The organism is Thauera sp. 27 (genome assembly GCF_000310125.2).
GTDB lineage: Bacteria > Pseudomonadota > Gammaproteobacteria > Burkholderiales > Rhodocyclaceae > Thauera > Thauera mechernichensis.
The window spans coordinates 1-57,671 of the sequence record NZ_AMXB01000009.1 but is presented as its reverse complement, the minus strand read 5'-3'; the positions used below and the strand labels follow the sequence as shown (position 1 = coordinate 57,671).

43 protein-coding genes (1 of these 43 running past the window's edge) are annotated in these 57,671 nt (G+C 67.2%); 23 read left to right on the top strand and 20 right to left on the bottom strand.

Features of this window, described 5'->3' with window-relative positions:
* Window positions 1-2,135, top strand: partial view of a methionine synthase gene (gene metH, locus B447_RS06595; RefSeq protein ID WP_002937924.1) — the 3' portion only. It extends 1,615 nt beyond the left edge of the window; only the last 2,135 of its 3,750 coding nucleotides appear in the window; its start codon lies beyond the left edge, outside the window; it ends in the stop codon at window positions 2,133-2,135.
* 28 nt (window positions 2,136-2,163) lie between these two features.
* On the opposite strand, the gene B447_RS06590 is transcribed toward metH, so the two are convergent.
* Complete coding sequence (locus B447_RS06590; protein WP_002937921.1) at window positions 2,164-4,779, bottom strand: bifunctional diguanylate cyclase/phosphodiesterase; 2,616 nt, start codon at window positions 4,777-4,779, stop codon at window positions 2,164-2,166.
* A 232-nt stretch (window positions 4,780-5,011) separates the two neighbouring features.
* Between B447_RS06590 and trxA the strand changes: the two genes are divergently transcribed.
* Window positions 5,012-5,389, top strand: a complete 378-nt coding sequence (gene trxA, locus B447_RS06585) for a thioredoxin (RefSeq protein ID WP_002937918.1) — start codon at window positions 5,012-5,014, stop codon at window positions 5,387-5,389.
* Here the strand turns inward: trxA and B447_RS06580 are convergent.
* Window positions 5,380-6,312, bottom strand: coding sequence for a LysR family transcriptional regulator (locus tag B447_RS06580; RefSeq protein WP_002937916.1), 933 nt, complete (start codon window positions 6,310-6,312; stop codon window positions 5,380-5,382). The two genes, trxA and B447_RS06580, sit on opposite strands and share 10 nt — an antisense overlap.
* A gap of 157 nt (window positions 6,313-6,469) precedes the next feature.
* Between B447_RS06580 and B447_RS06575 the strand changes: the two genes are divergently transcribed.
* Together B447_RS06575 and B447_RS06570 are read left to right on the top strand one after the other, a co-directional pair.
* Window positions 6,470-6,877: a hypothetical protein gene (locus B447_RS06575; protein WP_002937905.1), complete on the top strand. Its 408-nt coding sequence runs from the start codon at window positions 6,470-6,472 to the stop codon at window positions 6,875-6,877.
* Window positions 6,878-6,949: 72 nt separating this feature from the next.
* The gene (locus B447_RS06570; protein ID WP_002928808.1) at window positions 6,950-7,423 is read left to right on the top strand and encodes a phosphate-starvation-inducible PsiE family protein; all 474 of its coding nucleotides are present in this window, start codon (window positions 6,950-6,952) and stop codon (window positions 7,421-7,423) included.
* A gap of 18 nt (window positions 7,424-7,441) precedes the next feature.
* Here B447_RS06570 and B447_RS06565 read toward each other — a convergent pair whose 3' ends face one another.
* Window positions 7,442-8,386, bottom strand: coding sequence for a ribose-phosphate diphosphokinase (locus B447_RS06565; RefSeq protein WP_002928812.1), 945 nt, complete (start codon window positions 8,384-8,386; stop codon window positions 7,442-7,444).
* Between the two features lie 221 nt (window positions 8,387-8,607).
* Here B447_RS06565 and B447_RS06560 point away from each other — a divergent pair, with 221 nt between their 5' ends.
* Entirely contained in the window at window positions 8,608-10,224 is a 1,617-nt protein-coding gene (locus B447_RS06560) for a SulP family inorganic anion transporter (protein WP_157384649.1), read from the top strand.
* On the opposite strand, the gene B447_RS06555 is transcribed toward B447_RS06560, so the two are convergent.
* Entirely contained in the window at window positions 10,221-11,444 is a 1,224-nt protein-coding gene (locus tag B447_RS06555) for an exo-beta-N-acetylmuramidase NamZ family protein (protein ID WP_002937900.1), read from the bottom strand. The genes B447_RS06560 and B447_RS06555 overlap by 4 nt on opposite strands.
* Before the next feature lie 5 nt (window positions 11,445-11,449).
* The gene (locus tag B447_RS06550; RefSeq protein WP_002937897.1) at window positions 11,450-12,070 is read right to left on the bottom strand and encodes a DOMON-like domain-containing protein; all 621 of its coding nucleotides are present in this window, start codon (window positions 12,068-12,070) and stop codon (window positions 11,450-11,452) included.
* A 281-nt stretch (window positions 12,071-12,351) separates the two neighbouring features.
* Between B447_RS06550 and B447_RS06545 the strand changes: the two genes are divergently transcribed.
* The 5 genes from B447_RS06545 to B447_RS06525 all read left to right on the top strand — a co-directional run bounded on the left by B447_RS06545 (window position 12,352) and on the right by B447_RS06525 (window position 22,087).
* Complete coding sequence (locus B447_RS06545) at window positions 12,352-13,518, top strand: MFS transporter (protein WP_002937896.1); 1,167 nt, start codon at window positions 12,352-12,354, stop codon at window positions 13,516-13,518.
* Between the two features lie 82 nt (window positions 13,519-13,600).
* Window positions 13,601-16,375 (top strand): bifunctional diguanylate cyclase/phosphodiesterase, encoded by a 2,775-nt coding sequence (locus B447_RS06540; RefSeq protein ID WP_002937895.1) that lies wholly within the window; start codon window positions 13,601-13,603, stop codon window positions 16,373-16,375.
* Window positions 16,376-16,418: 43 nt separating this feature from the next.
* Window positions 16,419-16,826 (top strand): hypothetical protein, encoded by a 408-nt coding sequence (locus B447_RS06535; protein WP_002937893.1) that lies wholly within the window; start codon window positions 16,419-16,421, stop codon window positions 16,824-16,826.
* Between the two features lie 282 nt (window positions 16,827-17,108).
* Entirely contained in the window at window positions 17,109-18,419 is a 1,311-nt protein-coding gene (locus tag B447_RS06530; protein WP_002937891.1) for a tryptophan--tRNA ligase, read from the top strand.
* Between the two features lie 218 nt (window positions 18,420-18,637).
* Window positions 18,638-22,087 carry a transglycosylase domain-containing protein gene (locus tag B447_RS06525; RefSeq protein ID WP_002937889.1) on the top strand — a complete coding sequence of 1,150 codons (3,450 nt, stop codon included), beginning with the start codon at window positions 18,638-18,640 and terminating at the stop codon, window positions 22,085-22,087.
* On the opposite strand, the gene B447_RS06520 is transcribed toward B447_RS06525, so the two are convergent.
* Window positions 21,990-22,919, bottom strand: a complete 930-nt coding sequence (locus B447_RS06520) for a LysR family transcriptional regulator (protein ID WP_002937887.1) — start codon at window positions 22,917-22,919, stop codon at window positions 21,990-21,992. The two genes, B447_RS06525 and B447_RS06520, sit on opposite strands and share 98 nt — an antisense overlap.
* Before the next feature lie 184 nt (window positions 22,920-23,103).
* Between B447_RS06520 and B447_RS06515 the strand changes: the two genes are divergently transcribed.
* Window positions 23,104-24,039 carry a sodium-dependent bicarbonate transport family permease gene (locus B447_RS06515; RefSeq protein ID WP_002928837.1) on the top strand — a complete coding sequence of 312 codons (936 nt, stop codon included), beginning with the start codon at window positions 23,104-23,106 and terminating at the stop codon, window positions 24,037-24,039.
* Here the strand turns inward: B447_RS06515 and B447_RS06510 are convergent.
* On the bottom strand, window positions 23,984-25,366 hold the full coding sequence (locus B447_RS06510; RefSeq protein ID WP_002937876.1) for an MFS transporter: 1,383 nt from the start codon (window positions 25,364-25,366) through the stop codon (window positions 23,984-23,986). The genes B447_RS06515 and B447_RS06510 overlap by 56 nt on opposite strands.
* Window positions 25,367-25,686: 320 nt before the next feature.
* On the opposite strand from B447_RS06510, the gene B447_RS06505 reads away from it, so the two are divergent.
* The 3 genes from B447_RS06505 to B447_RS06495 all read left to right on the top strand — a co-directional run bounded on the left by B447_RS06505 (window position 25,687) and on the right by B447_RS06495 (window position 28,772).
* Window positions 25,687-26,181 carry a PACE efflux transporter gene (locus B447_RS06505; RefSeq protein WP_002928841.1) on the top strand — a complete coding sequence of 165 codons (495 nt, stop codon included), beginning with the start codon at window positions 25,687-25,689 and terminating at the stop codon, window positions 26,179-26,181.
* A 1-nt stretch (window position 26,182) separates the two neighbouring features.
* Window positions 26,183-27,205 carry a UDP-N-acetylmuramate dehydrogenase gene (gene murB, locus B447_RS06500; RefSeq protein WP_002937872.1) on the top strand — a complete coding sequence of 341 codons (1,023 nt, stop codon included), beginning with the start codon at window positions 26,183-26,185 and terminating at the stop codon, window positions 27,203-27,205.
* A gap of 169 nt (window positions 27,206-27,374) precedes the next feature.
* A complete protein-coding gene (locus tag B447_RS06495; protein ID WP_002937870.1) occupies window positions 27,375-28,772 on the top strand; it encodes an FAD-binding oxidoreductase in 1,398 nt (465 codons plus the stop codon).
* Window positions 28,773-28,786: 14 nt separating this feature from the next.
* Here the strand turns inward: B447_RS06495 and B447_RS06490 are convergent, their stop codons facing one another.
* The 4 genes from B447_RS06490 to B447_RS06475 form a co-directional block, all read right to left on the bottom strand.
* Window positions 28,787-29,539: a flagellar brake protein gene (locus tag B447_RS06490; protein ID WP_002937868.1), complete on the bottom strand. Its 753-nt coding sequence runs from the start codon at window positions 29,537-29,539 to the stop codon at window positions 28,787-28,789.
* A gap of 123 nt (window positions 29,540-29,662) precedes the next feature.
* Window positions 29,663-31,333, bottom strand: coding sequence for a nitric oxide reductase activation protein NorD (locus B447_RS22955; protein ID WP_002937865.1), 1,671 nt, complete (start codon window positions 31,331-31,333; stop codon window positions 29,663-29,665).
* Window positions 31,317-32,114: a CbbQ/NirQ/NorQ/GpvN family protein gene (locus tag B447_RS06480; RefSeq protein ID WP_002928848.1), complete on the bottom strand. Its 798-nt coding sequence runs from the start codon at window positions 32,112-32,114 to the stop codon at window positions 31,317-31,319. The genes B447_RS22955 and B447_RS06480 overlap by 17 nt, the downstream gene beginning before the upstream one ends.
* A gap of 84 nt (window positions 32,115-32,198) precedes the next feature.
* Entirely contained in the window at window positions 32,199-33,236 is a 1,038-nt protein-coding gene (locus B447_RS06475; protein ID WP_002937862.1) for an aliphatic amidase, read from the bottom strand.
* 324 nt (window positions 33,237-33,560) lie between these two features.
* Here B447_RS06475 and B447_RS06470 point away from each other — a divergent pair, with 324 nt between their 5' ends.
* The 3 genes from B447_RS06470 to B447_RS21790 all read left to right on the top strand — a co-directional run bounded on the left by B447_RS06470 (window position 33,561) and on the right by B447_RS21790 (window position 40,023).
* Window positions 33,561-34,685, top strand: coding sequence for an HD-GYP domain-containing protein (locus B447_RS06470; protein ID WP_002937858.1), 1,125 nt, complete (start codon window positions 33,561-33,563; stop codon window positions 34,683-34,685).
* A gap of 125 nt (window positions 34,686-34,810) precedes the next feature.
* A complete protein-coding gene (locus B447_RS06465) occupies window positions 34,811-36,556 on the top strand; it encodes a PAS domain-containing protein (RefSeq protein WP_157384648.1) in 1,746 nt (581 codons plus the stop codon).
* Between the two features lie 98 nt (window positions 36,557-36,654).
* Entirely contained in the window at window positions 36,655-40,023 is a 3,369-nt protein-coding gene (locus B447_RS21790; RefSeq protein WP_002937851.1) for a PAS domain S-box protein, read from the top strand.
* Between the two features lie 195 nt (window positions 40,024-40,218).
* Here the strand turns inward: B447_RS21790 and B447_RS06455 are convergent, their stop codons facing one another.
* The 7 genes from B447_RS06455 to urtA all read right to left on the bottom strand — a co-directional run bounded on the left by B447_RS06455 (window position 40,219) and on the right by urtA (window position 46,882).
* Window positions 40,219-40,563, bottom strand: coding sequence for an FmdB family zinc ribbon protein (locus B447_RS06455; protein ID WP_002937848.1), 345 nt, complete (start codon window positions 40,561-40,563; stop codon window positions 40,219-40,221).
* A gap of 83 nt (window positions 40,564-40,646) precedes the next feature.
* Complete coding sequence (gene fmdA, locus B447_RS06450) at window positions 40,647-41,879, bottom strand: formamidase (protein ID WP_002937845.1); 1,233 nt, start codon at window positions 41,877-41,879, stop codon at window positions 40,647-40,649.
* 21 nt (window positions 41,880-41,900) lie between these two features.
* Entirely contained in the window at window positions 41,901-42,590 is a 690-nt protein-coding gene (urtE, locus tag B447_RS06445; protein ID WP_002928872.1) for an urea ABC transporter ATP-binding subunit UrtE, read from the bottom strand.
* Window positions 42,591-42,608: 18 nt separating this feature from the next.
* Window positions 42,609-43,352, bottom strand: a complete 744-nt coding sequence (gene urtD / locus B447_RS06440) for an urea ABC transporter ATP-binding protein UrtD (RefSeq protein ID WP_002937842.1) — start codon at window positions 43,350-43,352, stop codon at window positions 42,609-42,611.
* A 21-nt stretch (window positions 43,353-43,373) separates the two neighbouring features.
* Window positions 43,374-44,567, bottom strand: a complete 1,194-nt coding sequence (gene urtC / locus B447_RS06435) for an urea ABC transporter permease subunit UrtC (protein ID WP_002937840.1) — start codon at window positions 44,565-44,567, stop codon at window positions 43,374-43,376.
* Window positions 44,568-44,608: 41 nt separating this feature from the next.
* Window positions 44,609-45,523, bottom strand: a complete 915-nt coding sequence (gene urtB, locus B447_RS06430; protein ID WP_002928878.1) for an urea ABC transporter permease subunit UrtB — start codon at window positions 45,521-45,523, stop codon at window positions 44,609-44,611.
* A 108-nt stretch (window positions 45,524-45,631) separates the two neighbouring features.
* Window positions 45,632-46,882: an urea ABC transporter substrate-binding protein gene (urtA, locus tag B447_RS06425; RefSeq protein ID WP_002937837.1), complete on the bottom strand. Its 1,251-nt coding sequence runs from the start codon at window positions 46,880-46,882 to the stop codon at window positions 45,632-45,634.
* A gap of 337 nt (window positions 46,883-47,219) precedes the next feature.
* On the opposite strand from urtA, the gene B447_RS06420 reads away from it, so the two are divergent.
* Window positions 47,220-50,663, top strand: a complete 3,444-nt coding sequence (locus B447_RS06420) for an ATP-binding protein (RefSeq protein ID WP_002937835.1) — start codon at window positions 47,220-47,222, stop codon at window positions 50,661-50,663.
* On the top strand, window positions 50,635-51,288 hold the full coding sequence (locus tag B447_RS06415; protein WP_002937826.1) for a response regulator: 654 nt from the start codon (window positions 50,635-50,637) through the stop codon (window positions 51,286-51,288). Before B447_RS06420 ends, B447_RS06415 begins: the two co-directional genes overlap by 29 nt.
* Window positions 51,289-51,318: 30 nt before the next feature.
* Here B447_RS06415 and B447_RS06410 read toward each other — a convergent pair whose 3' ends face one another.
* Entirely contained in the window at window positions 51,319-52,050 is a 732-nt protein-coding gene (locus B447_RS06410; protein ID WP_002937825.1) for a S1 family peptidase, read from the bottom strand.
* A gap of 48 nt (window positions 52,051-52,098) precedes the next feature.
* Window positions 52,099-52,533 carry an RNA polymerase-binding protein DksA gene (gene dksA, locus B447_RS06405; RefSeq protein WP_002937822.1) on the bottom strand — a complete coding sequence of 145 codons (435 nt, stop codon included), beginning with the start codon at window positions 52,531-52,533 and terminating at the stop codon, window positions 52,099-52,101.
* A gap of 249 nt (window positions 52,534-52,782) precedes the next feature.
* On the opposite strand from dksA, the gene B447_RS06400 reads away from it, so the two are divergent.
* The 4 genes from B447_RS06400 to B447_RS06385 all read left to right on the top strand — a co-directional run bounded on the left by B447_RS06400 (window position 52,783) and on the right by B447_RS06385 (window position 57,561).
* Window positions 52,783-53,655 (top strand): outer membrane protein OmpK, encoded by an 873-nt coding sequence (locus B447_RS06400; protein ID WP_002937809.1) that lies wholly within the window; start codon window positions 52,783-52,785, stop codon window positions 53,653-53,655.
* A gap of 276 nt (window positions 53,656-53,931) precedes the next feature.
* A complete protein-coding gene (locus B447_RS06395) occupies window positions 53,932-54,597 on the top strand; it encodes a class I SAM-dependent methyltransferase (protein ID WP_002937802.1) in 666 nt (221 codons plus the stop codon).
* On the top strand, window positions 54,594-55,376 hold the full coding sequence (locus tag B447_RS06390; RefSeq protein WP_002928899.1) for an enoyl-CoA hydratase/isomerase family protein: 783 nt from the start codon (window positions 54,594-54,596) through the stop codon (window positions 55,374-55,376). The genes B447_RS06395 and B447_RS06390 overlap by 4 nt, the downstream gene beginning before the upstream one ends.
* Before the next feature lie 4 nt (window positions 55,377-55,380).
* A complete protein-coding gene (locus B447_RS06385; RefSeq protein ID WP_002937800.1) occupies window positions 55,381-57,561 on the top strand; it encodes an acetate--CoA ligase family protein in 2,181 nt (726 codons plus the stop codon).
* The last annotated feature ends 110 nt before the right edge of the window (window positions 57,562-57,671 follow it).

Sequence of the window (57,671 nt, the reverse complement as noted above, 5' to 3'; positions counted from 1 at the left end):
GCATCGAGGAGCACGACAACTACGCGGTCGACTTCATCAACGCCGTGGCGTGGATCAAGGACAACCTGCCTTACGCGAAGACCTCGGGCGGGGTGTCGAACGTGTCCTTCAGCTTCCGCGGCAACGACCCGGTGCGCGAGGCGATCCACACCGTGTTCCTCTACCACGCGATCAAGGCCGGGCTGTCGATGGGTATCGTCAACGCCGGCCAGCTCGGCGTGTATGACGAGCTCGACCCGGTGCTGCGCGACAAGGTCGAGGACGTGGTGATGAACCGCCGTGCGGGGGCGGGCGAGGCCCTGGTCGAGCTGGCGCAGACGGTGAAGGGCCAGGCCAAGGAGTCCACCCAGGACCTCGCCTGGCGCGCGTGGTCGGTGGAAGAGCGCTTGAGCCACGCACTGGTCAAGGGTATCACCGAGTTCGTCGTCGCCGACACCGAGGAGGTGCGCGCCAAGCTCGAGGCCCAAGGCAAGCCGCCGCTGGCGGTCATCGAAGGTCCGCTGATGGCGGGCATGAGCGTGGTCGGCGACCTCTTCGGCGCAGGCAAGATGTTCCTGCCCCAGGTGGTGAAGTCGGCGCGGGTGATGAAGCAGGCCGTCGCCCACCTCATTCCCTACATCGAGGCCGAGAAGCTGCGCACCGGCGCCAGCAGCAAGGGCCGCATCATCATGGCCACGGTGAAGGGCGACGTGCACGACATCGGCAAGAACATCGTCGGCGTGGTGCTCGGCTGCAACGGCTACGAGGTGATCGACCTCGGCGTGATGGTGCCGGCAGCGAAGATCCTCGAGGCGGCCAAGGAACACGGCGCGCAGGCCATCGGCCTGTCAGGCCTCATCACCCCCTCGCTGGAGGAGATGGCCCACGTTGCCGCCGAGATGAAGCGCCAGGGTTTCGAGGTGCCGCTGCTGATCGGCGGTGCCACCACCAGCCGCAACCACACCGCGATCAAGATCGCGCCGCACTACGACCAGCCGGTGGTGTACGTGCCCGACGCCTCGCGCGCAGTGGGCGTGGTCACCGCACTGCTGTCCGCGGGCCAGAGCGAGGCCTTCAAGGCCGAGGTCGCTGCCGACTACGAGAAGATCCGCGTCCTGCACGCCGGCAAGAAGGGCATGCAGCTGGTCGGCCTCGAGGCAGCGCGTGCCAACGCTTTCCGTACCGATTGGACGGCCGAGCGCGTGGCCGCGTGCAGCACTGCCCACCAGGCCGGATTCACGCCCTACCAGCCGCCGCGCCCCAACATGCTCGGCGTGCAGGCGATCGACGTCGAGCTCGGCGAGCTGGCGAGCTATATCGACTGGGGTCCTTTCTTCCAGACCTGGGACCTCGCCGGCCGCTTCCCCGCCATTCTCGATGACGAGGTGGTGGGCGAGACCGCGCGCAACGTGTTCGCGGATGGCAAGGCCATGCTGGACAAGATCGTCGCCGAGAACTGGCTGCAGGCCAAGGCGGTGTTCGGTCTGTTCCCGGCCAACGCGGTCGGCGACGACATCGAGATCTACACCGGCGAGGACCGCAAGCACCTTGCCATGGTGTGGCACGGCCTGCGTCAGCAGCACGAGCGCCCGGCGGGCAAGCCGCACTGGTGCCTGACGGACTTCGTCGCGCCCAAGGAGTCGGGCGTGCCGGACTGGATCGGCGCCTTCGCGGTGACTGCTGGCCTGGGCATCGAGGCCAAGCTCGCCGAGTTCGAGGCGGCGCACGACGACTACCACGCCATCATGCTCAAGAGCCTGGCCGACCGCCTGGCCGAGGCTTGCGCCGAATGGCTGCATGAGCGCGTGCGCCGGGAATGCTGGGGCTACGCGGCCGATGAGACGCTCGACAACGAGGCGCTGATCGCCGAACAGTACCGCGGCATCCGCCCGGCGCCCGGCTATCCGGCCTGCCCCGACCATACCGTGAAGGGCCCGCTGTTCGAACTGCTCGGCGCGCGCGCGCGTATCGGCATGGATCTCACCGAAAGCTATGCGATGACGCCGGCAGCGGCGGTGAGCGGCTTCTACTTCGCCCACCCCGAGAGCCACTACTTCGCCATCCCGAAGATCGGCCGCGACCAGCTCGAAGACTGGGCGCGCCGCACCGGCATGGATGTGGAGGCGGCGGCGCGCTGGCTGGCGCCCTTGCTTTGATGCGCTGATGGAGAGGCCCGACGCCGTGTCAGGCGGCAGGCGGGTGGGGCTCCAGGCGGGTGCCGAAGACTGTGCTGGGTTCGGGGCGGCCGATCAGGTAGCCCTGGAAGCGATCGCAGCCTGCGGCCGCCAGCATGTCGAACTGCGCCTGCAGTTCGACCCCCTCGGCGATCACGCGCAACTCCATGGTATGGGCGAGGGCGATGATGGTGCGCGCGATCGCCGCGTCGTTGGGGTCCGTCAACACATCGCGGACGAAGGAGCGGTCGATCTTGAGTGCGGTCAGTGGCAGCCGTTTCAGGTAGCTCAGCGACGAGTAGCCGGTGCCGAAGTCGTCGAGGGCAAAGCCGATGCCGAGCGCCCGCAACTGCTGCATGCGCTCGACCACCGTTTCGGTGTCCTCGAGCAGCATGCTCTCGGTGAGCTCGAACTTGATCCAGGCGCCTGGAATGTTGCGGGCGCCGAGTATGTCCGTCACCGTCGCGACGAAATCGGCATGGTGAAACTGGCGCGCGCTGACGTTGATGGCGATCTGGAGCGCGTGCTGCGGATAGGTCGCCGACCACGCCAGCAGTTGATCGCAGGCGGACTCGATCGCCCATGTTCCGAGGGCAATGATCAATCCGCTTTCCTCGGCCACGGGGATGAACTCTGCCGGTGGTACCTGCCCACGCTCGGGGTGACTCCAGCGCATCAGCGCCTCTGCGCCGACCAGCCTGCCGCCGACATCGACCACGGCCTGGTAGTGGAGATGGATCTGGCCCGCTTCCAGGGCGTGGCGCAGATCGGCTTCGAGGCCGGCGCGCGCGCTCAGCTTCACCGCAAGCTCGGGGCCGAAGAAGCTCAGGCAGTTGCGGCCCAGCGCCTTGCTCTGGTACATCGCCATGTCCGCATGCTTGAGCGCGGTTTCGGCAGTCCCTGCTTCCTGGCCGAACAGCACGGCGCCGATGCTGGCGGAGATATCGGCGTTGAACTTGTGTACCTGGTACGAGTGCTCGATCACCTGCAGGATCTTGCGCCCGATCTCGCCCACCTGCTGCCGGGCTTCGTCGTGGTCTTCGCTCAAGTCCTCGAGGATCACGACGAACTCATCGCCGCCCAGGCGGGCGACGGTGTCGCCGCTGCGAACCGCCTGCGAGAGCCGCCGGGCGACCTCGCGCAACAGTTCGTCGCCATGGTCGTGGCCGAGGGTGTCGTTGAGCACCTTGAAGTTGTCGAGATCGAGCAGCAGCAGCGCGCAGTGGCTGGTGCGGCGCCTGCCGGCCTCGAGGACATGGGCGAGACGGTCCATCAGCAGCCGCCGGTTGGGTAGCTGGGTGAGGGGGTCGAAGTAGGCGAGGGCGTGGATGCGATGCTCGGCCGTCTGCAACTCCTCCACCTGCAGTTGCAGCTGACCGGCCTGGGTGGCCAGCGCCGTCTGGTTGCGGCCGAGCAGGGTTCGCATCTCGTCGAGCGTGGTGCTCAGTTGGGCGAGCTCGGCGATGCGCGTACGCAGTGGAGGCGGCCGGGAAAAATCGAGCGCTCCGATGCGCTTGCCCTGCACTGCGAGCATCTCGAGCGGTGCAGCGATAGTGCGTGCCTGCCGCTGCGCGATGACGGCGGCGACGCCGATCAGAATGCCGAGTGTCGCGGCGATGGTGAGCCCGATGAGCGACCATGCCGGCTCGAACTCGCGGGCGGGGGCGAGAGTGAGTACCCACAGGCGCTGCTCGCCCACCTCGTACGGCGTCATTGCCGCGATCCAGTCCTCCCCTTCCGAGTTGAAGCGGCTCGCCGAGAAGCGTGTACGGCCAGCCTGGCGCCACAGCGACAGCGCGTCGTTGATGCTGGGCTGGCCTAGCGCACTGGCGGGGAGCATCAGTGTGCCCAGCCAGTCGCTCTCGGCGATATGGTCGGGGCGGCGTGGCAGCGCCAGCACCAGTTCTCCCTCGGTGAGCACGAGCGTGCTGCCGCTTGCACCGATGCGTGCCTCTCGCGTGCGTGTCGACAGCTCGGCGAGCAGGATGTCGAGACCGATCGCCCCCTGGCTGCCATCGCTCAAGCTGACGGCCTGGGAAACCGTGATACCCGGCTGGCCGGTGGTGTAGAAGGTGTATGGGGGCGTCCAGTAGCGCACGGTGCCTGGGCGGACGGCGCCCTCGTACCAAGGCCGCGAGCGGGCGTCGTAGTCGAGCGTCTGCCAGTGCTCGCTACGATTGCCGGCAACGTCCTCCTCGACGATGAGGTGTTCGCTGCCCGTGCCTGGAAGGTCGGTGCTGCGACTGCGCCACCGACCGTCAGGCAGGCGCAGCAGCATCCAGCCGCGGCCCTCCTCGTTGCCGATCACGATCGAGCTGATGTTGCGGACATGGCTCAGCAGAGGCTTGAAGTAGCGCTCGGCGGCCTGCGTGTCATCGAAGGGTGCTTTCTGTCCTGCAAGCCACTCGGCTGCCGAGGGCAGGATCTGGCTGGGCAATTCGACCGTCTCGCGCAGCGTGTTTTCGACCAGGTCGGCGACGCGGGTGAACTCGCTGGCAGTCAGGCGCTCGTGCAGTGGCAGCACGATGAACCCGACCACGGCAGCCATGACCGCCAGCAGGCCGCCCGTGACGAGCAGCAGCAGGCGTTTGAAGATGACGTCGCGGAGCGTGGCGGGGCGGGACATGCGGATTGCCGGATGAATATGCGGATTCAGTGTTTCTTGTCCCCATTATGGGCGCTGTCGCGCGGAACGTCATGCTGCTTGCGTGCCCGGCAGTGCATCCGGGGCAAACGAACCGATCGACCCGTGGCGCGTGGCTGGCGCCGCTCCTGCGAAGATCCGTCGCGGTGGGTGAGCGAGGGAGCGGACGGGCTCGCGTGTATCATGCGGGTTTGACTTTCCTGGAATGGCTGTCATGCCCACGCTCGAGATCACCGCCGACAACTTCAACGATACGGTCGAACAGAACGCAATCGTGTTCCTCGACTTCTGGGCAGCTTGGTGCGGCCCCTGCCGCAACTTTGCACCCGTGTATGAGGCTGCGGCCGAGGCCAATCAGGATATCGTCTTTGGCAAGATCGACACCGAGGCGCAGCAGGATCTTGCCGCCGCATTCCAGATCCGCTCCATCCCCACCATCGCCGTGATCCGCGAGGGTGTCATGGTGTTCCGCGAGTCCGGTGCCTTGCCGGCGAGCGCGCTCGAACAGGTCATTCAGGGCGTGCGCGGCCTCGATATGGAGCAAGTGCGCGCGGAGATTGCAGCCCAGCAGGCAGGCCAGGCTCAGGGCTGACCTGCGCAGCCTGCCGCATCGTCGTTGGGCGATGCGTTGTCGAGAATGGCTTTCATGGCCCGGTGCGACAGCCTGCGTTCGGTGGTGATCGCGTACACCCGCGTGCGTACCTCCGCCATCTCACCGAGGTGCATCACACCATACTGTGCGCGCACGTAGGGTTCGATCATGGTTGGTGCTGCGAACAGCCCGGCACCACCCTGGCCGAAGGCTTTCAGCAGCGCGCTGTCGTCGAACTCGGCGATCACGTCGGGCTGCAACTGGCGCTCCTCGAACCAGCGCAGCATGGCCGCGCGGTGGGCGACGTCCTGACCCGGTAGCAGGAAGGGGGCGCCGTCCAGCATCGCGGGGAAGGTCCCCTGCAGGGTGGGCACCAACTCTGGCGCCGCGAATACCGTGAGCCCGCTTTCGGCGAGCAGGGTGCTGTGGCCGCGCACGCCGACCTCGGCGGGCATGGCGCGGTCGGCGATGATCAGGTCGAGCCGGCGCAGCGCGAGCTCGCCCAGCAGCTCGGTCAGTGGCGCCTCGCGGCACACCAGCCGCCCCGGCCGGTCGACGCGCAGCGCCGGCTCGATCAGGCGGTGGGCCACCGACTTGGGCATGCTGTCCGGGATGCCGATCCGGAACGGCAAGTCGCGGCGCAGCCCGTCGTCGCGCACGATCTCCACCACCTGCTCGCCCAGCGCGAAGATTTCCTCGGCGTGGCCGAGGATGCGCTCGCCCGCTTCGGTGAGTTCGAGCCGGCGACCGGCACGCCGGAACAGGGTCACGCCGAGCGTAGCCTCGAAGGTCGCGAGTTGGGCGCTGATTGAATGCGGTGCCAGGTTCAGCATCCGCGCCGCACCTGCGATCGAGCCCACACGGGCCACCATCCAGAAGTAGCGCAGGTGCTTGAAGTTGAGATCGATATTTGCGTTCGCCATGAGGTTCCATCTAAAAAATCGATTTATGGCCTAATGATAATCGACTTTTTATGAGAACTGTTCTCCGTTAAGGTCTGACTCACCTGCAGCACGCAGTGCATTCCGACCGGGAATGTCAGGCGGTTGCAGTGCTTCCGACACCACAGGAGACATCGCCATGCGCCACTACGAAGCCGACAGCACGCCCGCCGCCGCCCGCATCCTCGCCCTGACCGTACTGGCCGACGGCGGCCTGGATCGTGATGAGATTGATGCCGCAATGCGGACGGACCTCGCCCGCCGCCTGGGGATCGGTCAGCTCGAATTCGAACGCATCCTGCGCGAGTATTGCGACGACCTCATGCTGGGTGCGCACTACATGGATGGCATGCGGCTCAGGCTGGCCGACGAGGTTCTCGATCTGGTTCTGGAAGACATCTCCGAACCGGCCCTGCAGCAAGCCTTGCTGCGCGCGATGCAGGACATCGTCAGCGCCGATGGCGTCGAGACGCTCGCCGAGGTCGAGGTTCTCGGGCGCGCACTGGAGAAGTGGGGAATGAAGGCATCCCCTGGAAAACTCAACTGAGCACCGCACGTCCGGCCTGCAGGTCCAACAGGGGGCAGGCCGGGCGCGGGCGGCAGGCATGGAGAGATCATCATGTCGGACAACAGGAACATGCGCGCCTCCGAGCACGACAACCACCTCGGCGAGCGCGTCGACGACCCCCTGATCGACCGCCTGCATTGGGTCATCCGCCAGGCGATCCGCGTGCTCGCGGTGCTGATGGTCGCAGTGATCCTGTGGACGGTAGCCGACGTCGTGCTCGTGCTCTACGAGAAGCTGTCCTCGCCGCCATTCCTGCTGCTCGATCTAAACGACATCTTCGTCGTCTTTGCGGCCTTTCTCGCCGTCCTGATCGCGATCGAGATCTTCGTCAACATCACGCTCTACCTGCGCGACGATGTCATCCACGTCAAGCTGGTGATCGCGACCGCGCTGATGGCGATCGCGCGCAAGGTGATCGTGCTCGACCTCAGTACGCTCGAGCCGATGTACCTGTTCGCCATCGGCGTCATCGTGCTGGCGCTGGGCGTGACCTACTGGATGGTGTCGCTGCGGCCCGACAAGTAAGCGGCCGGGCGCGTACGCTCACTCGAACAGGGCCCCTACGCTCTGGCCGCTGTGGATGCGCTCGATGGCGGCAGCAAAGAGCGGTGCAACATTGAGCACGGTGAGCTTGTCGAGGCGTTTTTCCGCCGGCAGGTTGACGGTGTTGGTGACGACGATGCTGTCGAGCGCGGCGTTGCGCAAGCGTTCGATGGCTGGGCCACACAGCACGCCGTGGGTGGCTGCCGCATGCACGCTCTTCGCGCCTGCCGCCTTGAGCGTGTCGACCGAGGACACCAGTGTGCCGCCGGTGGCGATCTCGTCCTCGAAGATCACCACGTCGCGGCCGGCGACCTCGCCCACCACATAGCCCTGCTTGACCGTGGTGTCCGATACCCGACGCTTGTCGATGATCGCCATCGGGATGCCCAGCTTCTCCGAAAAACGCCCGGCCCGCTTGGCGCCGCCCGCGTCGGTGGCGACCGCGACCATGTTGGACAGGTCATAGCGGTTGCGGAAGTGCTCGACGATGAGCGTCACCGCGGTCAGGTGGTCAACCGGCACGCTGAAAAAGCCGTGCACCTGGTCGGCATGCAGGTCCATGGTGAGCACGCGATCGGCGCCGGCAGTGTGCAGCAGGTCGGCAATGAGACGGCCGGTGATCGAGATGCGTGGCGCGTCCTTCTTGTCCGAGCGTGCGTACGAGTAGTAGGGGATCACGGCGGTGATGCGCTGGGCCGAGGCGCTGCGCAGCGCGTCGAGTGTGATCAGCAACTCCATGATGTGTTCGCTCACCGGTTCGGTGAAGGACTGGAACACGAACACGTCGCGCTCGCGCACGTTGTCCTGGATCTGCACCCGCAGGTTGTCGTTGGAGAAGCGCGAGATGTCCAGTTGCCCGAGCCGCATGCCCAGGCGCTGGCTGATGTCGCAGGCGAGGTCGCGGCTGGCGCTGCAGGCAAAAATCTGGAGTCCGTGCTTGATCATCGTGGCGATTCTCCGGTCGCGTCGGTCCGGGCGTGGCCGCGCGTCTTGGTGTAGTGGGCGGGGTGGCGTTCGCGTTGGGGCGGTGTCCTCCGCAATGCTACGACAAGACGCCCCTGCAGGCTTGCATCGGCGCTTCTTTTGCCACATCGTGGCGAAAAGAACGAGGCGGGGGGAGACAGCATCCGAGCAATCGGCCGCACCCGCCAGGCTGTCGATCGGGCATGGGTGAATCGATGGAGCAGGGGGCTTCCGCGCTGGCGCGGCTGAGGGGGGATTTCTTCGGGGGGCTGACGGCTGGCGTGGTCGCGCTGCCGCTCGCGCTGGCGTTCGGTGTCGCCTCCGGCGCGGGTGCCGCGGCCGGCCTTTACGGCGCGATCGTGCTCGGTCTCGTCGCGGCCCTGCTCGGTGGCACGCGGATGCAGATCTCCGGGCCGACGGGGCCGATGACCGTGGTGTTCGCATCGGCACTCGTCGCTGTAGGTGGCGATCTTGGCATGGCGATGGCGGCCGTGCTGGTGGGTGGGATCGTGCAGATCGGCCTCGGCCTGGTGCGTGCCGGGGCGCTCGTGCGCTTCATTCCCTACCCGGTGGTGTCCGGTTTCATGAGCGGCATCGGCGTCATCATCATCGCGCTCCAGCTGGCGCCCTTGCTCGGCGCGCTGCCGTCGTCCTCGCCACTGGGGGCGATCCTCGGCCTGCCCGGCGTGCTCGGCGCTTTCAACGGGGAGGCGCTGCTGCTCGGCCTCATGACCCTCGTCATCGTGTTCCGGACACCGATGTCGATCAGCCGCATCGTGCCAGCGCCGCTGGTGGCGCTGCTGGCGATGACCGCGCTGTCCGCCCTCGCCGGCTTCGACGTCGCGGTGATCGGCGAGATCCCGGTCGGTCTGCCCGAGCTTGCGCTGCCCAGCTTCAGCCTGGAGACGTGGACGACCATCCTGGTGCTTGGCATCACGCTCGGCATGCTCGGTTCCATCGACAGCCTGCTGACCTCGCTGGTCGCCGATTCGGTGACACGCACCCGCCACCACTCCAACCGCGAGCTCATCGGCCAGGGCGTCGGCAACATGCTGTGCGCGTTCGCTGGCGGCCTGCCCGGCGCGGGCGCGACCATGCGTACCGTGGTGAACATCAAGTCGGGCGGGCGGGGACGGCTGTCGGGGGTCGTGCACGCGCTGTTCCTGCTCGCCCTGCTGCTCGGGGCCGGTCCGCTCGCGAGCGAGATCCCGCTCGCGGTACTGGCCGGGATTCTGATCAAGGTCGGGGTGGACATCCTCGACTACCGCTTGCTCAAGCTGCTGCGCAGTGCGCCGCGCGCCGACGTCGCGGTGATGGCGGCGGTATTCCTGCTGACTGTGCTGGTGGATCTGATTGTCGCCGTGGCCGCCGGTGTCATGCTGTCGATGGGGCTCATCATCCACCAGCTGGTCGCACAGGCGAGCCTGCGCATCTGGCCGGTGCCGCGCGAGGCCGGCGAGGGCGAGGGAGGTCGTGCCGCCGACATGGAAAGCGGCGTGCGCGTGATCGAGGTCGGCGGTCCGTTCTTCTTCGGCTCCACCAGCCAGCTGCTCGACCGTGTGGACCAGGTGATCGGTACCCGGGTCGCGGTGTTCGATTGCAGCCGGGTGCCCTTCATGGACCTGTCGGCGCAGTTCGCACTCGAGGAGATGGTCGATCGCCTGAAGGCGCAGTCGATCGCCGTGCTCGTCGTCGTGCCGCCGGCGATTCATGCCCAGCTGTTGCGCCTGCACGCGCCAAACCTGCCCGCGGCCCTGTTGCGTCACGACCTTGCCGCGGCGCTAGGCGAGGCACGTGCACTGGTCGCCCCCGCTGCCTAGCCCGGGTAGAGCATGAAGGGCGCGCGCGTCTCGAGCCAGGCCGCCTCGTCGGCGCAGGCAAGGGCGTCGAGGTCCTGTGGGCGTGCGGCGGGGTCGTCCACCCACTCGCGCAATACCGGCGAACCGTTGATGAGGTCGATGGCGAGGCGGTCGAACTCGTATTCGTAGCCGAAGTCGCGCCACAGCGCATAGTCGGGCTGAAGCCTGCGAATGGCCTTGAAGGCCAGCGCCTGTAGCCGCCACGGGCGGAAGGCATGGTGCGCGTAGTGTTCAGGCGCCTCGACATGGATCTGCACGCCGTTGCACAGGCGGCCCGCATGCTTGTGGAAGGTAGGCTCGAACCAGCAGTCTCGCAGTACACAGCCGCGCAGCCACTCGGGTGCGAGGGTACGCATCTCGGCGATCAGTGCGCGTGCGTCGAGATCGGGGGCGCCGAAGATCTCCAGCGGGCGTGTCGTGCCGCGACCTTCGGACAGGGTCGTGCCTTCGAGCATCACGGTGCCGGCATAGCAGCGCGCCATCGACAGGTTGGGCGCGTTCGGGCTGGGGTTGATCCAGCTGCGTTCGCCCAGCGGCCAGCCGTAGCCGGGCGCTGCCTCGGGCTGCCAGCCCTGCATCGGAATCACGCGGTAGTCGACGTCGAGGCCCAGGGTGGCCACGAACCAGTTGGCGAGTTCGCCCATGGTCAGGCCGTGACGCATCGGCAAGGCACCGGCGCCGACGAAGCTCTCCCATCCAGGCTGTAGCGTCGTGCCTTCGACCGGCCGTCCGGCCGGGTTGGGGCGGTCGAGCACCCACACCGACTTGCCATGCTTCGCCGCCTCTTCCAGCACGTAGCGCAGGGTGGTGATGAAGGTATAGATGCGGCAGCCGAGGTCCTGCAGGTCGACCAGCAGCACGTCGAAGCTGTCCATCATCGCCGCGTTCGGCCGGCGCACTTCGCCGTACAGGCTGAACACCGGGATGCCATGCAGCGGGTCGCGATAGTCGGCCGACTCCACCATGTTGTCCTGCTTGTCGCCGCGCAGGCCATGCTGCGGGCCGAAGGCGGCCGATAGCGTGATGTCGGGCAAGGCGCCGAGGGCGTCGAGCGAGTGCTTGAGGTCGCGGGTCACCGATGCCGGGTGAGCGAGCAGGGCGATGCGACGGCCGGCGAGCGGCCGGCGTAGCGCCGGCTCGGCGAGCAAGCGGTCGAGGCCGAACTGGATGAATTGGGGCATGCGGATCAGGGCTGGGCGCGCGTTGCGGTGGCCAGCGTGAGGACGAACGTGTCGCGGGCGTGGAAGTCGGGCTGAGCGGGGGCATGGCGTACCGCCCAATACTCGAGTTGACCGTCCTTGCGTTCAATGACGGCAGCCAGGCTGACCTGGAGGTCGGTGCCCGGCGGCACCGCCGGCAGCAGTCCGGCCGGGACGCGTGCCTCCAGCACCAGGCTGCCCGCGTCGTGGGCGCACTGGATTTCGGGTGCCTGCTCGGCGGCAAAGCCGTCGACGCGCTGGCGCCAGCCCTGGAACGCGTACACCGCCCACTGGCCGCTGGGCGAGAAGTTGTACTCGCGGTAGGTCGGCTCTCCGGGCACCCCGAGGAAGACTTCGAAGCAGGTGTGCTGCCATAGGCCGTCGGCCGCGACGGAAGGCTGCGGCGCGGGAACGACGAGGCGGTCGATGCGGCTGTCGTCGAGACGGAACTCGAACACTGCACCGCCTTCCGGTGCGGCATACATGGTGGCGAGCAGGCGGCCGACCGGGCCGCTGCCGGTAACGGCTGCATCTGGGCTGCTGGGGTGGGGGCGCAGGCCTACCGTGATGGTCGGAACCTTGGGGCGCTCTGAGGGGCTGTGGGACACGGTCTTCGGGCAGTGGGCGGCAAAGGCGCAATGTTAGCCGCTGGGCCTGCGCACGGATACAGCCCGCTCCGGGTGTGTCATCGATCACGCTCGGAAACACTTTTCGATGGCCTGGATGTTGCAACGCACAAATCCCTTGTGTAATATCGCACCTGTCTCCTCCACTCTCCTCGTGATGTGGATTCAGGCCCAGGCTCGAAAGTGCCTGGGCCTTTTTTTACGCCCGGGCAGAGGGTTTCCCCGCTTGAGAAGACGCCTGTTCTCGCGGCAGACTCCGTTTCATGCCCGCGTCGCCACTTGCCATCATCGTCCTTGCCCAGCTGTTCGGCACCTCGCTCTGGTTTTCCGCCAACAGCGCGGGCGGCGATCTCATGCTGGCCTGGGGCCTGAACAGCGCCGACATCGGCCGCCTGACCAACGCGGTCCAGTTCGGCTTCATCGTCGGCACGCTCGTGTTTGCGCTCACCGGCCTGGCCGACCGTTTTGCCGCCAGCCGCATCTTCGCGTGCAGCGCGCTCGTCGGCGCCGCGGCCAATGCGGGTTTTGCGTTGTTGGCGCAGGGTCTGGACGAGGGGCTCGCATGGCGTTTTGTCGTCGGCCTGGCGCTTGCCGGGGTCTATCCGCTGGGCATGAAGCTGGTGGTGAGCTGGGTGCCGGAACAGGCTGGCGCCGCGCTGGCCTGGCTGGTCGGCATGCTCACGCTGGGGACCGCGCTGCCGCATGGCGTGCGCGCGCTCGACGCCGGTTGGGGTTGGCAGCCCACCATCCTTGTATCATCGCTGCTGGCGGTGGCGGCAGCGCTCATGATCTGGCGACTTGGCGACGGGCCTCATCTCGTGCGCCGGCGCGGCATGCCGCACCTGCGCCTGGGTGAGGTCGTCCTCGCCTTTCGTGCGCCGCGCCTGCGCGCATCTGCGCTGGGCTATTTCGGCCATCAATGGGAACTCTACGCGTTCTGGACGCTGGTGCCACTGCTGGTGACGGCGGCATGGGACGGCAAGGGCGGCGGGTCGGCGTTCGCGTTCGTGGTGATCGGCATCGGCGCTGCGGGTTGCGTGCTCGGCGGCATGCTCAGCCGCCGTGTCGGCAGCGCACGCGTGGCGGCGCTGGCATTGGCCGTATCGGCCCTGTGCTGCGCGCTCTATCCGCTGGCGAGCACCGCGCCGGCCGTGCTGGTGGGCGTGCTGATGCTGGTTTGGGGGGCGAGCGTGGTGGCCGATTCACCGCACTTCTCCGCACTTTCTGCGCAGGCTTGCCCGCAGCAGATCGTGGGCAGCGTGCTTGCGCTCCAGAATGCGGTAGGCTATGCATTTACGATGGCGTCCATCGAGCTTGCAACGCGCTTGTGGCCCTTGCTTGGCGATCGCGTCGCGTGGTTGCTCCTGCCCGGGCCGCTGCTCGGCCTGTTGGCGCTCCGGCCGTTGTGGCGACGCGGAGCATTGCGATGAACGAACTCCCCATTTTGGGTATGTTTCGCGCTATGGTTCGAGCTCCGACAGGCCGAGCGGGCGCATACATGCTTGCTGAGAGATGCATTCCCATCACCTGAGCTCCTTGAGTTCCCGACTGTGGCTCGTCATCGCGCTGGCGGTGCTGCCGCTGTTCGTCATGTTCGTGTTCGACTACCTCGGTCAGCGTGATCTGACGGTCAGTCAGGCCGAGCGCGACATGGCGCGCATGCTCGAGGCGGTGCAGCAGGAAGAGGCAATGGCCCTGCGCGCGGTGCGCAGCACGCTCGGCATCATGGCGAACTCCGACAACCTCGCCAGCCTCGATGCCGAGGAGTGCAGCGGGATTGCCTCGCGGCTGCTGTCGACACTGTCCGATTTAAACAATCTGGGGGCTGCACTGCCCGATGGCACGCTGTTCTGCAGTGGCTTGCCGCTGCAGGGCGGGGTCCGGCTCGACGATCGCCAGTGGTTCAAGGACGCGTCCGCCGGCAGCGACATCAGCGCTGGAGAGTATGCCGTCGGTCGTATCTCGGGGCGGCCGTCGATGGTATTCGGCTATCCGCTGCGTGACGGGACGGAGTTGCGCGCGGTGTTGTTCGCCTCGCTCTCACTGGCCTGGTTCGACCGCCTGGTTGCGGCCTACCGACTTCCTGAGGGCTGGGAGGCCATCCTGCTCAGCAACGCCGGCGATGTGATTGCGCGTTATCCGGATGGCCACCCCTGGAAGGGCGTGCGCCTGCCGGAGGAGAAGCATGCCGCTTTCCTCGGCATCAAGACCGCAGCAGGTGGGGTCGGCGAGGTGGAAGGGCTCGAAGGCGCATTGCGCCTGTATGGCGTGCGGGGCGTGAGTTTCGCCGGTGACATGGTCGATGTCGTGATCGGGGCGCCTCTGGGGCGATCCCTGGCCGACGTTGATCGCGCCTTCTCGACACGGGTTGCGCTGCTTGCCCTGGTCGCCCTGATCTCGGCGCTGGCGGCGCGCTACGCCATCCGCGCCCTGATCGAGCGCTGGGCCGGCAGTACCCGCGAAGTGCTCGCGCGCATCGCCGAAGGCGCGCCGGCAAGCTCCATAGCGCAGGCATCGGACGTGTTCGAGCTGAGGGCGGTCGAGGAGGGCATCGAGCGCATGGCCGTCGAGCTCGCACGCCGCGAGGCCGAACTGCGCCGGCTGTCGATGGCGGTCGAGCAAAGTCCCGAGAGTGTGGTGATCACCGACCCCCACGGCCGGATCGAATACGTCAATGACGCCTTTTGTCGCGTGACCGGGTATGCGCGTGAAGAACTCATCGGCCAGAACCCTCGCATTCTCAACAAGGGGCGGACGTCCGAGGATACCTACCGCGAGCTGTGGGCGACGATCCTGCGTGGCGAGGTGTGGCGCGGCGAGTTCGACAACGTACGCAAGGACGGCTCCAGCTACACCGAGTTTGCCACGATCGCACCGATCAAGAATGCCGACGGCGTCATCACCCATTTCGTTGCGGTGAAGGAGGACATCACCCTGCGCCGGCAGTCCGAGGCCCTGGTGCACCGGCTCGCCTATTACGACGCGCTCACCGAACTGCCCAACCGGGCGCTGATGCGTGACCGCCTGCAGCACGCCGTGTTGTCGAGTGCGCATACCGGTGACTATGCGATGCTGCTGTTGCTCGACATCGACCGCTTCAAGCAGCTCAACGACACGCAGGGCCATGCTGCGGGAGACCGTCTGCTGCAGGCGGTGGCGCGGCGCCTGAGACAGGTCTTGCGTGAGGAAGACACTGCTGCCCGCCAGGGTGATGACGACTTTGCCGTCATCGTCGAGCATCTCGGCCGCGGCAAGGAGGAGGCGCTGATACGGGCGGAGGGCATTGCCAAGGAGATTCAGGCCGTCCTCGGGGCGCCCTATGACGACCTCGACGACAGCGGTCGTCCGCATTACATGTCCTTCAGCATCGGCATCACGCTGTTCCAGGGGCGCCAGTGGGCGATCGAGAACCTGCTCAAGCAGGTCGAGGTGGCGCTATACATGGCCAAGGAAGAGGGGCGCAACACGACGCGCTTCTTCAGCCCGCAGATGCAGGCACGGGTGCAGGCCCACGCCGAGATGGAAGCTGCGCTGCGCCAGGCCCTGGACGAGGGCGTCTTCCAGTTGTTCTACCAGCCTCAGTTCTGCCGCGACGGCAAACTCGTCGGCGCCGAGGCGCTGGCGCGTTGGCCGGTCGAGGGCGGGCGGATGGTGTCGCCGGCGGATTTCATCCCTGTTGCCGAGGACACTGGCCTGATCGTGCCGCTCGGCGGCTGGGTGCTCGACACCGCCTGCCGGCAGCTGGCGGCGTGGCAGGCGCAGCCGGGTACGCGCACGCTGAGTCTCGCCGTCAATGTAAGCGCGCGCCAGTTCCACCAGCCGGACTTCGTGCTCCAGGTCACGTCTGCGATGCAGCGCCATGGCATCATGCCTTCGGCACTCAAGCTCGAGCTGACCGAGAGCGTGATCCTTGGCGATATTGATGAGACGGTCGCGCGCATGGCGCAGCTGCGGACGCTGGGCGTACGTTTCTCGCTCGACGACTTCGGTACGGGCTACTCTTCGCTGTCCTACCTGCGCCGCCTGCCGCTCGACCAGATCAAGATCGACCAGTCCTTCGTGCGCGACATGCTCGACAATGCCGGCAGCGAGACGATCGTACTTGCCATCCTGGGCATGAGCCGCTCGCTCGGCCTGGAAGTGATCGCCGAGGGCGTGGAGACCGAGGCGCAGCACGCCTTTCTGCTCGAACATGGCTGCCAGCGCTTTCAGGGCTACCTGCTCGGCAAGCCCTTGCCGCTTGCAGCCTGGCCCGCGCACTGGCTGGACAGCTGCGCCGGCGACTGAGTCGTACGCACGCCGCCCCGAACCGCCTGTCTCAAGGAGCGTCATGAAACACCGCATCGTCATCGCCGGGACCTGCCTGCTCACGGGGCTTGCCGGCGTACCCGCCTGCTGGGCGCAGCCGTCGCTGGTGGATGGCGAAGCCATCGTCCTTCGTTGTGGGGGGATCGGTGCCGACGAGTCCACGCGCATGCGCGCCGAAGTATCGATGTACGCCCTCACCTTGCTGTACGCCACCGCGGGTGGCGCTTATCTTGCCGATGTCCATACGCGGATCGAGGAGCCTCTGGGCGGCCGTAGTGTCGAGGCCCCCTGCGGCCCTGTTGGCCAGGTGAGCGTGCCCGAGGCCGGGACCTACCGTGTCATCGCCACCCATGAAGGGGTGCGCCAGGAGCATTGGGTGGAGCTGCGCCCGGGCGGCGGTGCAACCCTGTCCTTGCGCTGGGTGGATTGAGACGCCGGGAAAGTGCAGCCGCTGTGAGTCTGCTTGGGGAGGGTTGTGGCGTGCCGCCTTCAGACCCTCGCGGCTGGCGCCGCTCCTACGCAGAACCCCGCGCTGCTGCCCTCGCTGTGGGAGCGGCGCCAGCCGCGAGCCTCCCAAGGCGGCGCTCCATGTGGCGCCCTCGATGTCGGGATGCGCCACGCGATTGCCGCGTGTTGAGCCGCAAGCGCCTTATGCAATGCGCGCCAAGCCGCTAAACTCGCGTCCTTTGTCCAGTTTCAGCCGGAGCCAGCCATGACTGTGCAGCGCGTCCTCACCGGGATCACCACCTCGGGCACCCCCCACCTCGGCAACTACGCCGGCGCCATCAGGCCGGCGATCGCCGCCAGCCGCCACCCGGGGGTGGAGAGCTTCTATTTCCTGGCCGACTATCATGCGCTGATCAAGACGACCGACCCGCTGCGCGTGCAGCGCTCGACCCTGGAGATTGCCGCCACCTGGCTCGCCGCCGGGCTCGACACCGATCGCGTGTGGTTCTACCGCCAGTCGGACATCCCCGAGATCCCCGAACTGGCCTGGTTGCTCACCTGCATTGCCGGCAAGGGCCTGCTCAACCGCGCCCACGCCTACAAGGCCGCAGTCGACAAGAACACCGCTGATGGCCTGGACCCCGATGCCGGCGTCAACATGGGTCTCTACATGTACCCGGTGCTGATGGCGGCAGACATCCTGATGTTCAAGGCGCATTCCGTTCCGGTCGGCCGCGACCAGATCCAGCACATCGAGATGGCGCGCGACATCGCCGGCAGTTTCAACCACCTCTACGGCGAGCACTTCGTGCTGCCCGAGGCGGCGATCGATGCCTCGGTGGCGACGCTGCCCGGCCTGGACGGGCGCAAGATGAGCAAGAGCTACGACAACACCATCCCGCTGTTCGCGCCCACGGCCGAGCTCAGGAAGCTCGTGTTCTCGATCGTCACCGATTCGCGGGCCCCCGGCGAACCGAAGGACGCTGACGGCTCCGCCCTGTTCGAGCTCTATCAGGCCTTCTCCCGGCCAGAGGAGGCGCGGGCGATGCGCACGGCCTTCGAGGAGGGGATCGCCTGGGGCGAGGCCAAGCAGGCGCTGTTCGACAAGATCGAGGCCACGGTGGCGCCGATGCGTGCACGCTACGAGGAGCTGATCGCCGACCCGGCACAGATCGAGAAGCACCTGCTCGAGGGCGCCGCCAAGGCGCGCGCGATCGCCACCCCCTTCATCGCCGAACTGCGTCACGCCGTCGGCCTGCGCCGGCTCACGACGATGGCCCAGCCCGCCAAGGCCGCCAAGGCCAAGGCGACTACCCAGCCCCAGTTCAAGCAGTACCGCGAGGGCGACGGCCGCTTCCACTTCAAGCTCGTCGCTGCCGACGGCGCCACCCTGGTCGTCAGCGAGGGTTTCGCAACGCCGCGCGAGGCCGGCGCGCTCGTGACCTATCTCAAGCAGGGGGGCGAGTTCGAGGTCGCAGGCGACGGCGTGTTCGTCAGCGGTGAGCGCGTGGCCGCGCTTGTCGGCGGCTGCGCGGCGACCGGGCTGCGTGCTGTGCTCGCGAGCTTCGCCGAGTGATACGTAGCGCGGCGGCGCTCGGGTGAGGGGGCTGTCCAGAAGCGGTGGTTTGGTGGCCATGGGCGGTGTGGCGCAGCTGTAACAGTGTGCTTTCCCGGCCTTGAAATCGGGATAATTGGTGCGATGCAATATCCTGCCCCTCAGCCGTGAAGCGCCGCCCACCGAAAGCCAACAAAGCCCCTCAGTCCGCACGCGCACCCGCCCTGGCGCCAGCGCCGATGTCGTCCGCGCCGGCGCAGGAACCGGCGCCCGCCGCGCGCCGGCGGCGCCCCTGGCGCTTGTTTGGTGCGGCGGCCTTCCTGCTGCTTGTCGTCGCCCTGGTCGCGGGCGGCATCCTGCTTCGCCACGAGCTCGACACCTCCCGCCTGCAGGCACGCGAGATCGCGCGCTTTGCCGCCCGCCTGGACTACGAACGCATTGCGGGGCCGAGTGAGGCCGTGCTGTATCCGCAGCATGGCCCCTTCGATCAGCGCTTGGGCTACACCGAACTGCCACGCTTCATCGAACGCCTGGGTGCGCGCGGCTTCGCGCTCACCACACAGACGCGCTTCAGCGATGCCCTGCTCGATTACGTCGGCCAGGGTTTCTTCCCGCCCTATCGCGAGAAGGCGCGCGCCGGGCTCGACGTGCTCGACTGCCGCGGCGACGCGCTGTACGACTTCCGCTATCCCTACCGTGGCTACGCCAGCTTCGAGGCGGTGCCGCCAGTCGTCGCCGAGGCGCTGCTGTTCATCGAGAACCGCGGCCTGCTCGACGAGTCGCGGCCGCTGCTCAATCCGGCGGTGGATTGGGTGCGCTTTGCGCGTGCCGCCCTCGGCCAGCTCGGCCGCATGGTCAGCGCCGACCTCGACGCGCCTGGCGGCAGCACGCTGGCGACGCAGATCGAGAAGTACCGCCACTCGCCCGACGGCATCACCCACGATGCGCGCGAGAAGCTGCGCCAGATGGTGTCGGCCAGTGTGCGCGCCTACCGCGAGGGTGAGCACACCCTGCCGGTGCGCCGCCAGCTCGTGCTCGACTACCTCAACACCGTGCCGCTGTCGGCGGCGCCCGGCCATGGCGAGGTCAACGGCGTGGGCGATGGGTTGTGGGTGTGGTTCGCGAGCGATTTCGAGCGCGTCAATGCGCTGCTGTCCGCGCCTGAGGCGCTGGACGAGCCCGAGACACTGCAAGCCCAGGGCATGGCGCTGCGCCAGATGGTGGCGCTGATGATCGCCCATCGTCGCCCGTCGTGGTACCTGATGGGTGGGCGCGAGGTGCTCACCCGCACCACCGACGCCTACCTGCGCCTGCTCGCCGAGGCCGGCACGATCAGCGCCGCACTGCGCGACGCGGCGCTGGCGCAGCCCCTGGTGTACCGCGACCTGCGCGCCAACCCACCGCTGCGCCCGGCCAACCCGGGCAAGGGCACGACCGCCGTCCGCGCGCGCCTGGCCGGCATGCTCGGCACCTCGCTGTACAGCCTGGACCGGCTCGATGCCGAGGTGGATACCACGCTGCACGCCGGGCTGCAGCAGGCCGTCAGCGGCTACCTTGGCCGCCTGTCCGAACCGGCCTTCGCGCGCAGCCAGGGCCTGCTTGCCGACCGCATGCTGAACCCCGCCACGCTCGGCGCCGTGCGCTACAGCTTCACCCTGGTCGAGCGCACACCCGGTGGCAACCGTGTGCGCGTGCAGACCGATACCACCGACCAGCCCCTCGACATCAACGAAGGCAGCAAGCTCGAGCTTGGCTCCACCGCCAAGCTGCGCGTGCTCACCACCTATCTCGAAATCGTTGCTGAGCTGCATGGCCGCCTGGCCGAGCTCGATGTGCCGGCGTTACGCCGTGTCGAGGTTGACCGCCAGGACAACCTCACGCGCTGGGCGATCGACTATCTCGCCACGGCCCCAGACCGCAGCCTGCCGCTGATGCTCGAGGCCGCGCTCGAACGCCGCTTCTCGGCCAATCCGGGCGAGGGCTTCTTCACCGGCGGCGGGCGGCATACCTTCGGCAACTTCAACAGCAGCGACAACCTGCGCGAGCCCACCTTGCGCGAAGCGCTGCAGGCCTCGATCAACCTGCCCTTCGTGCGCCTGATGCGCGAGATCGTGCGCCACACCATGTACCAGGTGCCCGGCAGTACCGCGCGCCTGCTCGAGGACAATGACGACCCGCGCCGCATGGAATACCTCGCCCGCTTTGCCGATCGCGAGGGGCAGACCTTCCTGCGCCGCTTCTGGCGCAAGTACCAGGGCCGTACGCCGGAGGAAATGCGCACGATGCTGCTCGACGGCCTGCGTCCCACCGCCGAGCGCCTGGCCGCGGTGTACCGCTATCTCGAGCCCGAGGCGCCGCCCGAGGCGCTGGCGACCTTCCTCGCCCAGCGCCTGGGCGATGCCCGCCTCACCGAGGGACGGGTCGCCCAGCTTTACAGTCGCCATGCGCCCGAGGCCTGGGACCTGCCTGACCGCGGCTACGTCGCCCGTGTCCATCCGCTCGAGCTGTGGCTGGTCGCCCACCGCCTGCGCAACCCGGACGGCACCTTTGCCGAGGCCGTGGCCGCAAGCGCCGAAGAGCGCCAGGAGGTGTACCGCTGGCTGTTCCGCACGCGCTCGCGCAGCGCCCAGGACGTGCGCATCTTCACCATGCTCGAGGTCGAGGCCTTCCTCGACATTCATCGCCGCTGGGCGCGGCTGGGCTACCCCTTCGGCCACCTCGTGCCCTCGCTGGCCACCGCGCTCGGCAGCTCGGGCGACCGTCCGGCGGCGCTCGCCGAGCTCATGGGCATCATCGTCAATGATGGTGTGCGGCTGCCGACGCAGCGCATCGACCGCGTGCGCTTCGCCGTCGACACCCCTTACGAGACCGGTTTTGCGGTGCGGCCCTCGGCAGGGGACCAGGTCATGCCGGTGGAAGTCGCCGCGGCCTTGCGCGGCGCACTGTCCGAGGTCGTCGAGGGCGGCACGGCGCGCCGCCTGGCGGGCACCTTCCGCCTCGCCGACGGCAGCGAGCTCGCGCTGGGTGGCAAGACCGGCACCGGCGACAACCGCATCGTCGTCGGCGGCCGTGCCGGTGTGGCGCTCAATCGTACGGCCACCTTCGTCTTCTACCTGGGGCCGCGCCACTTCGGCTCGCTCACCGCCTACGTGATCGGGCCCAACGCGGCGTCCTACCGTTTCACGTCGGCGCTGCCGGTGCAGATCCTCAAGTCGATGGCACCGGTGCTGCTGCCTCACCTGGAGTCTGAGCCCGAACTGGCGTGCGCGCCTGTCGACGATCTGGCGCTGCCGGCTCCTGCCGTGCCTGCGCCCGATGACGCCACGACAGCGGACAGCGTTGCGCCCCGCGAAAGCGAGACGCTGGACGGGGAGGCTTTGCACGATGAGGATGGGCTGCGGGAGGATGACTCGAGCCTGCCCGTCAATGGCGATGACACGGCGCCGCCCGCCGACTACGAGGCGCCCGAGCCCGACCCGCCGACGCTCGCCCCCGAGGGGGACGAGGGCGTGACTGCGGCGCCAGGCCTCACCGATGCCGCCGACTACGAACCCACCCGCCTGCGCGTCGGTCGCATCGGAGGTGCCGAGCTCAGCGCCGCGCCGCAGTCAGCCGGGCTTGCGCCGTCCGGTTCAGCTCCGGCGCCCGCGCCTGCAGGAAGCGCAGGAAGGCTGCAGCGAGGGGGCTGAGGCGCTTGCCGGCAGGGTAGACCACCTGCCATTGCGACATCACCGGTGTGTCGACGACCTGTAGCACGGCGATGCCTTCGTCCGCAGCGTGTGCCAGCGCATGGGCCGACAGCACCGACAGCCCCAGCCCGCCCGCGACGGCCTGCTTCACCGCCTCGTTGCTACCCAGCTCGAGGCGGGGGCGCAGCGCCATGTCGTGTGCAGCGAAGAAGTGTTCCGCCGCTTGCCGCGTGCCCGAACCCTGTTCGCGCAGCACGAATTCCTCATCCTCCAGCGCACGCACGGCGATGTCGATGCGCCCGGCAAGAGCGTGGTGGGTCGGGGCGATCACCACCAGCGGGTTGCTCAGGAAAGGGGTCGCCACCACCACGGGCACCTCCGGCGGCCGGCTCATGATGTAGAGGTCGTCCAGGTTGTCGGCGAGGCGGCGGACCACCGCATCGCGGTTGAGCACCACCAGCGACACCTCGACCGCCGGCCGCTCGCGGCGGAAGTCGCCCAGCAGGCGCGGGATGAAGGTCTCCGCGGTGCTCACCACGGCCAGGCGCAGGCGGCCGACCACGTCGCCGCGCAGTTCGGCGAGCGTCTCGTCGAGGTTTTCCAGCTCCTGCTCGACACGCTGCGCGGCACCCACCACGGCATCGCCCGCTGTGGTCAGGTGCAGGCGGCGTCCGACACGCTCGAACAGGGGCAAGCCGACCTGCTCGGACAACTGGCGAAGCTGCCCCGACAGCGTGGGCTGGGTCAGGTGCAGGCGCTGGGCCGCACGCGTGACGCTGCCTTCGCGCGACACGGCGAGCAGCAGGCGGAGCTGGTGGAGGGTGAGACGCATGGCTGAGGTGACCGGCGCAGTAGCATAGATAAAAAACTATGTTAAACCTAAAAAGATACGATTTTTATCCATGTGTGCACTGCGGCAGAATGTGTCCGCTCGCTGCCTCTCGCCAGGTGAGGCGGGCCGCAGCCCAGATCACCAGGATGCACGCGCAGCGAGCATCTCCACAGGAAGCCTCAATATGGTCGATGCCGTACCCTTCTTCTTCGCCCTCGGCGTTGTCGCCTCGCTGGTGCGCAGCGGGCTGCGCCTGCCGGCGGCAGTGTTCGAGACGCTGTCGATCTACCTGCTGCTGGCCATCGGCCTCAAGGGCGGCATGGAGATCGCGCGCTCCGAGAGCGCCACGCTGTGGGTCGATGCGCTGCTCGCGATCGGGCTCGGCGCGGTGATCCCGCTCTTCGTCTTCCCGCTCTTTCGCCTGCGCTTCGGTCGCGCCGATTCGGCCTCGCTGGCGGCGCACTACGGCTCGGTAAGCATCGTCACCTTCGCCGTCGGCGCGTCGATCCTCGGCAGCCGCGGCATCGAGGTCGAGGGTCACCTCGCCCTGCTCGCCGCCCTCATGGAGGCGCCGGCGCTGATCGTCGCCACCCTGATGGCGCGTCTCGGCACCCAGGGTGCGGACGGGCGCACGACGACCGCGGCGCTGGTGCACGAGGTCTTCGCCAACAAGAGCGTCGTGCTGCTCGGCGGCGGCATCATCATCGGCTGGGTCGCCGGTCCCCAGGGTCTGGAGCCGATGTCGCCGCTGTTCGTCGATCTGTTCAAGGGCGCGCTCTGCCTGTTCCTGCTCGAGATGGGCCTGATCGCGGCCGACCGCCTGCCCGACCTGAAGAAGGCCGGTCTCTTCCTCGTCGGCTGCGGCCTTGCCCTGCCGCCGGTGCTGGCCCTGGGTGGCTGGGGTGTTGCCCAGCTGATGGGCCTGGGCGTGGGCGGTACGGTGCTGATGATGACGCTGGCCGGCAGCGCCTCGTACATCGCCGCGCCTACCGCAATGCGCATCGCCGTGCCCGAGGCCAACCCGGCACTGGGCGTCGCCGCCGCACTGGCGGTGACCTTCCCCTTCAACCTGCTGGTCGGGATTCCGCTGTATCTGTGGTGGGCGCAGGCGATGGCGTGAGGTCCTCGGCGCCGGTTGCCGACGGCAGGTCCGCAGCAGGGGCCTGTTCGGCGCCGTCCGCGCCGCCCTCGCCCGGATCTCCGTTCCGGTTCTCCGCGGTGGCTGAACGCTCCTCCGGGGCCACCATCTCGAGCACGGTGGGCGAGGTGCGCATCATGGCAGTGAATTGGGCGGGCTCATCGACGATCTCGTCCCGGGTGCGGCGGTACAGCAGCAGGGCGTAGATCGCCAGCGGGACAAAGGCCAGGCCCAGGTGCAGGGGCAGGGCGATGCTGCCGAACACCCCCATCAGGGCGCCGGCGACGGCAGGTCCGACTGCTGCGCCGAGCCCATGCAGGAACAGCACGCCAGTGTTGCCGGCGAGTATCTCGTCCTTGTGCAGGTGGTCGACGAGGTGCGCGACCACGATGGGATAGACGGCGAACGCTGCCCCGCCGAACACGAACAGGCCTGCCAGCGATACATGCTCGAGGTGGCCGAGCAGGGCGACCACGAGCCCGGCCGAGGCTGCGCCGATGGCCGCTACCGCGAGCGCCAGGCGGCGGTCGCCGGCGTCCGAGAAGCGCCCCATCGGCCACTGCAGCAGGGCGCCGCCGATGATCGCCGTGCTCATCAGCAGGCCCACCCCGGCCGCGTCCAGGCCGATGCCTTCGGCGTACAGCGGGGTCAGGCTCCAGAACGCCCCCATCGACAGCCCGGACGACAGCGCGCCGACGAAAGCTGCGGGCGCCGCACGCCAGATCAGGCCCAGGTCGAGCCGCGGTCGGGCGCCGATCTGCGGCTGTGGCAAGCGTGTCATCGTCACCGGCAGCAGCGACAGGCAGACGAAGATGGCCGCCACCGCAAACAGGGTGAACGCCGCCGGCGTGTCCAGGCGCAGCAACTGCTGGGCGCCGGCGAGCGCAGCGAGGTTGACCACCATGTAGATCGCGAACACCTGGCCGCGGCGCTCGGCCGCGGTCTGGTCGTTGAGCCAGCTCTCGATCACGGCATAGAAGCCGACCAGGCCGACGCCGGTCAGCACGCGCAGACCCATCCATACCCTGGCATCGACAATGAGGGTGTGGAGCAGGATGCAACTCGCCACCGTCGCGCCGAAGAAGGCGAATGCGCGGATGTGGCCCATGCGGCGGATCAGGCGTGGCGCGATGAAGGTGCCGAGAAAGAAGCCCAGGAAGTAGGTCGAGCCGATGAGCCCGAGGGTGTTTGCCGAGAAGCCTTCCAGGCTTCCGCGCAGCGGGATGGCCGTGTTGACCAGGCCCGAGCCGAGCAGCAGCAGGGCAATGCCCGACAGCAGGGCGCCGATGGGAACGAGGGTAGGGAGCATGGCAGCACAGGCTCGACTGTCCGCGCCGGATGGGTGCAGTCGCCGGAGCCTGCCGTTTGCATTTGGACAAAATAGTCTACCAGCCTCGCGCGGGTGGCGCTGCCTGTCCGTCCCACAGCATGTCGCGCCAAGCTGATCCCGCATATCAGCTTGGCGCGCTTGCCAAGGCCGGTGCTGCCGAGTCTAATAGCGCCCGAAACCCATTCGACGCGGGGACGACCCCGCCCGCCGTGCGTCCTGCATGGCGACCGTCGATGAACGGCGGGACGACCCGCCCTTCAGGTCTGTCGCCTCAGCGCGGCGGGCCGCAGGATTCCACCGTGTCTGCCAAACCCAAGCTTCGCTCCTTCCGGGACCGCCTGCGTCAGATTGCTTTGTTCGAGGTCGGCGGCCTGCTCCTGATCACCCCGCCCTTTGCCTGGCTGAGCGGCGTGCCGGTGACCGAGTCGATCGGCCTGCTCGCCCTCCTGGCACTCATCGCCGCGATCTGGAACGGGTGCTACAACACGAGCTTCGACTGGGTCGAGGGCCGGCTCACCGGCCGTACCGCAGACCGCCGGCCGTTCCGCCTGCGCTGCGCGCATGCGGTTGGCTTCGAGACCGGACTGCTGATGCTGACCTTGCCGGTGATCATGTGGTGGACCGGCATGGGCTGGCTCGAGGCCCTGATTGCGGACATCGTGCTGGCGATCACCTATACGGTGTATGCGTTGCTGTTCAACCTCGGCTACGACCGTGCCTTCCCCATCCAGCCCACCACCGCACCGCGTGCCGGGGCCGAGGACATGGGCACGGCCGTCGCGGCGGAGCGCTGAGATGGGCGAGGACGTGCGCAACGCCGACCTGGCAGGCCTCAACACTTTCGGCCTGCCGGCGCGCGCTGCGCGCCTCGTCCACGTGCGCAGTGCCGAGCAGCTGAAGGCCCTGATCGCCGAGCCGGCGTGGGCTGCCACACCGCGCCTCGTGCTCGGCAGTGGCAGCAACCTGGTACTCGCCGGTGACTTCGCCGGCACCGTGCTCAAGGTCGAACTCGCCGGCCGCCGCCTGGTGGCCGAGCACGCCGACGCCTGGGTCGTCGAGGCCGGTGCAGGGGAGAACTGGCATGCCTTCGTGCGCTGGACGCTGGAGCACGGCTGGCCGGGGCTGGAGAACCTGTCGCTGATTCCGGGCACGGTAGGCGCGGCGCCGATCCAGAACATCGGCGCCTACGGGCTGGAGCTGGCCGAGCGCTTTGACGCGCTCGATGCCATCGATCTCGACAGCGGTCAGGTGCGCACCTTCAGCCTGGCCGACTGCGGCTTTGCCTACCGTGACAGCGTGTTCAAGCGCGCCCCCGGGCGCTGGCTGGTCAGCGCAGTGCGGTTCCGCCTGCCGCGGCCGTGGCGGGCCGTCACCCGCTATGCGGACGTGATGCAGGCGCTGGGAGAGCGGTCCATTGCCACCCCCGCTGCGCTCGACATCTCCGATGCGGTAGTCGCCATCCGCCGCCGCAAGCTGCCCGATCCCGCGTTGCTCGGCAACGCCGGCAGCTTCTTCAAGAACCCGGTGGTGGATGCGAGGCTGTGCGCGCACTTGCTTGCCGCACACCCCGCCATGCCGCATTACCCGCAAGCCGACGGCAGCGAGAAGCTGGCGGCCGGCTGGTTGATCGAGCAAGCCGGCTGGAAGGGCCGCGACCTCGGGCCGGTCGGCTGCTACGAGCGCCAGGCCCTGGTGCTGGTCAACCGTGGCGGCGCAACCGGGGCCGACGTCGAGCGCATCGCGTGCGCCATCATGGCCGATGTCGAAGCCCGCTTTGGTGTCCGCCTGGAGCCGGAGCCGGTGTTCGTCCGCGCCTAGCCGCCTTCGACCTCTCGCGGCTTGCGCCGCGCCTACATGGGTAGACGCGCGTTGGGTTTGCTGTAGGAGCGGCGCCAGCCGCGAGCCTTGCAAGGTCCATCGTGTCTTGCCGGCCGGACCTGCGGGCTGCATTAGAATCCGATCTCGTCCTCAGCTCACCGGAGCCCTCATGTCCCAGTCTGCGCCCGCCGTCCCGCCTGTCATCGTCGCCCTGCGTGCGGCGCTTGGTGCCGACGAGGTGCTGGCGGGCGATGCCAGCCCCCGTCACCTCAAGGACTGGAGCGGCGTCGCCGGCGGCCTGCCGCTCGCCATCCTGCGCCCGCGCAGCACCGACGAATTGTCGCGCATGCTGGCGATCTGCCATGCACACGACCAGGCGGTGGTGCCGCAGGGCGGGCTGTCAGGCCTGTGCGGCGGTGCGGTGCCCGGCGCGGGCGAGGTGGTGGTGTCGCTGGAACGCATGAACCGCATCGAGCGCATCGACATCGACTCCGGTACCGTCACCGTCGAGGCCGGGGCCATCCTGCAGAACGTGCAGGAGGCCTGCCGCGAGGCCGACGCGCTGCTGGCGGTGGATCTGGGCGCGCGCGGCTCCTGCCAGGTCGGCGGCAACGTCGCCACCAACGCTGGCGGTAACCGCGTGATCCGCTACGGCAACACGCGCGACCTGGTGCTCGGGCTGGAAGTGGTGCTCGCCGACGGCACCGTGCTGAGCATGATGAACCAGATGGTCAAGAACAACGCCGGCATGGACCTCAAGCACCTGTTCATCGGCAGCGAGGGCCTGCTGGGCGTGGTGACGCGCATTGTCTTCAAGCTGCAGCCGCTGCCGCGTGGGGTGAGCACCGCCATCGTCGCGCTCGACGACTACGCCGCCGCGCTGCGCTTCCTGCGTCACGCGCAGCAGAGCCTGTCGGGCCAGGTCAGCGCCTTCGAGATCATGTGGCGCGACTACCTGCAGACCGCGGTCGAGGCCGGGCGGCTGCGTGCGCCGCTGGCGGGTGACTACCCGGTGTATGTGCTCATCGACATGCACTGCGGCCAGCCCGACACCGACGCCCGCCGCTTCGAGGCCATGCTCGAGCAGGCGATCGAGGCGGGCTGGATCCTGGATGCGGCGATCGCCCAGTCGGTGGCCGACGCCGAGGCCTTCTGGGCGATCCGCGACGGCGTTGCCGAAGTGCTGCGCGACTACGCGCCTACGCTCAACTTCGACGTCTCGGTGCCGGTCGCCCACATCGGCGACTGCGCGCAGCGCGTGCGCGCAAACCTCGAGCGTGACTGGCCGCAGCTGAAGGCCTTGTTCTTCGGTCACGTCGGTGACGGCAACCTGCATGTGGTGGTGTGCAAGGTGCCGCAGGACCACGACAGCCTCGAGCGCATCGAAGAGGCGGTGTATGGGGTGGTACGCGACTACGGCGGCTCGATCTCGGCCGAGCACGGCATCGGCCTGCTGAAGAAGCCCTGGCTGGGGTATTCGCGCTCCGCGGCCGAGATCGCGCTCATGCACAGCCTCAAGCAGGCGCTCGACCCCAAGGGGCTGCTCAACCCCGGCAAGGTGCTGTAAGCCGCCAGCCGCGCCTAGATCACATGGCGCGGCTGCTCGATGATGGTCTGGTAGACGAAGCTGCGGATCAGCATGCGCGTTCTAGGTACGTTGTCGCGGAAATCCAGGCCGTAGTAGTACTCGATGCCGTCGGCGTCGATGGCCTGTTCCACATTGCGTATCTCGGCAACGACGGTGAGCTCATTGTCGACATCGTGCAGCTTCAGCGTGAAGCGCAGCACCACGGCAGCGCCCTTGTCGCCGAGTGCGGTCTTGGTGTGCAGCAGCACGCCGGTGGCGCTCATGTTGAGCAGCACGCCGGGCACCGTTTCCGCCCCGGCGGCTTCGGGCCCCGTGTCCGCGGGGAGCTGCGTGCGCACACGTGTTGCCTTGCGGATGATGCTGCCCTGGATCAGGGTGGGGAAGCTGAGGTGCAGGTATTCGAAAGGCAGCCTGCATACGCGCAGCACATGGGCGCGGAATGCGAACGCGCTCTGACGCGAGAACACGCGCACCACCAGCAGGTCGCCTTCGACAAGGCCGATGCGCTTGCCGCCCGCGGTGGGCGTGGTGACGATCAGGCTGGTGTCCTGCATGTAGCCCACCACGCGCACGAAGCTGCGGTGGCCCCCTGTGGCGACAGGGCATTCGACCTGCAGGCGGTCGCCAACCCCCAGGCGCATGTCATCGAAGCTGAAGCCCTTTGCTGCGCGGGGCTCGGCGGCAGTGCCTTCCTGGTCTGCGCCGTCAGTGCCTACGTCGTCGTCTTCTTCTGTTTGTAATCGCATGGGTATGCAGGCCGACAGGGATACGTAGCCGTGGATTCTAGCGTGTGCCGAAGGTGGCAGGGCCGCATGATGCTTGCGTCCGTGCACTATTGCACTGCATGGCCCGATATTGGCGGTGCATGTTCAGTTGATGCTCAGATCCCTGTGACAGGCGCGCAAGGCCCTGCCGAGCATGGCCGTGCGCGTGAGGATGCGGTGGCCGTTGATGCCGAAGATGCGCCGGGCGGCCTCGCGGCCGTCCTCGCCGAGCATGAGTCCGGCGCAACGCACGCCGGATCGGCGCGCCTCGCTGACGGCTACACGTGCATCCTCGACGAGGTGCTGCGGGTCGAACACGTCGATGTCGGCCGGGCTGCCGTCGGACACCACGATCAGGGCCGGCATCGGGCGGCTGCGCAGGATGGAGGTGGCGTGTCGGATCGCGGCGCCGAGGCGAGTGGATTGGCCGGGCCTCAGGCCCTGCAGGAGGCTGGGGGGGTTGTGGGCGTGCGCCGTGTCGAAGTCGACCAGGCGGTGGTAGCGCACCGCGTGCCGGCCGTCGGAGTCGAACCCGGCCACGGCAATGCGGCCGCGCTGGCGATGCAGGGCCGCGACAAGCGCGCGTGCCGCCTCGCATTCCACGTCCAGAATGCTGCGGCCGTCGTCGAGGCGGTCGGCGGTGGAGGCGGACAGGTCGAGCAGGATGAGCAGGTCCAGCGCCGGGTCGCCGGGACGGTTGCGGCGGAACAGGCGTGGGTCGGGCGCCCGCCCCAGGCGCAGGTCGAGCGCAGCGGCGGTTGCAGCATCCAGATCGAGCTCTTCGCCGTCCCACTGCCGGCGTTGCCGCAGGGCAGGGCGCAGGTGCGGCGCAGTGTGAATGCGCAGTGGCGCGTCGCGGCGGCTGTTGTCGTCGGCGTCCGCAGAGGTGGTGCCTGCCGGCGCCGGGACGATCTCGGCCACGGTGCACCAGTCGCTGCGGTAGCGCCCGAGGCGGTAATGCCATTCTGCATGGGCCTGCAGGCTGTGCGCGGGCGTTGCGGCCGCAGCTTCGCCTTCGCCGGCGGGGCGGTGCGCTGCCGTCCCCGCCGGCCCCCCTTCCTGGCGCACGTGGGTTTCGGCCTGGTGCGCATCCTCGGGGTGCTGCCAGAGGTGGCTGTTGTCGTCGTGCCAGGGCAGCGGCGGCGCGTAGGCCTGCAGGTTCATGCGCACGCGCAACTGGCCAAGGTCGTTGGCGAGCACGGCGGCGATACGGCGGAACACGGCGGGCTGTTCGAGCTCGTCGAGGGCGGCCTCGAACAGCCCGCGTGCCTTGGTTACCCAGGGGTGGTCGTCGGCGAGCCCGGGGTCGATCAGGGCGCGCTGCAGGCGTTCGACCAGGTGCTCGAAGCCGACGCCGTCGGCTGCCGGGTGCCGGGCGAGCAGCGTGCGGAACAGGCGCTCCAGGCCGGGGTGGCTGCGCATGAGCAGGCGGTCGCAGCGGCAGTCCTCCACTGCGGCGGCAATGGCCAGGCCGATGGGCTTGAGCCGGCCGGTGGTCTGGTGGCGCGGCGAATGCAGCAGATGGCCCAGGGTATGGGCGCTTGCCGCCAGGGCAAGGTCGGGGTCCGGGTGGGTGGTGAGCGTGTCCGGCAGCAGCAGCACCTTGCCGTGCAGCACCGGGCGCGGCGGCGGGCCGTCCTGCGGTGGGCGGTCGAGGGTCTGCACGCTCGCCTGGTCGACGCCGAAGGCGTGCAGCAGGTGGCCGAGCGCGCGCAGCCGGGTATCGTCCGGCGCGGGCGCCGGGCAAGGCGGCAGCCGTTCAGAAGGCCGCGTCAAGGATCGCCTCCAGCGCCTGCGCCATGTCGGGTTCGTCGGTGAGGGCGGCCGTCATCGCCATGCGGCAGCTGTCGCGCGGCGGCAGGCCGTCGTGGATGAGGGTGCCGGCGTAGATCAGCATGCGCGTGGAGATGCCCTCTTCCAGCCCGCGCTCACGCAGCCGGCGCGACTTGTGCGCGATGTCGACCAGGCGGGCGGCGAGGCTGCGCTCGATGCCCGACTCATGGGCGACGATGTCGGTCTCGACCGCGGCCTCGGGGTAGTCGAACTCGAGTGCGGCGAAGCGCTGCCGGGTGGAGGGCTTGAGCTGCTTGCCGTGGCTCTGGTAACCGGGGTTGTAGGAGACGACGAGCTGGAAGTCGGGGTGTGCCTTGAGGATCTCGCCCTTCTTGTCGAGCGGCAGGATGCGGCGGCCGTCGGTGAGCGGGTGGATCACCACCGTGGTGTCCTGGCGCGCTTCCACGATCTCGTCCAGGTAGCAGATGGCGCCGTGGCGCACCGCGGTGGTCAGTGGGCCGTCGTGCCAGTGCGTGCCGTCGGCGTCGAGCAGGTAGCGGCCGACGAGGTCGGCGGCGGTCATGTCCTCGTTACAGGCCAGCGTGATCAGCGGCTTGCCCAGGCGCCAGGCCATGTGTTCGACGAAGCGCGTCTTGCCGCAGCCGGTCGGGCCCTTGAGCATCAGCGGCAGGCGGTGGGCGTAGGCGTGTTCGTAGAGGGCGATCTCGTGGCCGGTGGGGTGGTAGTAGGGCTCGGTGGTGATGCGGTAGGGGCTGAGATCCATGGCGGGAATCCGGGTGAGGCACCGGTGATGCAGTGAGGGCAGGGAGGGGGTGGGCGCGGGCGCTACCACCCCGTTGGCCCTGGGTCAGCGGTGCGCCGACGGCTGGTTGGGGATGCCCTCGATCGGGCATTCCGGCGTGCCTACGGTGGAACGGGTGATCGCTTCCACCTTCTTGCGCGTGCCTTCCGGGTCGTTGATCCACTCGCCGTAGAAGCTGTAGGGGCAGGCGGCGACGCCGGTGGGCGCCTCGCCGGAGTTGATCTTGCCGGTGTAGCCGCGGTGCAGCAGCTTGAAGAGGTGGTTCTGCGACTGCGCGTTCTTGCGGAAGTCGCGGATCAGGCTGGTGGAGAGCTCGGCGTACTGGATGCCCATCTCCTCCTCGCCGCATTCGCCCAGCGTGCGGCCGTCGAAGCCGACGATGGCCGAGTGGCCGAAGTAGGAATACACGCCGTCGAAGCCGGTGGCGTTGGCCACGGCCACGTAGCAGTTGTTCATCCACGCCATCGCCTTGGCCACCATCACCTGCTGGTCCTTGGCCGGGTACATGTAGCCCTGGCAGCGCACGATGAGTTCGGCGCCCTTCATCGCGCAGTCGCGCCAGATCTCGGGGTAGTTGCCGTCGTCGCAGATGATGAGGCTGATCTTCATGCCCTTGGGGCCGTCGGATACATAGGTGCAGTCGCCCGGATACCAGCCCTCGATCGGCACCCAGGGCATGATCTTGCGGTACTTCTGCACGATCTCGCCCTGGTCGTTCATCAGGATCAGCGTGTTGTAGGGCGCCTTGTTGGGGTGCTGCTCATGGCGCTCGCCGGTGAGCGAGAACACGCCCCACACCTTGGCCTTGCGGCAGGCGGCGGCGAAGATCTCGGTCTCCTCGCCCGGCACCGTGGCGGCGGTGTCGTACATCTCCTTGGCGTCGTACATGATCCCGTGGGTCGAATACTCGGGAAAGATCACCAGATCCATGCCCGGCAGGCCCTGCTTCATGCCCACCACCATGTCGGCAATCCTGCGCGCGTTGTCCAGCACCTCGGCCTTGGTGTGCAGGCGCGGCATCCTGTAGTTGACCACCGCAACGCCCACGCAATCGGCGCTGCTCGAAATATCTCCGTGTCTCATGGATCGGGTCTCCCGGTGAGGCGGGTTGCAAAGGGTGTGGCCTCATTGTCGGGAGGGTGGTGCGCTGCACAAATACGTTGTTTGACGTATCGGGGAGGGGAGTGCGATCGTTATTGGCGGCGCTGATGCAAGCGCCCGCTACTAGGTTTCTTGATAACGACCGTCGTTGATCGACCGCTCCAGCAGCTTCCCACTTGTTGGAGGGATCATGAATAACCACGCTCTGACTCAGGTCAACAGTCTCAGATTGATAAAGTGTTGCGATAATATTTACAAAAGAGGGGTTTAGCTTCGTAGGGTTGTGATTTTAAACAGGGAGCTCCAGTGTCCGAAGCGTCACGCAACACCATTCTCGCCATAGACGATGCCCCCGAGAATCTTCGGGTGCTGAGCGAGGTATTGCGCCCGCACTATCGCGTTCTGGTGGCCACCTCCGGTGCTGTCGGACTGGAACTCGCAGCCGGACCAAAACGCCCCGACCTGATCCTGCTGGACATCATGATGCCAGGCATGGACGGCTACGAGGTCCTGACGAGATTGCGCGAAAATCCGCTGACCCAGGGAATACCGGTGATCTTCCTCACCGCGATGACTGCGGTCGAGGACGAGGAGCACGGGCTGGGCCTTGGCGCCGCCGACTATGTGGGCAAACCCTTCAAGCCCGCGCTGCTGCTCGCGCGGGTGCGCACCCAGTTGGAGAACAAGCTCGCCCGCGACTGGATGCAGGATCAGAACGCGGCGCTCGAGCGTGAGGTCGGCCGGCGCATGGCCGAAAACCTCGCCATCCAGAAGATCAGCATTCGCGCGCTGGCTCACCTGGCAGAAACCCGGGACCCGGAAACCGGCAACCACATCCTGCGCACCCAGAATTACGTCCAGCTGCTGGCCGACGCGCTGCGCCACCATCACCGCTTCGCGCGCACCCTGACGGCAGGCTATATCGACCTGCTGGTGCTCTCGGCACCGCTGCACGACATCGGCAAGGTGGGCATCCCGGATCACATCCTGCTCAAGCCCGGCAAGCTCACGCCTGACGAATGGGCGATCATGCAGACCCATGCCGCGCTCGGCAGCGACGCCATTCTGCGTGCCGAACAAGGCATGGAGAGAGCGCCACGCTTTCTGACCCTCGCGCGTGAGATCGCGCGCCATCATCACGAGAAATGGAACGGCGACGGCTATCCGGATGCCCTGGCTGGCGATGACATCCCCCTGTCGGCGCGCATCATGGCACTGGCAGACGTCTTCGATGCGCTGATCTCGCCGCGGGTCTACAAGCCCGCGATGTCGTTTGAAGACGCCAGGAGCATCATCGTAAGCGGCCGGGGTATTCACTTCGACCCCGATGTGGTCGACGCCTTCACCGACCGCTTCGATGACTTTGTCGCAATCGCTGAGCGCTACGGCGAGGAGGCCGAAGCAGGCGCTGCCCCCCTCAGGACCTCTTAGCCATGCGCCCCCCCGGACGCCCTCTGTCGAACATTCTTTTGCGGATGGCGCTCCTCAGTCTGTTGCCACTGATCTTGCTGTCACTGGGGCTCGCGGCGAAGTACGTCCATACGCTTCAGACGGAAATGCGCGCTTCTGCCGAGCGACGGGTAGGAAACTACACCGCACAGGTCGACGATTTCCTCGAAGCACGCATCCTGGCGCTGCAGATGCTCGCCGATTCGCCGCTCGCCGACGACCCGGCGCGCTGGGAAGACCTCTACAGTCTCGCGCAGACCTTCTTCACGAGTTTCAACAGCCATGTCATCTTCGCGTCCGCATCCGACCGCCAGATGCGCTTCAACACCCGTTCGCCGTTCGGTGCCGCCCTGCCGCGACTGCCGGATACCCTGCGCGGACGGGCGGCTGCGTCGGTCGCAATCGAAACCAGCCGGCCGGCGGTCGGCGACATCGTGATGGGGCCGGTGATCAATCAACCGCTGGTTGCGATCGTCGTCCCCGGGGTGCGAAATGGACAGGTACAGCATCTGATGCTGGTCACCACCACGCTGAACGAACTGACCGACCGTATCGATCGTATTCCCACCGAACCCGGATGGGGCCTGCGGATACTCGACAGCGCCGGCGACCTGATCGCCCAGAAGGCCCCCGAGGCTTACGACCCCGAACGCGACGTCGCCGACGATTGGCGTTTTGTCGCCACTGCGCGCCATGCCCCGTGGCAGGTCATCGTCGAGGTGCCGAAAGCCGTGGTCAGGCAACCGGTACGCGATTCGATGATCGGCTTCCTGCTCGCCATCATGATCACCACCCTCGCCAGCGTCATCGTGGTTCGCTACGCTGCGAAGCGCATCGGCGAGCAGGCGAGCGCACTGGTGGCCCTGGACGCCCACACTCCAGGGACCGACGCCCTCGAGTTCCAGCAGGCGCGCCACATGCTGGAGCAGAAGGTCGGCGAACTGCACAAGCTCTCGCAGGCCCTCGAGCAGAGCCCGGAGGCGGTGATCATCACCAACCTCGCGGGTGAGATCGAATACGTGAATCCGGCGTGTGCGGCCTCCTCCGGCTACACGAAAGCCGAGTTGATCGGGCACAAGCCAAACCTGCTGGCCTCGGGCAGAACGCCAGCCGACACCTACCGTGGCATGTGGCAGTCGCTTGTGGACGGCAAAACCTGGCGGGGCGAGTTCATCAACCGGCGCAAGGACGGCACCGAATACGTCGAGCTGGCGATCATCAGCCCGCTCAGGCAAGGCGACGGAAGCATCTCCCACTATGTCGCGGTCAAGCAGGACATCACCGAGCGCAAGGCGACGCAGGATGCCTTGCTGCGCAGCAACGAGCGCCTGCAGCGAGTCATCGACAACTCGGTCGTGGGTGTCATGTTCTGGGATACCGTGCAAGGCCGCCTGATGGATGCCAACGACACCTTTCTGGAGTTCGTCGGCTTCGACCGACACGACCTCGAGGCCGGCGAGCTGACCTGGCAGCGACTGACCCCGCCGGAATACATCGAGCTGAGCCAGCAAGAAATGGTGAAATTCAAGCAGAGCGGAGACATCGGCCCCTACGAAAAAGAGTATTTCCGCAAGGACGGCAGCCGGATCTGGTTCATGTTCGCCGGCAGCGCGCTTGGCGAAGACGCAGCAGTGGAGTTCTGCATCGACATCACGCCCCTCAAGTCAACCGAGACCGAATTGAAGCAACGCAATGACGAGCTCGAGCGTTTCAATCGTGCAGTCATCGATCGGGAGACACGGATGATCGAGCTCAAGCGCGAGGTCAATATGCTGGCCCGGGCGCTGCAGCGCCCCGAACCCTACGACCTGTCCTTCATGGATTCGCCCGACGACCCGCCGCCTGCATCGTGAAAACGCGACCTCTATCCAGCTTTCTGCGACGGCTCATCTGGCTCAGCGTCACCCCCCTGCTGATCCTGTCGCTATGGTTCGCTTGGGCCAGCCTTCAAATGTCCGAGGAGGTGCATTGGGCAGATTGGCACAGCACCATGGGCTTTCTCGGTGCAGCCATTCTGCTCGCTACGGTTTTCAGCATCATCGGCGCCACGCTTGCCAGCCGCAGTCTGGCGCGGCAAATCAAGGTTCTGACCACTCCCCCGGGCACCGCGAAGAGGGCCGAAGCGCCGCCGCTTCAGATCACCGAGATCGCCGAGGCGCACGAACAGCTCCGCGCAGCCGGGTTGGCGCTGCGCCAGAGCGAGGAGCGTTTCCGCCGGCTGTTCGAACTCGCCCCGCTGCCGCTGGGTTACATGGCGCACGACGGTCGCAACATCGCGCACAACGCGCGCTTCGAGCAGTTGCTCGGCTACACCATGGCGGACATCCCGGACATCGAAGCGTGGTGGCGGTTGGCTTACCCGGATCCGGCATATCGCGCGGTGGTCCAGGCCGAGTGGGAGGCAGACCTTGCCCTCCATGTTCGCACCGGTGATCTGACCGAACCTAAAGTCTGTTCAGTGACCTGCAAGGACGGCATCGTTCGCGAGCTGCTGATCTCGGGCATCATGCTCCCTGACGGCTATCTGGGCACCTTTGTCGACGTCACCGCGCAGAAGCGAACGGAAGCCGCGCTGCGGGCCAACCAGGAGCGCCTGCGTCTGCTGATCGACCACGCCCCGGCTGCCCTGGCAATGTTCGACCGCGACATGCGCTATCTCGCCACCACCCATCGCTGGCGCGAGGACTACGGTCTCGGTGATCAAGATGTCATCGGCCAGTCGCATTACACGGTGTTCCCGGAAATCCCGGACACCTGGAAGGCAATACATCGCCGGGGGCTCTCGGGCGAGGTGATCTCATGCGAAGCGGATCGCTTCGAGCGCGTCGACGGTCGGGTGCAGTGGCTGCGCTGGGAAGTGCGGCCCTGGAATGCGGCCGATGGCACGGTTGGCGGCATCGTGATCTTCTCCGAAGACATCACCACCCGGCGCCAGAACGAAGAAACCCTGGCCGCGGCACTCGAGGAGCAGAAAACCGCACGAATTGCCGCACTCAATCTCATGGACGACGCCCGTGCCGCACAGTCCAGAGCCGAGTCTGCGGCAGACGCGCTGCGCAAGCTGTCGATGGCGGTCGAGCAAAGCCCGGAGAGTGTCGTCATCACCGATATCGACGGTTGCATCGAGTTTGTCAACGAAACCTTCGTGCGACAGACCGGTTACACCCGCGACGATGTCATGGGACGCAATCCGCGCGTGCTGCAATCCGGCCAGACCTCAAAGGAAACCTTCGCCTCGTTGTGGGCAGCACTGCGCCAGGGTCAGGTGTGGAAGGGTGAGCTCATCAACCGACGCAAGAACGGCGAGATATTCGCAGAGTTTGCGATCATCAGCCCCTTGCGTCAGCCCGACGGTCGCATCACCCACTACGTCGCGGTCAAGGAGGACATCACCGAGAAAAAGCGCATCGGGGCCGAACTGGACGCCTATCGGCATGGACTCGAGGACATGGTCGAAGCGCGCACCGAGGAGCTGGAAGCCGCGCGCGAGCTCGCCGAAGGCGCGAATCGGGCGAAGAGCGCGTTTCTCGCCAACATGAGCCACGAAATCCGCACACCGATGAACGCGATCATCGGGCTGACCCATTTGTTGCGGGAGGATAAGGTCACGCCGACCCAGGCAGACCGGCTTGCCAAGATCGACTCCGCCGGACGCCACCTTCTGTCCATCATCAACGACATCCTGGACTTGTCCAAGATCGAGGCGGGCAGCCTGCGGCTCGAGGAAACCGACTTTCCGTTGTCGACCCTGCTCGCCAACGTCGCTTCCATCATCGGCCAGACCGCCCGCGAAAAAGGCCTGACCATCGAGATCGACCCGGACGACGTGCCACTTTGGCTGCGTGGAGACACCACACGGCTGCGGCAGGCGCTGCTCAACTATGCGGGCAATGCCGTGAAATTCACCCAGCGTGGCAAGGTCGTGATTCGCGCACGACTGCTCGAAGCCGCGGACGACGCGCTTCACCTGCGCTTCGAGGTCGAGGACACCGGCCCCGGTTTCACAGCCGAAACCCGGCAGCGACTGTTCCGGCCTTTCGAGCAAGGTGATACGAGCACGACGCGTCGCTATGGCGGCACCGGCCTGGGCCTGGCCATCACCCGGCATCTGGCCGAACTGATGGGCGGCGAGGTGGGCGCGGACAGCGTACCCGGGCAAGGCAGTGTTTTCTGGTTCACCGCGCGTCTGAAGCGGGGTCAGGGCGAGCATCCGCCCGAGTCCGTAGCGGTCCCAAACGCAAAAGCGATGCTGCGTACCGCCTACGCCGGCGCCAGCATCCTGCTGGTGGAAGACAACCCGGTCAATCGCGAGGTTGCATTGGCCCTGTTGCACAGCGCCGGGCTGCTCGCCGACACCGCCGCCGACGGTGTCGAGGCGATCGCGAAGGCCGAGCGACAATCATTCGATCTGGTCCTGATGGACATGCAGATGCCAAGGATGAACGGCCTGGATAGCACACGCGAGATCCGCAAACTCCCGGGCTGGGCAGAAGTACCGATCATCGCGATGTCGGCCAATGCCTTTGCCGAGGACAAGCAAGCCTGCCTGCAAGCCGGCATGAACGACTTCGTGGCCAAACCCGCAGAACCGGCGACCCTCTACTCGGTGATTCTCAAGTGGCTGGGCAAACACGCCTCGGGCACGCCCGGGCGATCGCCTGCAAGCCCCCGCGACGGGCAGGCCGCGATGTCCCCGAGCGACCGCGAGGCGGCTGGCGGTTGCCTGGAACGGCTGAGTCTGCTGCCGAAGATGAGTCTGGAGCGAAGTCTCACGACACTGGACGGGCGGCAGGACACCTATCTCGACCTTCTCGTCATGTTCGCCGAGACCGGAACCAGAAAAACCGCGAAGCTCCGCGCCAGCATTGGCGCTGGTGACGACACCGGCACGCGTTTTCTCGCCCATGCGATCAAGGGCAGCGCGGCCAATGTGGGCGCGATGCAGATCGCGTCAGACGCGGCAGTGCTGGAGCAGCGTTTGCGGGAACATCCGGACTCACCACCTGAAACCCTCCTGCCGATGGTCGACGCGATCGAGCAGGGGCTCGAGATGCTCACTGTCGCGCTGACACCCTGGACGAGCAGACGGAAGGCCGCCCCCGAGGCAGACACCGAAACAGCTCAAGTCGAAGTAATCCTCGACGAGCTCGATAGCCTGCTGGCTGCCAGCGACGCCGAGGCGGTGGCGCTTTTCGAAAGGCACGAGCGAGTGCTTTCCGCACTGACTCCCCCACTTGGCGCGCAGTTGGCGAAAGACATCGGTCAGTTCGAACTCGCGCGAGCCAGGCACACCCTGAGAGAGATCAGGGAGCAGAAATGAGCGGTCACGACAGGCTCACGGGTGGATTGCTGCTGATCCAGGTCTACTTTTTTAAACGGTGGCGACCAACGGCCGTCGGGAAGACGCCCACAGCGTGCTATCGGGCAGATCCTGCCATAGCCTAGCCGATTTGTAGCCACCTCGTTCCCGCCGTCGCGCGCAACGCCCTGGCAAGCGGATCGCTTTCGACCCCCCTCAATGACTGATCATCCACGGCCTCTTCGTCGGAAACGCCTTCGACCCATCCGCCGCCCTGACGGTCGATTTCGACGGTTTCCCACCACAACACCCGCACCCCGGCCCGTGCTTGTGCCGCGTCGCATACTCCGCGCTGGTCATCGGCGCGTTGGCCGCGCGTTCGTTGGTGGCATGCGCACTGCGGGTGGCGCCGTCCATCGTGGCCAGCGTGGGCGCGCTGAGCATGACGCGGTAGGACGCGGCGCCGCAGTGGGGGCAGGCGCAGGGTTCGTTGCGGGCGCTCATGGGGCGCAGGGCGGAGAAGTCGCCGCAGTCTTCGCAGAAGTACTCGTAGGTCGGCATGGTGGGATCCCGGTGGCGGGGCCCGCCGCGCGGGCTACGGCGGCGGGCGGGCTGCGGTGGAAGGGGCCGCGGTTGATGCGGGCTCAGACCTTGTCGTAGGCGATGGGCATGTCGACGCCGCCGCTGATGAACTTGGTGGGCCCTTCGGCGGTGGGGTTGATGTCGAAGTCGAAGATCTCGGTGGGCAGCCACAGCGTGGCGCAGGCGTTGGGGATGTCGACCACGCCGCTGATGTGGCCCTGCACCGGTGCCGTGCCGAGGATGGAGTAGGCCTGGGCGCCGGAGTAGCCGAACTTCTTCAGGTATTCGATGGCGTTGAGGCAGGCCTGGCGGTAGGCGACGTGAACGTCCAGGTAGTGCTGCTTGCCCTGTTCGTCGACCGAGATGCCTTCGAAGATCACATAGTCCTTGTAGTTGGGCGTGATCGGGCTGGGCTTGAAGATCGGGTTCTTGATGCCGTACTTGGCCATGCCGCCCTTGATCAGGCTGACCTTCATGTGAACCCAGCCGGCCATCTCGATGGCGCCGCAGAAGGTGATCTCGCCGTCGCCCTGCGAGAAGTGCAGGTCGCCCACCGACAGGCCGGCGCCCTTCACATACACCGGGAAGAACACGCGTGAGCCGCGCGAGAGGTCCTTGATGTCGCAGTTGCCGCCGTGTTCGCGCGGCGGCACGGTGCGGGCGCCTTCCAACGCGGCCTTGTCGCGGGCCTCGCCCTGGAGTTTGCCCATGTGCGCGGTGGGGGCGCAGGGCGGGTTGGCCAGCGGCGGCACGCGGTCGGGCTGGGTGGCGATGAAGTCGACCTCGCGCTCGTTCCACATGTCGAGCATCTTCTGGTCGGGCAGGCAGCCGATGAGGCCCGGGTGGATGAGGCCGGCGAAGCGCACGCCGGGGATGTGGCGGCTCTTGGTGAACATGCCTTCGAAGTCCCAGATCGACTTCTGCGCATGCGGGAAGTGCTCGGTGAGGAAGCCGCCGCCGTTGTTCTTGGAGAAGAAGCCGTTGAAGCCCCACAGACTGTCGTCCTTGGCGCCGATGTCGAGCAGGTCGACCACCAGCAGGTCGCCGGGCTCGGCGCCTTCCACGCCCACCGGGCCGGACAGGAAGTGCACGGTGGAGAGATCCACGTCGCGCACGTCGGCTGCGTCGTCGTCGTTCTTGATGGCGCCGCCGGTCCAGTCGTAGGTCTCGAGGATGAAGTCGTCGCCGGGCTTCACCCAGCACGCCATCGGGATGTCCGGGTGCCAGCGGTTGTGCACCATCTCGTTTTCGTAGGGGGACTGCTTCAGGTCGACCTTGATCAGTGTTTCAGGCATGGCACACCTCTTTTTGGTGGGTTACACGGAGAGGAACTGCTTGATGTGGGCCTCGTCGGTGTCGGCGCGCGCGCTTTCATGGACGAGGCGTCCGCCTTCGATGACGAACAGGCGGTCGGCCACGTCCATCGCGAAGGAGAGGACCTGTTCGGACACGACGATGGTGATCTTGCGGATCTTGCGGATCTCGTTGAGCGCCTTGGCGATGTCCTTGATGATCGAGGGCTGGATGCCCTCGGTGGGCTCGTCGAGCAGCAGTACCTTGGGGTCGGTGACGAGCGCGCGCGCAATCGCCAGCTGCTGCTGCTGGCCGCCCGAGAGGTTGCCGCCCTTGCGCTTGCGCATCTCCCACAGCACCGGAAAGAGCGAATAGATCTCGTCCGGCACCCGGCGCGAGCGTGCGTTCTCCAGCCCGGTCTGGATGTTTTCCTCGACGGTGAGGGTGGGGAAGATCATCCGCCCCTGCGGCACGTAGGCGATGCCCTTGGCCACGCGGCGGAAGCTCTCGTCCTTGCCGACTTCAAGGCCGTCGATCTCGACGCTGCCCGACTTCAGCGGCAGCACGCCCATCAGCGACTTGAACAGCGTGGTCTTGCCCATGCCGTTGCGGCCCATGATGGCGACGGCTTCATTGCGTTCGGCGGCGAACGAGATGCCGTGCAGGGCCTCGCTCTGGCCGTAGTTCACGACGAGGTTGGATACCTTGAGCATGGTGTTCTCCGAGGAGGCTTAGTGGCCTAGATAGACGTCGATGACCTTGGGATCGGACTGGACCTTGTCCATCGAGCCTTCGGCGAGGATCTTGCCCTGGTGCATCACCGTGACCTTGTGGGCGATGCGGGCGACGAAATCCATGTCGTGCTCGATGACGATCACCGAGCGGTTCTGGCAGATGCGGTTGAGCAGGTCGGCGGTGAGCTCGCGCTCGCGTGCGCTCATGCCGGCGATGGGCTCGTCCAGCATCAGCAGCTCGGGGTCCTGCATCAGCAGCATGCCGATCTCCAGCCACTGCTTCTGGCCGTGGGAGAGCAGGCCGGCTTCGAGGTCGAGGCGGTCGGCCAGGCCGATCATTTCGGCGACCTCGTCGACCTTGGCCTGCACGGCGTCGTCGCACTTGAAACCGAGCGCGCCGAACACGCCGCGGCCACGCGGGAAGGACACCTCCAGGTTCTTGAACACGCTGAGGTTCTCGTAGATGGACGGGGTCTGGAACTTCCGCCCGATGCCGGCGCGCACGATCATGTGCTCGGGCAGCCGGGTCATCTCGGTGTTCTTGAACTTGATGCTGCCGGCCGAGGCCTTGGTCTTGCCGCAGATCAGGTCGAGCAGGGTGGTCTTGCCGGCCCCGTTGGGGCCGATGACCACGCGCAGCTCGCCGCGATCGACATAGAGGTTGAGGTCGTCGATGGCCTTGAAGCCGTCGAAGGACACGGTCAGGCCTTCCACTGCGAGTACGAAGTCGGTATTGCTCATGGTGCTGTGCTCCCTGGTTCGTCAGGCGGACTGGCTGCTGACCTTGGTGCTGATACTGATCTTGCTGGTCGGGCTGGCGATGTTGGCCGTCGTTTCCGCACCGGGTGCAGGCGGTTCCGGGGTCGTGGCAGGCGCCGCCTTGCGCCTCGTCAGCCAGGGCTTGACGTGGCTCTCATACAGGCCGGCCAGACCGTTGGGGAAGGCCATCACCACGCCGATGAACAGTGCCGCCATCAGGAACAGCCACAGGTCGGGGAAGCTCTCGGAGAAGTAGGTCTTGCCGAAATTCACCAGCAGCGCGCCATACACCGCACCGACCAGGCTCATGCGCCCGCCCACCGCGGCGAAGATCACCATCTCGATCGAGGGCACGATGCCGACGAAGGACGGCGACATGAAGCCGACCTGCAGCGTGAACATTGCGCCGCCGATGGCCGACAGTGCCGCGGCGAGGCAGAAGGCGAAGACCTTGAACATGGACACGTCGTAGCCCGAGAAGCGCACGCGGTCTTCCTTGTCGCGCATGGCCAGCAGCAGGGTGCCGAGCTTGCTGAGCTGGATCCAGCGGCACAGCATGATCGAGCCCAGCAGCAGGAACACGGTGACGAAGTAGAGCGTGTACTTGGCCTCGTCGGTGCGGATGTCCCAGCCCATCAGGGTGCGCAGGTCCGTCATGCCGTTTACACCGCCGGTGTAGCCTTGCTGGCCGATGATGAGCACGGTCAGGATCAGCGCCACCGCCTGGGTGATGATGGCGAAGTACACCCCGCCCACCCGGCGCTTGAACATGGCGTAGCCGATGATGAAGGCGAGCAGCGTGGGTACCGCGACCACTGCGAACAGCGCAAAGGGCAGGTAGTTGAACGGTTCCCACCACCACGGCAGCTCGGTGAGCTGGTTCCAGTCCATGAAGTCGGGGATGCCCGGCGTGGATTGGATCTTGGTGCTCTCCGGGTCGGACGCCTCGAGCTTCAGGAACATCGCCATCGCGTAGCCGCCGAGGCCGAAGAACACGCCCTGGCCCAGGCTGAGCACGCCGCCGTAGCCCCACAACATCACCAGGCCGATGGCGACGAAGCCGTAGGTCAGGTACTTGCCCACCAGGTTCAGGCGGAAGAGGTCCATCGCCAGCGGGAACACCACCAGCAGCAGGACGGCGAGAATCAGGAGGCTGCCGTAGCCGCCTCGTGTCAGCCAGTGTTTGATTGCATCCATTTTCAGGCTCTCCGAACGGGTATGCGGTTATGCAGCCAGGCTCAGCGACGCACTTTGGCGGCGAACAGGCCTTGCGGTCGCATCATCAGGATGCCGACGATGAGCAGCAGGGTGAGGACCTTGGCCATCGAGCCGGACAGGAAGAACTCCGAGATCGACTGCGTCTGGGCGATGCCGAAGGCCGAGACCACCGTGCCCCACAGGCTGGCCGCACCGCCGAAGGTGACCACCAGGAAGGCGTCGACGATGTACAGCGAGCCGCTCGTCGGCCCGGTCGAGCCGATGGTGGTGAAGGCGGCGCCGGCCACGCCGGCAATGCCGCAGCCGATGGCGAAGGTGAGGCGGTCGGTCTTGCGCGTGTCGATGCCGATGGCGTTGGCCATCGTCCGGTTCGACACCGTGGCGCGCACGCGCAGCCCCCAGCGCGACTTGTACATGGCCAGCAGCACGCCGCCGGTGACGACCAGGGTGAGACCGAGCACGAACATGCCGTTGATCGGGATGTCGAGGCCCTCGGTGATCTCCCACGACCCCATCAGCCAGTCGGGCAGGGTGGGGCTGACTTCCTTCGGCCCGAACACCGAGCGGAAGGTCTGCTGCATGGCCAGCGACAGGCCCCAGGTGGCGAGCAGGGTGTCGAGCGGGCGCTTGTAGAGGTGGCGTATCAGCGCCCATTCCGCCAGCCAGCCGAAGGCGAAGGCGGCGAGGAAGGCGCACACGATGGCGAGCGGGAAATAGGCCTGCATCAGCCCGGGCGCGTAGGCTTCGGTGAGTGCAGACATCAGGAAGATGGTGTAGGCGCCGATGGTCATGAACTCGCCGTGCGCCATGTTGATGACGCCCATCTGGCCGAAGATGATCGCGAGCCCGAGGCCCATCAGCAGCAGCACTGCGAACAGGCTCAGGCCGGCGAAACCCTGCATCAGGGTGATGTGGAAGATTTCGTCGAATGTCATGACGGACCTCTGGAGGGAAGGTGCGGTGTGGCGCGGGCCCGGCAGGCGGCGCCAGTCACCGGGTACCGGGGCCGCGGCCGGTGCAGGTCGCGACCCCGCGGGGCGGGCTTACTGGTAGCCCTTGGGGAAGGGATCCGGCTCGATCAGCTCGGGCGACTCGGCGACCACCTTGAACTGGCCGTCGGCCTGGCCCATGCCGATGCGCGCCTTGCTCCACAGGTGATGGTTGTCGTGGATCTTCACGAAGCCCTCGGGCGCGGTCGGCAGCTCGATGCCCGGCGATGCGGCCGTGACCTTGGCAACGTCGAAGCTGCCCGCCTTTTCCACCGCGGCCTTCCACAGCCAGGGGCCGAGGTAGGCCGCCTGGGTCACGTCGCCGATCACCGCGCGCGGCCCGTACTTGGCCTTGAACGCTTCGACGAAGGCCTTGTTGTTGGGGTTGTCGAGCGACTGGAAGTACTTCATCGAGGCATAGAAGCCTTCGAAGTTTTCGCCGCCGATACCCAGCATCTCGTCCTCGGTCACCGACAGCGTGAGCAGGAACTGGCGGTTGGCGGTGATGCCCGCGGCCTTGAGCTGCTTGTAGAAGGCGACGTTGGAGCCGCCCACCACCGCGGCGAAGATGCAGTCCGGCTTGGCGATCTTGATCTTGTTGATCAGCGAGTTGAAGTTGGTGTTGCCGAGCGGGTAGTACTCCTCGCCGACCACCTTGCCGCCCTGGAAGGCCTCGATGTGCTTGCGCGCGATCTTCATCGAGGTGCGCGGCCAGATGTAGTCGGAGCCGACCAGGAAGAAGGTCTTCGCGCCCTTCTCCTGCTTGGCCCAGTCGAGGCCGTAGAGGATCTGCTGGGTGGCCTCCTGGCCGGTGTAGATGACGTTCTTCGACTGCTCCAGGCCTTCGTAGAAGGTGGGGTAGTAGAGCAGGCCGTTCTCGCGTTCGAACACCGGCAGCACCGCCTTGCGCGAGGCCGAGGTCCAGCATCCGAACACCGCGGCGACCTTGTCGTTGACCAGCAGCTTGCGCGACTTCTCGGCGAAGGTCGGCCAGTCGGAGGCGCCGTCTTCCTTGATGACGCGGATGGTGCGGCCGAGGATGCCGCCCATCTGGTTGATCTGGTCGATGGCCAGCTGCTCGGCCTGGATCGAGCCGGTTTCGGAGATCGCCATGGTGCCGGTGGCCGAGTGCAGCTGACCGACCACGACCTCGGTGTCGGTGATCGCGAGCCCGGTGGTGTTGACCTGGGCGGTCGGCAGTGCGGCAGCGTGGCCCATGCGCGACATCGCAAGGGCAAGCGGGAGGGCGGCGGCGCCGAGCATGAACTTGCGGCGCTGGGAGGATTGCAGGTGCTTGTCGGACATGGATCGCTCCTTGGTCGGTAGGCGTATGGGCAGGGGTAGCGGGTCGTGTCGGGCGGGGCTCGACGTTTCGTCTCGCTGCGGTGCACAAGCTAATGAGCCGGGCCCTGCGTGCGAATACGTCAAACGACGTATAGGGATGCGCAGGGCGGAGGAGGAGGATCAGGTGGCGGGTGCTGCGCTGCAGCATCCAGGGCGCAGGCGGTTTCCATGCACCGTGATGGTGCGCCGCCTGCACGGCCGTGGTGACTGCTGGCGCAGGCGGCGCGCGGCAGCCCTTGTCGCGTCTGTGTATGGCGCGGTCGGGTCCAGTCGGAATGGTCCTTGCTTATAGTCAAGGATGAGCCCTAGCCCCGCCACCGACGCCGCCCCTATCGCGTCCCAGCGCATCATCCACATCCGCCGCGAGTACAACGGCTGGGTGGCCAACGAGACGCTGGAGGACTACGCGTTGCGCTATGCGCCGCAGACCTTCCGCAGGTGGTCGTTCTCGCGCATCTCCAACACCGCGCTCGGGGCGGTGTCCTTCCTGGCGCTCGAGGCCATCGGTGCCACCATCGCGATGAACTGGGGCTTCATCAACATGATGTGGTCGGTCGGGCTGGTCGCGCTGGTGCTCTTCCTCACCGGGCTACCGATTGCCTACTACGCCGCGCGTTACGCGCTCGACATGGACCTGCTGACGCGCGGCGCCGGCTTCGGCTACATCGGTTCGACCGTCACCTCGCTGATCTACGCCTCGTTCACCTTCATCTTCTTCGCCATCGAGGCGGCGATCATGGCGCTCGCGCTCGAGCTCTGGTTCGACATGCCGATCATGTGGGCCTACCTGGTGAGCGCGCTGATCGTGATCCCGTTCGTCACCCACGGCATCACCTGGATCAGCCGCCTGCAGGCCTGGACGCAGCCGGTGTTCGTGGTGCTGTTGCTGGCGCCGTTCTTCTTCGTGCTGGTGTCCGACCCGGCGCTGTATGCGACCTTCACCACCTTCGGCGGGCGCCATGGCAACGACTTCAACCTGCTCGCGGTGGGTGCCGGCTGCGCGGTCGCCTTTGCGCTCATCTGCCAGATCGGCGAGCAGGTGGACTTCCTGCGCTTCCTGCCCCACCCGGTGCCGGGCAACCGGGTGCGCTGGTGGGCCGCGGTGGTGGCCGCCGGGCCAGGCTGGATCATCCCCGGTGCGGTGAAGATGGTGGGCGGCGCCTTCCTGGCCTTCGTCGCCCTGCAGTCGATGATTCCGCCCGAGAAGGCGGTGCAGCCCACCCAGATGTACCTGGCCGGCTTCCAGCACGTGATCGACGACCCGCGCGCGGCGATCATGCTCACTGCGATCTTCGTCATCATCTGCCAGGTCAAGATCAACGTGACCAATGCCTACGCCGGCTCGCTGGCGTGGTCCAACTTCTTCTCGCGCCTCACCCACAGCCATCCGGGGCGGGTGGTGTGGCTGATCTTCAACGTGCTGATCGCGCTCATGTTGATGATGCTGGGCGTGTTCGAGGCGCTCGAGCACGTGCTCAGCGTGTACGCCAACGTCGCCGTGGCCTGGATCGGCGCGGTGGTGGCCGACCTCGTCATCAACAAGCCGCTCGGGCTGTCGCCGCGCGGCATCGAGTTCAAGCGCGCGCACCTGTACGACGTCAATCCGGTCGGGGTGGGGGCGATGCTTGCCGGCTCGGTACTCGGCATCGTCGCCTTCGGCGGCTCGCTTGGGCCGTTCGCGCAGGCGTTCGCGCCCTTCATATCGCTGCTCACCGCCTTCGCGCTGGCGCCGCTGATCGCCTGGGCCACGCGCGGCCGCTTCTATCTGGCGCGGCCGCGCGAGATGCGCTGGCAGGCCGCCCAGCCGCTGCGCTGCGTGGTGTGCGAGAACCACTTCGAGTCCGAGGACATGGCGCAGTGCCCGGCCTACGGTGGCGCCATCTGCTCGCTGTGCTGCACGCTGGATGCGCGCTGCGGCGACCGCTGCAAGCCCGAGCCCGGGCCGCTGGCGCGGCTCGCGCCCTGGCTTGCCGGCTGGATGCCGTCGTCGATGTCGGCGCGGGTGGCGCGCCGGGTCAGCCAGTTTGCGCTCGTGTTCTTCGTGTCCACCCTGGTGATCGCGGCGGTGGTCGCGCTGGTGTACCAGCAGGAGCTGATCGCCGCCGAGGTGGGTGCGACCGACCTCGGCCTGGCCTTCCTGCGCATCTTCGCGGTGCTCGTCCTGCTCGCTGCGGTGGGGGTGTGGTGGCTGGTGCTGGCCAACGAGAGCCGACGTGTGGCGCAGGAGGAGTCCGAGCGCCAGAACCAGCTGCTGCTGCGCGAGATCGAGGCCCACCGCGACACCGACGCCAAGCTGCAGCGCGCCAAGGAAGATGCCGAGGCCGCCAACGCGGCCAAGAGTCGCTACGTGCGCGGCATCAGCCACGAGCTGCGCACGCCGCTCAACACCATCCTCGGTTACTCCCAGATCATGCTGCGCGACACCGACCTGCCGCGCCGCCGGCGCGAGGCTATCTCCACCATCCAGCGCAGCGGCGAACACCTGTTGGCCTTGATCGACGGCCTGCTCGACATCGCCAGCATCGAGGCCGGACGCCTGCAGTTCAACCGCCAGGAGTTCCGCTTTGCCGAATTCCTCGCCCATGTCGACAAGACGATCCGCCTCGAGGCCGAGCGCAAGGGGCTGGCGTTCCGTACCGAGTTCGCCGGTCGCATGCCCGAGGTGGTGCAGGGCGACACCAGCCGCCTGCGCCAGGTGCTGATCAACCTGCTGGTCAACGCGGTGCGCTACACCGCGCGCGGCGAGGTGGTGCTCAAGATCACCTACCAGAGCGAGATCGCCGTGTTCGAGATCCGCGACACCGGCTGCGGCATTCCCGAGGCGGACCTGGAGCGCATCTTCGAGCCCTTCGAGCGCGGCACCGGCAACCAGCCGCCGAGCGCGCCAGGCACTGGCCTGGGGCTGACCATCACCCGCCTGCTGGTCGAGCTCGCGGGCGGGCAGCTCAGCGTCAGCAGCACGCCGGGCCAGGGCAGCGTGTTCCGCGTCAAGCTGCATCTGCCGCGGGTGGCGCATCCGCGCGTGGCGACGCGGCCGGAGCGCGAGATCCTGGGTTACTTCGGCCCGCGCCGCAAGCTGCTGGTGGTGGACGACCAGCCTGCGCAAAGCCATCTGATCGCCGACATGCTGCGCCCGCGCGGCTTTCTGGTCGAGGAGTCGGACCACCCCGACGACGCCCGGCGAAAGCTGGCCGACTTTGCCCCCGACCTGGTGTTCCTGGATGTGTCGATGCCGGTGACCGACGGCTGGACGCTGAGTCGCCAGCTGCGCGATGCCGGCCATGCGGGCCCGATCGTCATGGTGTCGGCGAATGCCTACGAGAACCTGCCCGACCGCCGCAAGGCCGCTGGTTGCGACGACTTCATCGTCAAGCCGGTGCTGGAAACCGAGCTGTTCGCGCGCTTGAGCACCTGGCTGGGGCTGGCGTGGATCTACGCCGAAGCGGCCGGCGCGGCGCCTGCGCCCGAGGCGGTGTTGCCGCCACCTGCCGATACTGCTGCAGACGAGCCCGAGGCGGCGTCGGCGCTGTCCGCCCAGGTGCGGGCCGAGCTGCGCGACCTCGCCGAGCTGGGCCACCTGCAGGGTCTGGTGCGCCGCCTGGACGAGCTCGAGCGCCGCCACCCCGAACTGCATGCCCCGCTGCAGGCGCTGCGCGCGCTCACACTGGCGTTGCGTTTCGACACCCTCATCCAGACCCTCGATGGAGCCGACGATGACTGCCCCGACGCCATCGCGCCCTGAGCGCGAAGTCATCCTGCTGATCGACGATGCGCCCGATACGGTGCGCATGATCGCCGAAGCGCTGGACGAGGCCGGCTACACCGTCCTGGTTGCCACCGACGGCGCCACTGCGCTGAAGCGGCTCGAGCGCATCACCCCCGACGCCGTACTGCTCGATGCCTGCATGCCCGGCATGGACGGTTTCGAGACCTGCCGCCGGCTCAAGCAGGCCGCAGGCATGGCGACCGTGCCGGTGATCTTCATGACCGGCCTGGCAGAGACCGAACGCCTGGTCGAGGGGCTGTCGGCCGGCGGTGTCGATTACCTGGTCAAGCCGGTGGTGCCGGACGAGCTGGTGGCGCGCCTGCAGGCGCACCTGCGCGTGTCACGGCAGATGAATGCCGCGATGCAGGGGCGCGGCGAGACCCCCGTGCCAGCCGCTCCGGCCTTGCCCAACCCGCTCACGCAGCGCGAGATGGACGTGCTCGGATGGGTCGCCCGCGGCAAGACCAACCGCGATGTGGCCGAGATCCTCGGCATGAGCCCGCGCACGGTTAACAAGCATCTCGAGCACATCTACGAGAAGCTGGGGGTGGAGACGCGAACAGCGGCGGTCGCCCAGTTTGCCAGGCTCGCACGGCCCTGAGAGCTCCGCGACTGCCTGTGGCCGCGCGCGTCACATGTCCGTCAGCGTCATCAGGATGTCGGCGTACCACGCACAGTTCAGGCCGAGGGCCTCGTCAAGCTCGAGATCGCGCGTACCGACGTCGAGGCGGGCCGAATGTACGCCGAGCAACAGCCACGGCAGGTCGCCGTGGCGCGGATCCGCGCTGGTGCAGCGCATCACCACCGGCGCCCCGCTGGTGCCGCGGTGGGTGCGGGCGTCGGTGAGGAAGTAACCCTTGCCCTGAAAGCGCAGTCCGAAGGACGAGGCGATTGCCGCTTGGCGCACCACCGGCATGTGGTGCAGGGTGTCGTGAAAGCCGAGCGGGAAGCCCACGACCAGCAACGAGCTGCCGACCTCGACCTGATCGAAGCGGCCGAGCAGATGAGCCGGCGTGAACGCGCGGTAGGCCGCACCGGCGGGCAGGGCACCCTGCTCCAGCTCGATCGCGGCGACGTCGATCTCTCCAGCAGAGTCCGTGCCCTGGCGCCAGATGCTGCGTCCGTTGCGGTAGAGCGGGATGGAGAAGCCCGTCGAGTGCGCCAGGTTGTTGGCGTCGTCGTGCAGTTCGATCTCGATGCGGTCGGGGAAGTGCTTGCTCGCCTCATCGTGCAGCACGTGGCGGCTGGTGACCAGAAACAGGCGGTGACCGCGTGCGAAGAAGAAACCGCTCGCGTTGGTCAGTGCTACCTGACCGTCGAAGGTGCATACGCGCGCAGCGGTGAGCAAGATCGATTCGATCACTGCCTGCTTCGCGGTCCTCCCCGCGGCCATTCTGGCTGCAGCGTTCACTCAGCCGCCGCGCATCTTGCGCCGGGCCTCGTGGATCTCCTGCGCCTCGACGCTGAGCGTGGCGGTCGGGCGTGCGAGCAGCCGCGGGATGCCGATCGGCTCGCCGCTGTCCTCGCACCAGCCATAGCTGCCGTTGTCGATGCGTGCCAGCGCCTCGTCGATCTTGTGCAGCATCTTGCGCTCGCGGTCGCGCACGCGCAGTTCGAGCGTGTGGTCTTCCTCCAGCGAGGCGCGGTCGGACGGGTCGGGCGTGCTCTCGAACTCCTGCAGGTGCAGGGTGGTACGGTGGGCCGAGTCGAGCAGCGCGTCGCGTTCCTGGATCAGCTTTTCGCGGAAGAAGGCCAGCTGCCTGGCGCTCATGTATTCCGTTGCCGGCGCGGCCCGCATCTCGGCTTCGGTCGGCAGGGCTTCGGTGGCGGTGAGCGTTTCGTTCATGGTGATTCCCCTCATTCAGAGGCAGGCCCCGAGGGCCGCCATGGTGCGGCGCATGCGGCAAGACCCTTACCATACACGGCAACGCCCGGGTCGGGTTGATGACATGCTCCGGGTGTGGTGAGCATCGGGTTTGCTTATGCGCACTATAAGTGCGGCTCAGGCTTGTCGACGGATGTCCCCGATACATTGGCGCCGCGAACGCTGCGACGGCACGGACGCCACACCCAGGGAATCATCCGGAGACAGAAAATGACAAGATTCGACACGTGTTTGAAGGCCGTGGGCGCAGCCTGCCTGCTCGCGGCGGTGCCGGCTACCGGCCAGGCGGCGACCTGGAGCGACACCTTCGTCGGCTACCGCTACGGCACGGAGTTCCGCGAGCCGACGAACACCAGGGCGGTCGAGAAGCATGTGCTGCAGCTCACTCACGCCAGCGGCTACTCGGTCGGGCAGAACTTCATCAACGTCGACATGCTGCAGTCGGACAAGGCCGACCCCGCCAGCGGCAGCACCAACGGTGCAACCGAGTTCTACCTGACCTACCGCCATCAGGTCCATCTGGGCAAGCTGCTGGACAAGCGCTTGGCCTTCGGCCCGGTCAAGGAGGTGGCGATCACCGCCGGGTTCGACCTCAACACCAAGAACACGCGCTTTGCGCCGCGCAAGCGCCTGCTGGTGGTCGGGCCGACGCTCAAGTTCGACGTCCCGGGCTTTCTTGACGTGAGCCTGCTCTACGGCAAGGAGTGGAACCACTGCGGTCTGGGCGCGCCGGCCTGCCCACGCAGCGACATCAGCTTCGATCCGCAGTGGATCATCAGCGCGGCCTGGGGCATCCCGTTCAGCGCCGGCTCGGTGCCGTTGAAGTTCCAGGGCTTCATCAACGTCAATAGCGACAAGGGGCGCGACTACGCTGGCGTGAAGACGCGCACCGAGACGCTGATGCGTGCCGCGCTGATGGTCGATGTCGGCCAGATGGCCTGGGGCACGAAGAACACCTTCCTGATGGGCGTCGGTTACGAGTACTGGCGCAACAAGTTTGGCAACCATGCCTACGGCAACGGGGTCGAGAAGCCCGGCATCGACACCGATGCGCCCACCTTCCAGCTGGAGTGGCACTTCTGATCCTGCCCGACGACTGGGCCTGACACGAAGCGGGCGGATGCCGATCACGCGCATCCGCCCGCTTGTCGTTCCGCGAGTCGACGCCTGAGGCAGCTTGCGATTGCGGGATTTCCATCATGGGCAGCACGGCCAGGGCTGGTTAGAATGCCGACCATGAGTCTGCACGCCCCGGGAGCCGCATTCGGCTGTCCGGTCTGCCTCCACCCCGTTACGCGCCCTTTCATGCATGTGGATGGGCGTGATTACCAGCGCTGTGACGTTTGCGAGGCGACTTTCGTGTTGCCGGCGCAACGCCCCGGTGCAGCGCGCGAGCGCGCCGAGTACCTGCTGCATCGCAACGACCCCGCCGACCCAGGCTATGTGCGTTTTTTGGCGCGGCTGGCGCAGCCGCTGATCGCCCGCCTGGATGCAGGCAGCAAGGGGCTCGACTACGGCTGCGGCCCGGGGCCTGCGCTGGCGGCGCTGCTGGAGCGGGCGGGGCATGCAGTGAGTCTGTACGACCCCTTTTTTGCCGCGCATGAGGCTGCGCTGTCCGCGCAGTACGACTTCATCACGTGTACCGAGGTGGTCGAGCACTTCCACCGCCCGGCGGAGGAGTTCGTCCGCCTCGACGCCATGCTGCGCCCGGGCGGTTGGCTCGGCGTCATGACCTGCTTCCAGACCGACGACGCGCGCTTTGCGCGCTGGCACTACCGTCGCGATCCGACCCATGTGGTGTTCTATCGCGAATCCACCTTCCGCCACCTGGCGGAGCGCTTCGGCTGGCAGTGCGAGGTGCCGGGCAAGGACGTCGTCCTCCTGCGCAAGCCTGGCGCCGCGGCTGTACCGGCCCGCGCCGCACCCTTTACCCAGAATCGGCCGGCCACCGCCGACCATTCCGCTTCTTCGGCACACCCTGCCGACTCGCTCCCCACCCCAGAGAAGGGCAAGACCACGCCATGAGCTACGAAACCATCCTCTACCACGTCTCCGACGGCATTGCCGAGATCCGGCTGAATCGTCCGCAGCGCCTCAATGCCGTCACCCAGCAGCTCTACGACGAGCTCAACGATGCACTCAACCGCGCCGAGGCCGATGGCGACGCCCGCGTCGTGCTCATCACCGGCGAGGGCCGCGCCTTCTGTGTCGGCGCCGACCTCAAGGCGCACAAGGCGGGACGCACCGCCTTCGATCGCCGCCAGTACCTCAAGGGCGAGCAGGACGTCTGCCACCGCCTGCTGCACATGAAGACGCCGGTGATCGCCGCGGTCAATGGCTACGCGCTGGGTGCGGGTGCCGAGATCGCGATCGCCTCGGACTTCATGCTGATGGCCGAGAGTGCGCAGATCGGCCTGCCCGAGATATCCATCGGCAACTTCCTCGGTGGTGGCGTGACCTGGCTGTTGCCGCGCCTTGTGGGCTTGGCCAAGGCGCGTGAGCTGGTGTTCCTGGGCGAGCGCATCAAGGGCGACGAGGCGGTGCGCATCGGCCTGGCCAACCGCGTGTTCGCCGACGAGGGTTTCCTCGACGCGGCGCGTGCCTTTGCGCTCAAGGTGGCGAGCAAGGCGCCGTTCTCGATGCAGCTCGCCAAGGAGCAACTCAACCTGTCGGCCGAGCGCACGCTGGATGCCTGCCTTACCGCCGAGCTCGAAGGCATGATGTTCGTCGGTACCACGAAGGACTGGCAGGAAGGTGTGGACGCTTTCGCCGAGAAACGCGCACCCGTCTTCAAGGGGGAATGACACGATGACCGAGAATACGACCCAGAGCATGCCTGTCCACAAGAGCCCGCTGCACGATTTCCTTGCGCCCGATTCGATCGCCATCGTCGGTGCCTCGGCCGACCCCACCAAGCGCGGCTACAAGGCCATGGTCGGCCTCATCAAGGGCAACTACCGCGGCAGGATCTACCCGCTCAACCCCAAGGTGCCCGAGATCCTCGGCGTCCCCACCTATGCCTCGCTCGACGACATTCCCGGCCCGGTGGACCTGGCGCTGATCTGCACCCCGGCGGCGACCCTGCCTGGGTTGCTGGTGGAGTGCGGGCGCAAGGGCGTGAAGGGCGCGGTGATCCTCGCCAGCGGCTTCCGCGAGACCGGGCCCGAAGGCGCGAAGCTCGAGCAGCAGGTGCTCGATGCCGCCCGCGCCGGCGGCGTACGCATCATCGGCCCCAATACCTCGGGCATGTTCAACCTGCACAAGAACGTGAATCTGCTCGACCTGCGCAACGTCAAGGCGGGCGACATCGGCTTCATCTCGCAGTCGGGCAACATGCTGCTCGCGCTGGTGCTCGAGGCGGAGAACAACGGCCACGTCGGCTTCTCGACCTACGTCGGCCCCGGTAACCAGACCGACATCGGCTTCAACGACTACCTGCGCTACCTCGGCGAGGAAGAGAACACCCGCGTCGCCACCTTGTATGTGGAAGGCTTCCGCGACGGCCAGCGCTTCCTGCAGGCGGCACGCGAGATCACGCCGCTGAAGCCGGTGGTGGTGTACAAGTCCGGCGCCACCGAACTCGGCAAGAAGGCCGCCAGTTCGCACACCGGCGCGCTCGCCGGCAGCTACGAGATGACGGTGGACCTGCTCAAGCAGGTGGGCGTCAGCGTGGTGCGCCACTCCGACCAGATCCTGCCGGTGGCCGAAGGCCTGGCGTTGATGCAGCAGGCGCGCGGACGCCGGGTGGCGGTGATCGCCGACGGCGGCGGCCAGGCCACGATCACCTCCGACCGCCTGTCCGACGCCGGGCTGGAACTCGCCGAACTGTCTGCGGCCACGCGCAAGCGCCTGGCGGACATCCTGTTCCCGCAGGCCTCGCTCGCCAATCCGATCGACGTCGCCGGTACGTCGGACGCCGACCCCGAGGTGCTCGCGCGCTGCATGGAGATCGTGGCCGACGATGACAACGTCGACGCGGTCTTCCTGGTCGGCATGTTCGGCGGCTACCACACCCGCTTTGCCGAGTCCCTGCTCGGCGGCGAGATGCGCGCCGCCGAAGCCATGATCGAGCTCGCCCGCCGCAGCGCCAAACCGCTGGTCATCTACAGCCTGTACGCGCCGGTCAAGCCGCCGGCGCTGCGCCGCCTGCACGAGGCCGGGCTGCCGGTGTACTCCTCCATCGAGCATGCGGTGAAGGTGCTGCAGGCGCTGGCCGAGCGCGGCATCTACCTGCAGCACCAGCACGGCCAGCCGCTGCAGGTGGGCGTCACCCCGCTGGAAAGCATGCAGGCCATGTTCGCCCGCGCCCAGAACGAGGGTCGTGACCTCTACGAATTCGAGGCCAAGACCCTGTTGCGCGAGCACGGCATCGCAGTGGCCGAGGAAGTCGTCGCCCACAACGCCGACGAGCTCGCCGCGGCGGCGGCGAAATTCGGCGACCAGCCGCTGGCGATGAAGGTGGTGTCGAAGGACATCCTGCACAAGTCGGACGCGGGGGGCGTCAAGCTCAACCTGGTGGGCGAGGCAGCGCTGCGCGAGGCTTACGACCAGATCATGACGAGCTGCCGCGCCTACGATGCCAACGCCGACATCCGCGGCGTGCTGCTGACGCCGATGGCGAAGAAGGGCACCGAGGTCATCGTCGGAGTGGTGCGCGACCCGATCTTCGGCCCGGTGCTGATGTTCGGCCTCGGCGGCATCTTCGTCGAGATCCTGGAAGACGTCGCCTTCCGTGCCATCCCGCTGTCGCGCCACGACGCCGAGGCCATGGTCGATCAGCTCAAGGGCCGCAAGATTCTCGCCGGCGTTCGTGGCGAGCCGGCGGTGGACAAGGCGGCACTGGTCGACCTGCTGCTCAAGGTATCGAGCATCGTCAGCGCCTATCCGCAGCTGTCCGAGCTGGATCTCAACCCGGTGATCGCCTATCCCGAGGGCTACGCCGTGGTCGATGCGCGCATCATCACCAACCGCTCGGTAGTGAGCGGCTGAGCGCACGGGCCCTGCCGCATGTCGCCTTCAAACGCTCGCGGCTGGCGCCGCTCCTACGGGGGGCGCCAACGGCGGGTGGCTTTGCTGTAGGAGCGGCGCCAGCCGCGAGC

Bases quoted from the DNA above. Each gene is read 5' to 3' on its own strand.
- B447_RS06590 (WP_002937921.1), bottom strand. From the start codon at position 4,779: ATGTCCCGCCCCGCCACGCTCCGCGACGTCATCTTCAAACGCCTGCTG.
- trxA (WP_002937918.1), top strand. From the start codon at position 5,012: ATGCCCACGCTCGAGATCACCGCCGACAACTTCAACGATACGGTCGAA.
- B447_RS06580 (WP_002937916.1), bottom strand. From the start codon at position 6,312: ATGGCGAACGCAAATATCGATCTCAACTTCAAGCACCTGCGCTACTTC.
- B447_RS06575 (WP_002937905.1), top strand. From the start codon at position 6,470: ATGCGCCACTACGAAGCCGACAGCACGCCCGCCGCCGCCCGCATCCTC.
- B447_RS06570 (WP_002928808.1), top strand. From the start codon at position 6,950: ATGTCGGACAACAGGAACATGCGCGCCTCCGAGCACGACAACCACCTC.
- B447_RS06565 (WP_002928812.1), bottom strand. From the start codon at position 8,386: ATGATCAAGCACGGACTCCAGATTTTTGCCTGCAGCGCCAGCCGCGAC.
- B447_RS06560 (WP_157384649.1), top strand. From the start codon at position 8,608: ATGGGTGAATCGATGGAGCAGGGGGCTTCCGCGCTGGCGCGGCTGAGG.
- B447_RS06555 (WP_002937900.1), bottom strand. From the start codon at position 11,444: ATGCCCCAATTCATCCAGTTCGGCCTCGACCGCTTGCTCGCCGAGCCG.
- B447_RS06545 (WP_002937896.1), top strand. From the start codon at position 12,352: ATGCCCGCGTCGCCACTTGCCATCATCGTCCTTGCCCAGCTGTTCGGC.
- B447_RS06540 (WP_002937895.1), top strand. From the start codon at position 13,601: ATGCATTCCCATCACCTGAGCTCCTTGAGTTCCCGACTGTGGCTCGTC.
- B447_RS06535 (WP_002937893.1), top strand. From the start codon at position 16,419: ATGAAACACCGCATCGTCATCGCCGGGACCTGCCTGCTCACGGGGCTT.
- B447_RS06530 (WP_002937891.1), top strand. From the start codon at position 17,109: ATGACTGTGCAGCGCGTCCTCACCGGGATCACCACCTCGGGCACCCCC.
- B447_RS06525 (WP_002937889.1), top strand. From the start codon at position 18,638: ATGTCGTCCGCGCCGGCGCAGGAACCGGCGCCCGCCGCGCGCCGGCGG.
- B447_RS06520 (WP_002937887.1), bottom strand. From the start codon at position 22,919: ATGCGTCTCACCCTCCACCAGCTCCGCCTGCTGCTCGCCGTGTCGCGC.
- B447_RS06515 (WP_002928837.1), top strand. From the start codon at position 23,104: ATGGTCGATGCCGTACCCTTCTTCTTCGCCCTCGGCGTTGTCGCCTCG.
- B447_RS06510 (WP_002937876.1), bottom strand. From the start codon at position 25,366: ATGCTCCCTACCCTCGTTCCCATCGGCGCCCTGCTGTCGGGCATTGCC.
- murB (WP_002937872.1), top strand. From the start codon at position 26,183: ATGGGCGAGGACGTGCGCAACGCCGACCTGGCAGGCCTCAACACTTTC.
- B447_RS06495 (WP_002937870.1), top strand. From the start codon at position 27,375: ATGTCCCAGTCTGCGCCCGCCGTCCCGCCTGTCATCGTCGCCCTGCGT.
- B447_RS06490 (WP_002937868.1), bottom strand. From the start codon at position 29,539: ATGCGATTACAAACAGAAGAAGACGACGACGTAGGCACTGACGGCGCA.
- B447_RS06480 (WP_002928848.1), bottom strand. From the start codon at position 32,114: ATGGATCTCAGCCCCTACCGCATCACCACCGAGCCCTACTACCACCCC.
- B447_RS06475 (WP_002937862.1), bottom strand. From the start codon at position 33,236: ATGAGACACGGAGATATTTCGAGCAGCGCCGATTGCGTGGGCGTTGCG.
- B447_RS06465 (WP_157384648.1), top strand. From the start codon at position 34,811: ATGCGCGCTTCTGCCGAGCGACGGGTAGGAAACTACACCGCACAGGTC.
- B447_RS21790 (WP_002937851.1), top strand. From the start codon at position 36,655: ATGTCCGAGGAGGTGCATTGGGCAGATTGGCACAGCACCATGGGCTTT.
- B447_RS06455 (WP_002937848.1), bottom strand. From the start codon at position 40,563: ATGCCGACCTACGAGTACTTCTGCGAAGACTGCGGCGACTTCTCCGCC.
- fmdA (WP_002937845.1), bottom strand. From the start codon at position 41,879: ATGCCTGAAACACTGATCAAGGTCGACCTGAAGCAGTCCCCCTACGAA.
- urtE (WP_002928872.1), bottom strand. From the start codon at position 42,590: ATGCTCAAGGTATCCAACCTCGTCGTGAACTACGGCCAGAGCGAGGCC.
- urtD (WP_002937842.1), bottom strand. From the start codon at position 43,352: ATGAGCAATACCGACTTCGTACTCGCAGTGGAAGGCCTGACCGTGTCC.
- urtC (WP_002937840.1), bottom strand. From the start codon at position 44,567: ATGGATGCAATCAAACACTGGCTGACACGAGGCGGCTACGGCAGCCTC.
- urtB (WP_002928878.1), bottom strand. From the start codon at position 45,523: ATGACATTCGACGAAATCTTCCACATCACCCTGATGCAGGGTTTCGCC.
- urtA (WP_002937837.1), bottom strand. From the start codon at position 46,882: ATGTCCGACAAGCACCTGCAATCCTCCCAGCGCCGCAAGTTCATGCTC.
- B447_RS06420 (WP_002937835.1), top strand. From the start codon at position 47,220: ATGAGCCCTAGCCCCGCCACCGACGCCGCCCCTATCGCGTCCCAGCGC.
- B447_RS06415 (WP_002937826.1), top strand. From the start codon at position 50,635: ATGACTGCCCCGACGCCATCGCGCCCTGAGCGCGAAGTCATCCTGCTG.
- dksA (WP_002937822.1), bottom strand. From the start codon at position 52,533: ATGAACGAAACGCTCACCGCCACCGAAGCCCTGCCGACCGAAGCCGAG.
- B447_RS06400 (WP_002937809.1), top strand. From the start codon at position 52,783: ATGACAAGATTCGACACGTGTTTGAAGGCCGTGGGCGCAGCCTGCCTG.
- B447_RS06390 (WP_002928899.1), top strand. From the start codon at position 54,594: ATGAGCTACGAAACCATCCTCTACCACGTCTCCGACGGCATTGCCGAG.
- B447_RS06385 (WP_002937800.1), top strand. From the start codon at position 55,381: ATGACCGAGAATACGACCCAGAGCATGCCTGTCCACAAGAGCCCGCTG.